The organism is Metabacillus sp. GQ13 (assembly GCF_059758525.1).
In genome coordinates this window covers 1-57,671 of record NZ_JCAXET010000022.1, presented here as the reverse complement: position 1 = coordinate 57,671, position 57,671 = coordinate 1, and the positions used below count along the sequence as shown (strand labels likewise).

At 34.5% G+C, this 57,671-nt stretch carries 53 protein-coding genes, 1 pseudogene and 3 riboswitches (1 of these 57 running past the window's edge); of the genes and pseudogenes, 23 read left to right on the top strand and 31 right to left on the bottom strand.

Annotation, left to right across the window (positions count from 1 at the left end; genetic code table 11):
* Positions 1-199 carry the 5' end (the start) of a protease HtpX gene (gene htpX, locus AC6CHR_RS22080; RefSeq protein WP_498251214.1) on the bottom strand. It extends 680 nt beyond the left edge of the window, so the window shows 199 of its 879 coding nt (coding positions 1-199); it begins with the start codon at positions 197-199; its stop codon lies off the left edge, out of view.
* Positions 200-402: 203 nt separating this feature from the next.
* Between htpX and AC6CHR_RS22075 the strand changes: the two genes are divergently transcribed.
* Together AC6CHR_RS22075 and AC6CHR_RS22070 are read left to right on the top strand one after the other, a co-directional pair.
* Positions 403-1,101, top strand: coding sequence for a DUF1836 domain-containing protein (locus AC6CHR_RS22075; RefSeq protein WP_498251213.1), 699 nt, complete (start codon positions 403-405; stop codon positions 1,099-1,101).
* A gap of 106 nt (positions 1,102-1,207) precedes the next feature.
* Positions 1,208-1,408, top strand: coding sequence for an alpha/beta-type small acid-soluble spore protein (locus tag AC6CHR_RS22070; protein WP_498251212.1), 201 nt, complete (start codon positions 1,208-1,210; stop codon positions 1,406-1,408).
* Positions 1,409-1,469: 61 nt separating this feature from the next.
* Here the strand turns inward: AC6CHR_RS22070 and AC6CHR_RS22065 are convergent, their stop codons facing one another.
* The 4 genes from AC6CHR_RS22065 to AC6CHR_RS22050 form a co-directional block, all read right to left on the bottom strand.
* The gene (locus tag AC6CHR_RS22065; RefSeq protein ID WP_498251211.1) at positions 1,470-2,552 is read right to left on the bottom strand and encodes an anti-sigma factor domain-containing protein; all 1,083 of its coding nucleotides are present in this window, start codon (positions 2,550-2,552) and stop codon (positions 1,470-1,472) included.
* Positions 2,549-3,295, bottom strand: coding sequence for an RNA polymerase sigma factor SigI (sigI, locus tag AC6CHR_RS22060; RefSeq protein ID WP_498251210.1), 747 nt, complete (start codon positions 3,293-3,295; stop codon positions 2,549-2,551). Before sigI ends, AC6CHR_RS22065 begins: the two co-directional genes overlap by 4 nt.
* A gap of 749 nt (positions 3,296-4,044) precedes the next feature.
* Complete coding sequence (locus AC6CHR_RS22055; RefSeq protein ID WP_498251209.1) at positions 4,045-4,839, bottom strand: TerC family protein; 795 nt, start codon at positions 4,837-4,839, stop codon at positions 4,045-4,047.
* Between the two features lie 90 nt (positions 4,840-4,929).
* A riboswitch (yybP-ykoY riboswitch) is annotated at positions 4,930-5,034 on the bottom strand.
* 109 nt (positions 5,035-5,143) lie between these two features.
* Complete coding sequence (locus AC6CHR_RS22050) at positions 5,144-5,743, bottom strand: DedA family protein (RefSeq protein ID WP_498251208.1); 600 nt, start codon at positions 5,741-5,743, stop codon at positions 5,144-5,146.
* Positions 5,744-5,928: 185 nt separating this feature from the next.
* Between AC6CHR_RS22050 and AC6CHR_RS22045 the strand changes: the two genes are divergently transcribed.
* The 3 genes from AC6CHR_RS22045 to AC6CHR_RS22035 all read left to right on the top strand — a co-directional run bounded on the left by AC6CHR_RS22045 (position 5,929) and on the right by AC6CHR_RS22035 (position 8,680).
* Positions 5,929-6,708 carry an undecaprenyl-diphosphate phosphatase gene (locus AC6CHR_RS22045; protein ID WP_498251207.1) on the top strand — a complete coding sequence of 260 codons (780 nt, stop codon included), beginning with the start codon at positions 5,929-5,931 and terminating at the stop codon, positions 6,706-6,708.
* A gap of 112 nt (positions 6,709-6,820) precedes the next feature.
* Entirely contained in the window at positions 6,821-7,726 is a 906-nt protein-coding gene (gene ku, locus AC6CHR_RS22040; protein ID WP_498251206.1) for a non-homologous end joining protein Ku, read from the top strand.
* A 222-nt stretch (positions 7,727-7,948) separates the two neighbouring features.
* Positions 7,949-8,680: a DsbA family oxidoreductase gene (locus AC6CHR_RS22035; protein ID WP_498251205.1), complete on the top strand. Its 732-nt coding sequence runs from the start codon at positions 7,949-7,951 to the stop codon at positions 8,678-8,680.
* Between the two features lie 121 nt (positions 8,681-8,801).
* On the opposite strand, the gene pulA is transcribed toward AC6CHR_RS22035, so the two are convergent.
* A complete protein-coding gene (gene pulA, locus AC6CHR_RS22030) occupies positions 8,802-15,242 on the bottom strand; it encodes a type I pullulanase (RefSeq protein ID WP_498251204.1) in 6,441 nt (2,146 codons plus the stop codon).
* A gap of 187 nt (positions 15,243-15,429) precedes the next feature.
* Positions 15,430-15,966 (bottom strand): D-glycero-alpha-D-manno-heptose-1,7-bisphosphate 7-phosphatase, encoded by a 537-nt coding sequence (locus tag AC6CHR_RS22025; protein WP_498251203.1) that lies wholly within the window; start codon positions 15,964-15,966, stop codon positions 15,430-15,432.
* Positions 15,967-16,142: 176 nt separating this feature from the next.
* Here AC6CHR_RS22025 and AC6CHR_RS22020 point away from each other — a divergent pair, with 176 nt between their 5' ends.
* On the top strand, positions 16,143-17,966 hold the full coding sequence (locus AC6CHR_RS22020) for a DNA ligase D (protein ID WP_498251227.1): 1,824 nt from the start codon (positions 16,143-16,145) through the stop codon (positions 17,964-17,966).
* Positions 17,967-18,251: 285 nt separating this feature from the next.
* Here the strand turns inward: AC6CHR_RS22020 and AC6CHR_RS22015 are convergent, their stop codons facing one another.
* Positions 18,252-18,710: a MarR family winged helix-turn-helix transcriptional regulator gene (locus AC6CHR_RS22015; RefSeq protein WP_498251202.1), complete on the bottom strand. Its 459-nt coding sequence runs from the start codon at positions 18,708-18,710 to the stop codon at positions 18,252-18,254.
* A gap of 161 nt (positions 18,711-18,871) precedes the next feature.
* On the opposite strand from AC6CHR_RS22015, the gene AC6CHR_RS22010 reads away from it, so the two are divergent.
* Complete coding sequence (locus AC6CHR_RS22010; RefSeq protein ID WP_498251201.1) at positions 18,872-19,630, top strand: nucleotidyltransferase domain-containing protein; 759 nt, start codon at positions 18,872-18,874, stop codon at positions 19,628-19,630.
* Positions 19,631-19,762: 132 nt separating this feature from the next.
* Here AC6CHR_RS22010 and AC6CHR_RS22005 read toward each other — a convergent pair whose 3' ends face one another.
* Positions 19,763-19,933, bottom strand: coding sequence for a stress protein (locus AC6CHR_RS22005; RefSeq protein WP_498251200.1), 171 nt, complete (start codon positions 19,931-19,933; stop codon positions 19,763-19,765).
* 222 nt (positions 19,934-20,155) lie between these two features.
* Between AC6CHR_RS22005 and AC6CHR_RS22000 the strand changes: the two genes are divergently transcribed.
* From AC6CHR_RS22000 to thiC, 5 genes are all read left to right on the top strand, one after another.
* The gene (locus tag AC6CHR_RS22000; RefSeq protein ID WP_498251199.1) at positions 20,156-20,455 is read left to right on the top strand and encodes a hypothetical protein; all 300 of its coding nucleotides are present in this window, start codon (positions 20,156-20,158) and stop codon (positions 20,453-20,455) included.
* 355 nt (positions 20,456-20,810) lie between these two features.
* Positions 20,811-21,149: a MerR family transcriptional regulator gene (locus tag AC6CHR_RS21995; RefSeq protein ID WP_498251197.1), complete on the top strand. Its 339-nt coding sequence runs from the start codon at positions 20,811-20,813 to the stop codon at positions 21,147-21,149.
* Between the two features lie 282 nt (positions 21,150-21,431).
* The gene (locus AC6CHR_RS21990; RefSeq protein WP_498251196.1) at positions 21,432-21,602 is read left to right on the top strand and encodes an aspartyl-phosphate phosphatase Spo0E family protein; all 171 of its coding nucleotides are present in this window, start codon (positions 21,432-21,434) and stop codon (positions 21,600-21,602) included.
* Between the two features lie 192 nt (positions 21,603-21,794).
* Positions 21,795-22,463 (top strand): MOSC domain-containing protein, encoded by a 669-nt coding sequence (locus AC6CHR_RS21985; RefSeq protein WP_498251195.1) that lies wholly within the window; start codon positions 21,795-21,797, stop codon positions 22,461-22,463.
* A gap of 93 nt (positions 22,464-22,556) precedes the next feature.
* Positions 22,557-22,672, top strand: a riboswitch (TPP riboswitch).
* A 131-nt stretch (positions 22,673-22,803) separates the two neighbouring features.
* On the top strand, positions 22,804-24,546 hold the full coding sequence (gene thiC / locus AC6CHR_RS21980; RefSeq protein ID WP_498251226.1) for a phosphomethylpyrimidine synthase ThiC: 1,743 nt from the start codon (positions 22,804-22,806) through the stop codon (positions 24,544-24,546).
* Positions 24,547-24,675: 129 nt separating this feature from the next.
* Here the strand turns inward: thiC and AC6CHR_RS21975 are convergent, their stop codons facing one another.
* The 7 genes from AC6CHR_RS21975 to AC6CHR_RS21945 form a co-directional block, all read right to left on the bottom strand.
* The gene (locus AC6CHR_RS21975) at positions 24,676-25,065 is read right to left on the bottom strand and encodes a YmaF family protein (RefSeq protein WP_498251194.1); all 390 of its coding nucleotides are present in this window, start codon (positions 25,063-25,065) and stop codon (positions 24,676-24,678) included.
* 122 nt (positions 25,066-25,187) lie between these two features.
* Positions 25,188-25,358 carry a hypothetical protein gene (locus AC6CHR_RS21970; RefSeq protein WP_498251193.1) on the bottom strand — a complete coding sequence of 57 codons (171 nt, stop codon included), beginning with the start codon at positions 25,356-25,358 and terminating at the stop codon, positions 25,188-25,190.
* Positions 25,359-25,692: 334 nt separating this feature from the next.
* A complete protein-coding gene (locus tag AC6CHR_RS21965; RefSeq protein ID WP_498251192.1) occupies positions 25,693-27,327 on the bottom strand; it encodes a thiamine pyrophosphate-binding protein in 1,635 nt (544 codons plus the stop codon).
* 135 nt (positions 27,328-27,462) lie between these two features.
* Positions 27,463-30,261, bottom strand: coding sequence for a sensor domain-containing phosphodiesterase (locus tag AC6CHR_RS21960; RefSeq protein WP_498251191.1), 2,799 nt, complete (start codon positions 30,259-30,261; stop codon positions 27,463-27,465).
* Between the two features lie 502 nt (positions 30,262-30,763).
* Positions 30,764-32,200 (bottom strand): phospholipase D family protein, encoded by a 1,437-nt coding sequence (locus AC6CHR_RS21955; protein WP_498251189.1) that lies wholly within the window; start codon positions 32,198-32,200, stop codon positions 30,764-30,766.
* Positions 32,201-32,357: 157 nt separating this feature from the next.
* A complete protein-coding gene (locus AC6CHR_RS21950; protein ID WP_498251188.1) occupies positions 32,358-32,687 on the bottom strand; it encodes a DUF3243 domain-containing protein in 330 nt (109 codons plus the stop codon).
* 12 nt (positions 32,688-32,699) lie between these two features.
* Entirely contained in the window at positions 32,700-33,152 is a 453-nt protein-coding gene (locus tag AC6CHR_RS21945; protein ID WP_498251187.1) for a hypothetical protein, read from the bottom strand.
* Positions 33,153-33,501: 349 nt separating this feature from the next.
* Here AC6CHR_RS21945 and AC6CHR_RS21940 point away from each other — a divergent pair, with 349 nt between their 5' ends.
* The 4 genes from AC6CHR_RS21940 to AC6CHR_RS21925 all read left to right on the top strand — a co-directional run bounded on the left by AC6CHR_RS21940 (position 33,502) and on the right by AC6CHR_RS21925 (position 35,240).
* Positions 33,502-33,945, top strand: coding sequence for a hypothetical protein (locus AC6CHR_RS21940; RefSeq protein WP_498251186.1), 444 nt, complete (start codon positions 33,502-33,504; stop codon positions 33,943-33,945).
* Positions 33,933-34,223: a YxcD family protein gene (locus tag AC6CHR_RS21935; protein ID WP_498251185.1), complete on the top strand. Its 291-nt coding sequence runs from the start codon at positions 33,933-33,935 to the stop codon at positions 34,221-34,223. The genes AC6CHR_RS21940 and AC6CHR_RS21935 overlap by 13 nt, the downstream gene beginning before the upstream one ends.
* Before the next feature lie 30 nt (positions 34,224-34,253).
* Positions 34,254-34,421 carry a hypothetical protein gene (locus AC6CHR_RS21930; protein ID WP_498251184.1) on the top strand — a complete coding sequence of 56 codons (168 nt, stop codon included), beginning with the start codon at positions 34,254-34,256 and terminating at the stop codon, positions 34,419-34,421.
* 192 nt (positions 34,422-34,613) lie between these two features.
* Positions 34,614-35,240, top strand: a complete 627-nt coding sequence (locus tag AC6CHR_RS21925; RefSeq protein WP_498251183.1) for a TraR/DksA C4-type zinc finger protein — start codon at positions 34,614-34,616, stop codon at positions 35,238-35,240.
* Positions 35,241-35,446: 206 nt separating this feature from the next.
* On the opposite strand, the gene AC6CHR_RS21920 is transcribed toward AC6CHR_RS21925, so the two are convergent.
* On the bottom strand, positions 35,447-36,490 hold the full coding sequence (locus tag AC6CHR_RS21920) for a M42 family metallopeptidase (RefSeq protein ID WP_498251182.1): 1,044 nt from the start codon (positions 36,488-36,490) through the stop codon (positions 35,447-35,449).
* Positions 36,491-36,862: 372 nt separating this feature from the next.
* On the opposite strand from AC6CHR_RS21920, the gene AC6CHR_RS21915 reads away from it, so the two are divergent.
* Complete coding sequence (locus tag AC6CHR_RS21915; RefSeq protein ID WP_498251181.1) at positions 36,863-37,084, top strand: hypothetical protein; 222 nt, start codon at positions 36,863-36,865, stop codon at positions 37,082-37,084.
* A 197-nt stretch (positions 37,085-37,281) separates the two neighbouring features.
* Here the strand turns inward: AC6CHR_RS21915 and AC6CHR_RS21910 are convergent, their stop codons facing one another.
* Positions 37,282-37,707: a GreA/GreB family elongation factor gene (locus AC6CHR_RS21910; protein ID WP_498251180.1), complete on the bottom strand. Its 426-nt coding sequence runs from the start codon at positions 37,705-37,707 to the stop codon at positions 37,282-37,284.
* Positions 37,708-38,124: 417 nt separating this feature from the next.
* Here AC6CHR_RS21910 and AC6CHR_RS21905 point away from each other — a divergent pair, with 417 nt between their 5' ends.
* Positions 38,125-38,346: a hypothetical protein gene (locus tag AC6CHR_RS21905; RefSeq protein ID WP_498251179.1), complete on the top strand. Its 222-nt coding sequence runs from the start codon at positions 38,125-38,127 to the stop codon at positions 38,344-38,346.
* A gap of 261 nt (positions 38,347-38,607) precedes the next feature.
* Here AC6CHR_RS21905 and AC6CHR_RS21900 read toward each other — a convergent pair.
* Together AC6CHR_RS21900 and AC6CHR_RS21895 are read right to left on the bottom strand one after the other, a co-directional pair.
* Positions 38,608-38,691, bottom strand: a pseudogene (locus AC6CHR_RS21900) (YjcZ family sporulation protein); the annotation flags it as partial.
* A 118-nt stretch (positions 38,692-38,809) separates the two neighbouring features.
* Positions 38,810-38,908 (bottom strand): YjcZ family sporulation protein, encoded by a 99-nt coding sequence (locus AC6CHR_RS21895; protein ID WP_498251178.1) that lies wholly within the window; start codon positions 38,906-38,908, stop codon positions 38,810-38,812.
* Between the two features lie 200 nt (positions 38,909-39,108).
* Between AC6CHR_RS21895 and AC6CHR_RS21890 the strand changes: the two genes are divergently transcribed.
* Together AC6CHR_RS21890 and AC6CHR_RS21885 are read left to right on the top strand one after the other, a co-directional pair.
* On the top strand, positions 39,109-39,666 hold the full coding sequence (locus tag AC6CHR_RS21890) for a copper resistance CopC family protein (RefSeq protein ID WP_498251177.1): 558 nt from the start codon (positions 39,109-39,111) through the stop codon (positions 39,664-39,666).
* Positions 39,667-39,669: 3 nt separating this feature from the next.
* The gene (locus AC6CHR_RS21885) at positions 39,670-40,752 is read left to right on the top strand and encodes a CopD family protein (protein WP_498251176.1); all 1,083 of its coding nucleotides are present in this window, start codon (positions 39,670-39,672) and stop codon (positions 40,750-40,752) included.
* 257 nt (positions 40,753-41,009) lie between these two features.
* On the opposite strand, the gene AC6CHR_RS21880 is transcribed toward AC6CHR_RS21885, so the two are convergent.
* From AC6CHR_RS21880 to proC, 3 genes are all read right to left on the bottom strand, one after another.
* A complete protein-coding gene (locus AC6CHR_RS21880; RefSeq protein WP_498251175.1) occupies positions 41,010-42,275 on the bottom strand; it encodes a glutamate-5-semialdehyde dehydrogenase in 1,266 nt (421 codons plus the stop codon).
* A gap of 14 nt (positions 42,276-42,289) precedes the next feature.
* Positions 42,290-43,420, bottom strand: coding sequence for a glutamate 5-kinase (gene proB, locus AC6CHR_RS21875; RefSeq protein WP_498251174.1), 1,131 nt, complete (start codon positions 43,418-43,420; stop codon positions 42,290-42,292).
* Between the two features lie 179 nt (positions 43,421-43,599).
* On the bottom strand, positions 43,600-44,451 hold the full coding sequence (gene proC, locus AC6CHR_RS21870) for a pyrroline-5-carboxylate reductase (protein WP_498251225.1): 852 nt from the start codon (positions 44,449-44,451) through the stop codon (positions 43,600-43,602).
* A gap of 763 nt (positions 44,452-45,214) precedes the next feature.
* Between proC and AC6CHR_RS21865 the strand changes: the two genes are divergently transcribed.
* The gene (locus AC6CHR_RS21865) at positions 45,215-45,997 is read left to right on the top strand and encodes a SurA N-terminal domain-containing protein (protein WP_498251173.1); all 783 of its coding nucleotides are present in this window, start codon (positions 45,215-45,217) and stop codon (positions 45,995-45,997) included.
* A gap of 236 nt (positions 45,998-46,233) precedes the next feature.
* On the opposite strand, the gene AC6CHR_RS21860 is transcribed toward AC6CHR_RS21865, so the two are convergent.
* From AC6CHR_RS21860 to AC6CHR_RS21835, 6 genes are all read right to left on the bottom strand, one after another.
* Positions 46,234-47,250 (bottom strand): ABC transporter substrate-binding protein, encoded by a 1,017-nt coding sequence (locus AC6CHR_RS21860; RefSeq protein ID WP_498251224.1) that lies wholly within the window; start codon positions 47,248-47,250, stop codon positions 46,234-46,236.
* The gene (locus tag AC6CHR_RS21855; RefSeq protein ID WP_498251172.1) at positions 47,250-47,993 is read right to left on the bottom strand and encodes an ABC transporter permease; all 744 of its coding nucleotides are present in this window, start codon (positions 47,991-47,993) and stop codon (positions 47,250-47,252) included. Before AC6CHR_RS21855 ends, AC6CHR_RS21860 begins: the two co-directional genes overlap by 1 nt.
* The gene (locus tag AC6CHR_RS21850; RefSeq protein WP_498251171.1) at positions 47,990-48,766 is read right to left on the bottom strand and encodes an ABC transporter ATP-binding protein; all 777 of its coding nucleotides are present in this window, start codon (positions 48,764-48,766) and stop codon (positions 47,990-47,992) included. The genes AC6CHR_RS21855 and AC6CHR_RS21850 overlap by 4 nt, the downstream gene beginning before the upstream one ends.
* Positions 48,759-49,433: a thiaminase II gene (gene tenA / locus AC6CHR_RS21845; RefSeq protein ID WP_498251170.1), complete on the bottom strand. Its 675-nt coding sequence runs from the start codon at positions 49,431-49,433 to the stop codon at positions 48,759-48,761. Before tenA ends, AC6CHR_RS21850 begins: the two co-directional genes overlap by 8 nt.
* Positions 49,434-49,467: 34 nt before the next feature.
* Complete coding sequence (locus AC6CHR_RS21840; protein WP_498251169.1) at positions 49,468-50,748, bottom strand: acetylornithine deacetylase; 1,281 nt, start codon at positions 50,746-50,748, stop codon at positions 49,468-49,470.
* 124 nt (positions 50,749-50,872) lie between these two features.
* Positions 50,873-50,975: riboswitch (TPP riboswitch) on the bottom strand.
* Positions 50,976-51,155: 180 nt separating this feature from the next.
* Positions 51,156-52,124, bottom strand: a complete 969-nt coding sequence (locus tag AC6CHR_RS21835) for a bile acid:sodium symporter family protein (protein ID WP_498251167.1) — start codon at positions 52,122-52,124, stop codon at positions 51,156-51,158.
* 395 nt (positions 52,125-52,519) lie between these two features.
* Here AC6CHR_RS21835 and AC6CHR_RS21830 point away from each other — a divergent pair, with 395 nt between their 5' ends.
* Complete coding sequence (locus AC6CHR_RS21830; RefSeq protein WP_498251166.1) at positions 52,520-53,410, top strand: VanW family protein; 891 nt, start codon at positions 52,520-52,522, stop codon at positions 53,408-53,410.
* Between the two features lie 32 nt (positions 53,411-53,442).
* Here the strand turns inward: AC6CHR_RS21830 and AC6CHR_RS21825 are convergent, their stop codons facing one another.
* Together AC6CHR_RS21825 and xylB are read right to left on the bottom strand one after the other, a co-directional pair.
* Positions 53,443-54,435 carry a Gfo/Idh/MocA family protein gene (locus AC6CHR_RS21825; RefSeq protein ID WP_498251164.1) on the bottom strand — a complete coding sequence of 331 codons (993 nt, stop codon included), beginning with the start codon at positions 54,433-54,435 and terminating at the stop codon, positions 53,443-53,445.
* Between the two features lie 24 nt (positions 54,436-54,459).
* On the bottom strand, positions 54,460-55,959 hold the full coding sequence (xylB, locus tag AC6CHR_RS21820) for a xylulokinase (protein WP_498251162.1): 1,500 nt from the start codon (positions 55,957-55,959) through the stop codon (positions 54,460-54,462).
* Between the two features lie 549 nt (positions 55,960-56,508).
* On the opposite strand from xylB, the gene AC6CHR_RS21815 reads away from it, so the two are divergent.
* Positions 56,509-57,671: ROK family protein (locus AC6CHR_RS21815; RefSeq protein ID WP_498251161.1), on the top strand; the 1,163-nt coding region annotated here is incomplete at its 3' end.

The following is a 57,671-nucleotide window of genomic DNA, read 5'->3' as shown; positions in this document are numbered from 1 at the left end:
TTGCCATCCAACGAGACATTGCTAATGACATAAATGAACCCGTAAAGCCAATTACCGCACTAAATATTAGCAGGTTAACCAAGTTAAGGTCACCATTAGCTGTCTGATACGGCGAGATATTAAATATTGAAAGAACAATCCCAATTGTCGTGATAACGAGTATATTTGATAATAAAAACAGAAAAATTCGTCTAGCCATCTTAACCTCCAGATTTCAAGTTCATACGAACTTGTATTATAATAAAATTATAGAAACTTTCTTGTGAAATTGCAAGGATGAACTCTCGCTTATAGAAATATTTCTTAAACAACTTAATCAGATTACTCAAATTTTTAAACAAACAATAAATAATAGTAACATTAAACATTAAAAATCTAAGATTTAAAATCAGAGGTGCCTTTATGACAATTCAATTAACACGTAAACAAATGACAAGTTTATTATATTCATTAAAAGGTCAATTAAACCAACCCCCTTCATCCATTTTAGAAAATGCATTTGGTGAATCAAATTTAGTTAAGAATATTCATGATCAAAAAATCCCTAGATTTCTGTTGAAAAATAAAAGGCTGATAAATAGAGAAATTGGATTATCAACAAATGAAATTGTTTCACTAGCAAATTTATGTGAATTAACTTCTCTTAAGTCAACATCGATTCAAAACTGGATTAAACGTGATATCAAAGAATTAATTGGTGCACCTGAATTAGGGAAAAAATATTCAATTGAACAAACTGCTATGTTATTAATAGTAAAAGATTTAAAAACTACTTTTGAGTTTGAAAAAATTAGAAATATCCTAACAATTGTTTTTAACACGTTATCAGATCGAAGTGATGACCTAATTAACCCAATCACATTTTATGAAATTTATGCTTTAGTGCTCGATTCTTTAGATACTTTACCTTCATTAAGTGATCGTGCTTTAGAAGATTTTATAATCTCTCAAATAGAATCTTTACCGAAGTTCAAATCCCTATCTATAGATCAATGGGAGCCCATAAAAAATGTCCTTGTTATGACTGTCCTAGCAGTTCTAGCCTCCCATATGCAAGCTAGATCACATACTTATTTGGACAAACATTTTGAGATCAGCTAATATATATCTAATCATTACCAGAATAAATAATTCCTTTTTAAGAAAACTTACTAGTAAGGTTGACCTTTAGTAACCTTTATTAATTCAATTAGAAAGGGTGGTTCTTATGTCGAGAAGTAGTAATAAGTTACTTGTACCAGGGATCGAACAAGCCTTGGATCAAATTAAATATGAAATTGCTCAAGAATTTGGTGTACAACTTGGATCTGATACAGTATCGCGTTCAAATGGATCTGTTGGTGGAGAAATCACTAAGCGCTTAGTGGCACAGGCACAATCACAATTAAATGGACAAAAAACTAAATAATGATATGGCAAAAAGGCTGAAACATTTCAGCCTTTTTTTCTTAATTATTATAAAACATCTATTATTTATCTTTTTTTCCATCTTGGTTTTTATGTTTTAAATGGGCCTTACCTTGAGTTTCGTTGTTGCTTTTTTTATTATGAGTGCGTTTTTCATTATGGTTGTTATTCTTCGTAGTCTTACTAGTAGTATTATCTATTGGACTCTTTTTTTTTGATTGTTCTTTAACTTCTTTTTTCATTTCTCTTGCTTTGTTTTTTGCTTCATTTAGTTTTATTTTTGTATCTGAGGTAAGTTTATTCTTTGCTGATTGGTTATTTTTAATTACAGCATCTGGTGTTTCTTGTTGATTACTGTTTTCGGATTTCTTTTCAGTTTGTGGTTTTGGAGTTTCATCTTTAATAGGCTCATCATTTTTATCATCAACCATTTTTTCTTGAAGCTTTTCTTTCTCTTTTAACTTTACATACTTGCCCATTGAAATACCCTGTTTGTTAGCCATTTCTCTTGTTTCACGATCCGTCTTAATTGTTTGCACAATCATTTGTTCGCTTTCATACGAAGTTTGAATATTATTAATATTTTCTTCAAGCTCTGGTTGAATTTTATGATCCTTATCATTAATAACTGTAGTGATGACTATTTCTTTTCCAGGATATACGTAGCCATTGGCTTTGGACTGGACAACAATTGCATCAATGATCTCGTCAAATGGTTTATTTCTCCAATCAAGAAGATTAACTCTTAGTTTTTCGGCCTCCTCATTCAAAGGTTCTAGGGAAATGACGTTTAAATGGTCATCAATTCCCACTTCAAAACTAGGGTTAATATCAATAGACATATAAGCATACACTTTATCATTATTAAAAAAGGGCAGAAAACTAATCATAAAAAACATAATTGCTATTAAAGATAAAGCCCCTACTCTAGTCTTTTTGGAATTTAAAGACGTAATTTTCCTCAATTTTGTTAACTGAGGCAATCTAGTTGCTGCCTCTTCACGCTCATCCGCTAAAGGGAAAAATGAAATTTCATTCCCGATAACATAGTCCCCTTGACCGCTATTTGTTTTGATAAATTGCCCATCTGGGGTAAGCACTGTTACAAAGTCATCATTATAATTTACGACGACCCCTTTTTTCATGAATGTAACACCCCTTTAATATAATCTTTTAAATAGACGAAATCCCCTGATATGATGATGGCCATTGCTATGATGTATTTTCTATTTCTCTCAATAGTTTTTCGGCTTACAGCTACTTGTTTTTCAAGCTGTTTTACAGGAAGCTGCTTTTTAGTAAATAGATACTCTCTCAATTCATTATCCTCAACCAATTTAGCAGCTACTTCGACAGCATTTTTTCTAGCGTCAAAGTGTTTTGGTGATTGTTCCACTATTTCTTCAAATGTTAATTTAAAATCCAATAAACAATGTTGAAAATAAATGATTTCTTCTTTTCTATGCTCTTGTTCAATCAGTTTTGTATGTTCATTAATTGATAAATCAGCTTCAATTTTGCTTTGAGAGAACTCACTCTCATCCTGCTCTTGTAGTTCTATATTTATCGTATACGGAGTACGAGCTTCTTTACGGATGTAATCAATAACCTTACGTTTTATTACTAATTCAGCAAAAGCAAATAATGAGCTGCCCTTTTCTGGAGAATATTTTTCAATGGCATCATTAAAAGCTATTAACCCAATACTAAATTCATCGTCTATTTCACTTATATATCTCTTGCAAACAGATGCAACAGCTTTAGCTATAAATGGTTTATATTGTTCAATTAACTGGTTTTGTAATTCTTTATCACCTTGTTGAATTAAGAGAACTGTATCTTCAAGTGTGCTTTTTTTCTTAGCTTGTCTCAACAAAAGGCTAAGCATTTCTTGTTCACCTCTGTTTCCCCTATATTACTTTGTCTATAATAGCTAAATTGTATAGGGTACGCAAAGGAAGAAATATGCAAATATCTTGCTTGTTTTCAACAAAAGAAAGACAATTATTACAAAAGGTCAGACCTTATACCTATTTAACAAAAGAATTAATCAAGTTTATTTTAGGGCTAAAACAGGGTACTATACTAATTGACCCTCCATCATCTTTTCCTAGCAAACATGTTAGCATGACCTACTTAACCACAGTTTTCATAACTCTGTAACAAAAGCCACCTCCCTTTTCTTCTCCATCTTTTTCACTTTCACTACATTGATTCGTATAACAAATAGATATTAAGGGTGTTGGAATTAATTTAAATAAAAATAAAGCCAATAAGGAGATATACCTACTTTTTTGTTACACATTTGACATAAAAATCAATAAATAAATTTCTTCCATTAAGAAAAGAATATACATGTGAATAATTATCAACGCTCGAGGACCAAGTTAAAATAAGTCTTTTCATTATATAATTTTAGAAGAAATGCCTAAGTCCCTTGAACGGTCCCGACAAGGATAAGACATTAATGAGATGAAAGTACCGTGGATAAAGTGGTTTAATTATCCCTTTCGAAAAAATGATTTCTTTTAGAAAGGTGCGCAATTGGAGCTAGACAACTACACGTAGTACAAAAATGAAATTCGAATAATAGAAAAAGGCGCCGAACAATGTCAGACGCCTTAAAGTATTCAACACTTATTTGTTTACGATCCGTTTAACTTGTTCTTGCTCAGTACCTTCGTCAAGATTAACAGCCTTCGAAAAGAACCAGCCACAAATTGCGATTGCTACAAGAACAATCCAAAATATTAACTTCCACGCAAATGATTCGATAAAATGTTTTGAGACAATATCTATATCAGGATGTGCTAAAGTGTATAAGGCTAGTTTTACACCAACCCAGCCTACAATAATAAATGCTGCTGTTTCAAGATTCGGCTTTTTCTGTAGTAGCTTTACAAAGTATGTTGCAGCAAACCTCATAATAACAATTCCTATAAGTCCGCCAGCAAGAATAACTAAAAATTGTCCACCATCTAAACCACCTATTAAAGGAAGGTTTGTAGCAGGTAGTGTTACCGCTAAAGCAACAGCTGCTAATATTGAATCTACTGCAAATGCTATGTCTGCAAGTTCTACTTTCAATACGGTACCCCAAAAGCCAGATTCCTTTTTCACCTTTTTATTATGCTCTCTATTTTTAAACACAAACTTTTTAACAAGATGATTTATTGAGATATAGAGAAGATAAAGAGCACCAATTGCCTGTACCTGCCATACATTTACTAAAAATGAAATTAAAAATAAAGCACCAAATCGTAAGACAAAGGCACCTGCTAATCCATAAAATAATGCCTTTTTTCTTTGTTCATCAGGTAAATGTTTGACCATTACTGCCATAACCAATGCATTGTCTGCTGCTAAAATCCCTTCAAGTGCGACGAGCACTAGTAATACCCACCCATATTCTACCAATAACGTTACATCCATTTTTTCTCCTCCTATGCTAATTTTTCTCTTTTTCTTGTTAGCAAAGGAAATCAAAAAAAGACCTTTGCCAACGAAGGCAAAGGTCTTGCTGAGCATGATATAAACCGTACATGCCAACAAAGCCGATGGAATTTTCCATGTAATGACGACTTTGTTTTCAGGTTTTCCTGAACGCTACTCCCCTTTGAGAGAATAATATTAAGTTATTTTCATCATATAATTTTCTCAGGTCATTTGTCAATAAATTATTTCTAAAATCAAATTTTAGCATCTATTCCCATTCCAGACAAGAAGTATAGCTAGACTAACTTATAATTGATTTATTCTTTTTTCGTTTGATTAATTTATAAGCTAGTAAGATAACCAAAACAGCAATTCCAATTGGAAGTATATATTTACCTGCTAATTCCCCGACATCTTTCCATCTTTCACCAAGCTTAAAACCTAAATAAACATAGATAAATGTAATTGGAAGCATAGCTAAAAACGTATAGATTGAAAATACCCATACATTCATTTTTGCCATACCACAGGGAATTGAGATTAACGTCCGTACCCCTGGAAGAAATCTAGCCGTAAAAGCCACCATAGCTCCGTTTCTCTCAAAAAACTCATCTGCTCTTGTCAATTTCTCCTCATTGATAAAAACGAACTTACCAAATTTCAACAACAAGGGTCTACCCCCATATCTACCAAGGGCATATAACGTTAAAGGTCCAAATGTACCTCCGACTGTACCAGCTAAAACAACACCCCATAACGTCATGTCACCTTCATAAACCCAGTAACCGGCAAGCGGCAATACGAGCTCTGCAGGGATGAATTCAAAGGTTAATGCCAAAGTAATCCCAAAATATGATAGCTGTTTGAAATTTTCAATTATCGATAATAGTAACTCTTCCATAATTCATCACCTATTTTCATTCAATAAGTTCTACCGACATATATATTACACATAATCATGAGTACAGACAACCATTGTTTTTAGAAACATTAAAGTGAGCAATCCGCTTAAGATTCAAACGTTTCAATTTTTCAAACATAAGAACAGGATTGCTTTCATTACATTTATTTAGGAGGGTTCAATGCATGGATTGGATTGAAGCAATTATACTAGGTGTCATTCAAGGAATAACCGAATTTATCCCGATTAGTAGTACTGGACACCTTTATCTCGGGAGAAAGCTCTTTGGCTTAGAAGAGGCTGGCTTATATTTAGATACCATGCTTCATTTTGGTACACTTATTGCCTTACTTGTTTTTTATAAAGACATTTTATTAAATCTAATAAAAAGACCATTTAGTCGTATAACAGCTTTACTTGTTGTAGGAACAATACCTGCTGTCATCGCAGGCTTGTTATTTAGTGATTTCTTCGATAGCCTTTCTAAAACAGGTACCACCATCGGCTGGGAATTCCTTGTAACTGGATTATTTCTATGGTTTGCAGACTCAATTAAAAATGGTGCTAAGAAAATAAATGACCTTTCTATGTATGATTCACTCTTTATCGGTAGTTTTCAAGCATTCGCTATATTCCCAGCTATTTCAAGATCAGGTATGACAATTGTTGGTGCACTTATCCGAAAAATGGACAAAGAGGCTGCCGCTTATTTTTCATTCCTACTATCAATACCCGCTATTTGTGGTGCTGTCATCTTTCAATTTAAGGAAGTTATGACAGGAGCTGTTCCTCAAATTAGCCTTTCATCCATGCTTGTGGCCACTTTAGCATCTGCTTTTTTTGGCTATCTAGCTGTGAAGTTTATGATCTCTTTTGTAAAAAAACAATCGTTAAGGATTTTCGCTATTTATGTATGGGTCTTAGGAGGTTTGATTATTGCTCTTCAACAGTTAACAATCATTTAACGAATCCAAAAGAGAAATTTAAATTTCTCTTTTGGAAGCTATTACTATACATGTAAGACTATAAACAACTGTACACTAACCCTAAAACAACTTGATGAAAGTAGGGTATATCATGCATACAATGTGGAAAGGATCGATCAGTTTTGGCCTCGTTAATATTCCAATTAAACTATATGCAGCAACAGAAGATAAAGATATTAAACTCCGTACACTCCATAAGAAATGTCATACTCCAATCCAATATGAAAAAAAGTGCCCCAATTGTGACCTAGAAATAAACAACGATGAAATTGTAAAGGGCTACGAGTATGTCAAAGGTAAGTATGTTGTCCTGACAGATGAAGAGTTGAAAGAACTAAAGGACGAACATGAAGATAAAACAGTAGAAATCATTGATTTTGTAAAAATGGAAGATATTGATCCGATATACTTTAGTCGTTCCTATTTTATTGGACCTGGTGAAAATGGCGGAAAAGCCTACGGGTTACTGCGTGAAGCATTAAACGAATCCGGTAAAATTGGTATTGCTCAAATTACAATACGCTCGAAACAGCAATTAGCTATGGTCAGGGTTTATCAAAATTGCATTGTTATGGAAACCGTGCACTATCCAGATGAGGTCAGGAATGTAAAAGAGGTACCAAGTGTACCGGAGCAGACGGAAGTTGGAACAAAGGAGCTCGAAACAGCAATTATGTTGATTGATCAGCTTACCACAACCTTTGATCCAGAGAAGTATAAAGATGATTATCGCTTAGCACTTCAAGAGTTAATTGAACGAAAAGTAAATCACGACGAAGGAAAGACACCAACAGAAGCAGCGCCAAGACAGAATGTTGTAGATTTAATGAGTGCATTACAAGCAAGTATCGAAAAAACAAAAAAGCCAAAAGGAACAGGAAAAGCAAAACCAAAATCTCAACCAACTAAAGTTGCAGTTAATGGCGATCCGCAGAAGTCAGTTGATCCTATTACATCAACAGCTAAAAAGACAAAAACTGTTAGGAAAAAAGCATAAAGTATTTTTGTCTACTCTCCACTTCCATCGTATCATTCATTTGGCAAAATCAAAGAAGTTGACAACACTAACTTACGAATAGTAAGTTAGTGTTAAGTTAAATAAAGGCTGTTGGTTTTCATCATAAAGCTAGTTATGCGTATTTAGCAGCGTATCATTAGCTTTATGAACTTCCTTAGGTCCTTTAAACATATTTTCCAAATGAAAAATCGAGGTGCTAAAATGAAAATTGAAGTATGGTCAGACTTTGTATGTCCTTTTTGTTATATCGGGAAACGCCGTTTAGAACAGGCACTTAATCAGTTTCCACATAAAGAGCAGGTCCATGTAGAATTTAAAAGTTTTGAATTAGATCCAAATTCCAAAAGTTACAATGGAAAATCTATTCACGAGGCCATTGCAGAAAAATACGGGATAAGCAATGAAGAGGCAAAGAAGGCGAATTCAGGTATCGGTCAACAAGCAGCAAGTATAGGCCTGAACTTTAACTTTGATGAGATGAAGCCAACAAATACATTTGATGCCCACCGTTTGGCTAAGTTTGCAAAAAGTAAAGGAGTTGAAGCCACGATAACAGAAAACCTCCTTTATGCATACTTTACTGAATCCAAAAACGTTAGTGATATTGATACATTAGCTGATATCGCAAAAATTTCAGGGTTAAACCGTACTGAAGCATTAAATGTCCTTCAAGATAAACAAGCATATGCCAATGATGTTCGTATTGACGAATCGGTCGCACAGCAATACGGTATAAGTGGTGTTCCATACTTTATTATTAATCAAAAGTATGCCATATCTGGTGCACAACCTCTTGACGCTTTTGTTAACGCTTTGCAGAAGGTTTGGGATGAAGAAAATTCTACTCCTATTTTACAGGACTTTTCTAATGAAGATTCAACTGATTCAAGTTGTCTAGATGGAAATTGTGCTATTCCAGATCCAAAACAGTAATAACTCTTTGGTGGGGCTTGTTAATGATTAGGATTATTTCCATTCATTTTAACAGGGAACATCTCATAATTTAGAAAAAGGCGGTAAATCTGCAATTGATTTACCACCTTTTTTAGTTCTTTTATTTTTTATAACGAAGTTTTCTTTTCTGTCTAAGTTCAAACGCCCCACAAATGACAAGCATTAAGCCAATCAATAATATGTTGTAACTTATTGTTGCAGTTGAGGGTAGCTTAGCACCTGATAATTCTTCTGATGAATCATTTCCAGAATTGATTACGGAGTCTGTAACCTTATCGACTTGGTCTTGATTTGTCCCTGGTTCTGGTCCTGGATCTGGTCCTGGTTCTGGTCCTGGTTCTGGTCCTGGTTCTGGTCCTGGATCTGGTCCTGGTTCTTCATTCGTTTTCATGGCAAGTATAATAGTCCCACCTTGATCTTTCGATGGTATGTTTATCGATACTTCTTGGTCAGTGTTTACAACATATTCCTTGTTGTTATATAAGTCAGTTATTGTGGTGTTAGCTGGGAAATCCACTGTAAAGGTTGCTTGTTTTGCATCCTCTGTCGTATTTAATCCAACAAGAACCTGCTCACCTTCGTATTCCCTTTCAAATACTAGATAGTCTTCAGCATCCCCTCCTATTACCTTTTCACGAGAACCTTTTGAGAATACGTTTGAGTAATCGGCACGGATGTTTAATAACCTTGAATAATGATCATGTAATGCCATTGCTTCAGGAACTTGATTCTCGTAAAGCTCCCATGGCATATCATCACGATTTTGACCAAATTGTAGGACAGTTTCACCGTCTTTTTCCCAATCAGACTTACCAGAGTTCCCTAATTCCTCTCCATAGTAAATGACTGGTTGCCCTTTTGACGTAATTTGTAGCGCTGACGCGACTTTTAATTTTCCTAGATCACCATCTACGTACTCTGTTAAGAAACCATTTTGGTCATGACTGCTTAAGAATTGACCAAATGTAGCAGTGTTGTTAATTTGATTGTTTCGTTCTTGTAAATATGTTTCTACACTATCTATATTACCTTCAACAAACGATTTTGCCTTTTCCTTGAAATCGAAGTCTAATAGAGAATCCATTTGTCCAGTTCCTAAATAACCACCATCATTTGTTACACTTGCTCCCCAATGTTCACCGATCATTTTGAAATCAGGATCAATCGCTGTTAATTCATTTTTCAAAGCCTGCCATGTTGCGTCTTCAACATGTTTTACCGTATCTATACGGAAGAAGTCAATTGTATCTCCGCGATCTGTTCTTGCTTTTTCAAGCCAAGCTGTTTGCCAATTAATAAGTTGTTGTCGAACTGCAGGGTCCTCTGTTTTAAAATCTGGTAGATTATCTAGTTCCCCTTTGACAGTTGGATCTTCATCAACGGTTCTGAACAACCCATCTAGCTTATCAATTTCCTCTTCAGTTGGAAGATTGTCTGCGTCAACTTTCCATGCTTCGTTAAATTCTCCGTTCATACCATAACCAGCATGATTTACAACCACATCTAGCATAATTTTTATTCCGCGGTCATGTGCTTTTTCAATCAACTCCTGGATTGTTTCAATATCTCCTAAATGCTCATCTAACTTTGTAAAGTCTTTAGCCCAATAGCCGTGATAGCCATATTGTTTAGCTTCTAAGCCATCAGCAGTTGTAAAGTCTAGACCCTTGTTAAAATCAATATTATCGACAATTGGTGAAATCCAAATCGTGTTGATTCCGAGGTTATCGATGTAATCTAACTCATCAATAATACCCTGAAGATCTCCACCATGATAGGCTTCATCATGGTCTGAATCATATTCTCCTCGTCCATTATTTGATGGATCTCCATCTTTAAAGCGGTCAGTAAGCAGAAAGTAAATTCGTGCTTCATCCCAATCAAAGTCCAAGTCATCACCAACTACTTGTTCTGGTTTAACCGTAATCTTCACCTTTTTTGTATGAGTATTTCCAAACTCATCAACAATGGTAATAACGATTTCCTTTTCACCAGCTGTAACTGAGTCGTTTACAGAAACAGAAATGGCACCTACTGTTTGGTCAATTTCAACTTTATTCTTACCACCAAGTGGCGTCAAATTTACAAACATTTCTCTAATTTTTACGTCCTCTTTTGATGTAGCTTTTACTGAAAGAACAGCATTTTCATCGTAAGAGATTTCATTTGGAGATATGTTTGCATCAATCGTTACATTAGGAAGATTATATGTTATGGCTGATTTACCGTCTTTTGTATTTTTTGGATCTGTTACTTCTGTTGTTTCACCTTCCTTTGTTACTATGAAACTGTATTCATGTGTTCCTTCCTCTAGGTCGTCTAGGTTATATGAGAAGTATTCATTTTGTTCACTATATTCCATTGGATACTCTTTACCACTGATTTTCACTTTCACTTCATCAATTGTATGCATAGTATCCTTTTGGAACAACTCCTCGTCTCTGTAGAAGAATGTTACGTCACCATCTTGTAAAACAGGACCCTTTACAGTTGGTACAACAGTTTGTCCAGCTACTCCTGTAACAACAGTAACTTTCGTGATAATATCATCACGATTAATTTGTACGTTATGATCATCACTATCTGGTGGAACCTTGGCAGTATTCCAATCAGTACCTTTTCGAACTAAAAATCCAATCGATTCGGTTTCAGGTGCAATTTCAACATTTGCAATTGCGGTATCACCTTCAATTGATTCAAATTCAATTTGATCGTTTTTCACACCTGTATTCCATACCCAAAGATTCCATGAACCGAAATCACCGGTAAAATCTCCATCAGGTCTAACATATTTAACACGTACATAACGTTTTACATTTTTCTTTATGGTCATCTCAAATATAGCAATCGCGTCGCTAGATTGAGCCGTAATTGTTACCTTTCCAGGTTTAATCCCTGTAACTTTACCTGAGTTATCAACCGTAGCGACCATTTTGTCAGAAGATGACCAAATAACTTTGGCGCCTAACATGGCCTGAGCATATTGATCTGTCACAAGTGATGTTAGCTTTGTTGAATATGTTTCAAAAACAGAGTCATTTCCTGAAATCTGAATTTTATCAGGTGTTAATTCATCAACTACTACTTTTATTTCAGTTGATACGTTCCCAATCATTGCGATAATGGTTGCTTCACCGTTCGAAACTCCAACTACATTGCCTTTACTGACAGTTGCGATTTCCTCATTTGATGAAGACCAAGTAATTTCTTCTCCGAGCATGACCCGTCCTTTTTGATCCTTCACATATGCAGTAAGACGCTTAGAATCCTTTGGGTTAATTGCAATTGAATGAGGACTTATCTCAATGTCGGTTGCCTCAGGCGTATATGCTGCTTCAGCTTGATCATAGAGCACCATCATTGATAACCCTTCAACAGTTACTTTGTTCGAACTAACTGTTCGAATTGTGTCGTTTCCAGCAGCAGTGTGATCAACCACTACATTCCATTCACTATTCGCTGGAAGTGTTACTTCTTTTTTTGTATTGTTTGCATTGTAGATAACAACAATGTTTTTCCAAGTGTCATTGTTCGCATGATCTTTTAACTGATATGCAACAACATTATCATCCTGCTTAAATACTTCTAGGTTTTTATCGATTGATGTTTTTCCATCCATTTTAAATGCAGTGTGAGATTTTCTTAACTTGATTAAACCTTGATAATAATTGAAAACGGATTGATAGTTATTTTTCAATTCCCAACGAATTTGGTTGATGCTATCTGGACTCTTATAGCTATTATGAACACCATACTTACTTCTCAACATTTCTTCCCCCGCATGAAGGAAAGGTATACCTTGAGAAGTTAGGACAATGCCATTTGCTAAAAGACTACGCTTTACCCATTCATTCTTTAATACATTTTCTTCTGTAATCACAGCATGTGGATCATAATTAGAATCTTCATGATTTCCATCAGTACCTGCGACTCTCATCAGCTTGTCCCACAGATTTAAGTTATCATGTGCAGTAATATAGTTGATACTTTCAGAGGAACGATTAGTAAAATCATGAATTGATCCTTGTACACCCTTTACAATATCGGCTTCTTTACCAGCTGCACCTGTTGCAAATCCTGTTCCTGCTCCATCGCTATCACCCTTTATCGCTCCACGGATGTTATCATTAAATACAGCATAGCCCTGATCCTTCTGAGAACCTTTCACATTTTGCAACGCTGCAGGTAAACTTGTCGAACCACCAGTCCACGGCTCTCCATAAACCAAAACGTTTGGATCAATGTGATTCTTCAACTCTTTTGTTATCTCCTGCATAGTTTGCTTGTCAATTAAGCCCATTAAGTCAAAACGGAAGCCATCTATTCCATATTCAGAAGCCCAATAATGAACAGAGTCCTTAATATATTTACGGATCATTGGTCTTTCAGATGCAACCTCATTTCCAGTTCCTGAACCATTTGTAATTTCCCCAGTATCATCTGTACGATAATAGTAACCAGGTATGATAAGATCAAATGGTGATCCACCTTCAAGCTGTGAAGATTCATTCATGTATGTATGGTTATATACAACATCCATCACAACACGAATTCCATTATCATGTAATGATTGCACCATTTCCTTGTATTCTTTGATTCTACTAGTTGGATCTTGTGGATCAGTAGAATACGACCCTTCTGGTACATTGAAATGAATTGGGTCATAGCCCCAGTTGAATTTAGCATCTGTTGAATCAGGATCATCAACGGTTAGCTCATTAACTGAACCAAAATCATAAGTTGGAAGTAAATGGACATAGTTAACACCTAATTCTTTCAAGGAATCTACACCTGTTTTGACACCATTTGGTCCAGTTGTAGCCTTTTCAGTAAACGCTAAATACTTACCCTTATTCTCCATTCCAGATTGTTCATTAATGGAAAAATCTCTTACATGTAGTTCATAAATAATCGCATCATTTGGTATAACAGCAGCTGGCTTATCTTGTGGATCAAAGCCCACAGGATCTGTGCTATCTAAATCAACAATTGCTGATCTTTGTCCATTTGCAGAAGTTGAACGTGCATATGGATCAACTGCATAGTGTACCGTTCCATCCGCAAATTCAATTTTATACATATAGTATTTGTTTTTTAGAGTTTCATTTACTACTAATGACCATACACCATTACTAGCTCTTGTCATTACCGTTTCATTGCCGTCAGTATGATCTTTTACAAACGCATCTTCATAAGTACCTTCATTATCATAGATTGCTAGACTAACCTTTGTTGCTGTTGGTGCCCAAAGTTTAAAAGTCGTTTTGTTTGTTGAATACGTATAACCTAAATCATCACCTTCATAAAAAAAGCTGGCATCATTAAGGATATTACGCATGGTAATCTTTGTAGCTTCTGAGTCACCTACTACTACTTCATAAATTTTTCTAACATCTACTTTTTCATCATCTGATAAGGTTAGTTTAACTTTTTTATCACTGATTTTTGTCGTAGTTGTCTTTATTTCTTTTTTTGTTTCTTTTTCAATAACTTTAAATAGTTGATCTGCCACTGGTTCATTCGTAGTAACTAAAATATCATGTAAAGAGTCCATTAATGCAGATTGAATTTTAATGGATTCAGACGATTCAATTGTAAAAACTGAGTTACCATCTGCTATGTTTTTGTTAAGTGGATCTGTTGTTGCCTCATCCCATGTATTGTTATTAAGCATAAACTTATATTGGTAATCACCTTGTGCTAGTCCAGAAACTGTTGTAGAAAATATATCATCTTTTAACGTCATTTCTACTGCTTTGCTAGGATCCCAATCATTAAAGTTTCCAATTATAAATGCAGCAGTTTCATCTATTTTCTTATAATTAAAAGTTACACTGCCATCTTGGTTGATAACAGGACTCTTAAGCTTGACCATTTCAAAAACAGAATTACCATCACTTGAGTTCGGATTGGCAGGATCTATTGTTGATTCATCCCAAGTGCGATTATTTTGGAGAAACTTATATTGATATTCTCCCACTTCTAAATTAGGAATTGTAACAGTATATATTCCATTTGTTTCAATCATCTCAACCGCTTTAGAAAGGTCCCAATTAACAAAATCACCGATAATATATAATGCTTGTTCTCCTTTGCTTGCATAGTTAAATGTCACACTACCATCATTATTAATGATAGGACTAGCAAGTTCAGGAGAATTTCCCTCTAACGGTTGCTCTTCAATCGTAAAAACAGAGTTTCCGTCTTTTTCATTAGGATTAAAAGGATCCATTATCCAAGTTCCATCAACAATAAATTTATATTGATGTGTACCAGATGAAAGGTCATTTTTCAGTTCCCATTTCCCAACTGATTTTTCAGTCATGTCAAGAGCACTTGATTCCCATTCTGTAAAACTACCTGCTACTTTAACAGTCGTAGCCTCACCTTCATAACTAAATATAACGCTGCCATCATCATTGATAACGGGACTCACCACCACTGCGCTAACGGTTGCATTTGGATACAAGCCAGAAAAAAGCTGTAACATCAACGTAAAGGTGACAAAAATCGACAACGTTTTCATTTTTAATCTCCTCAAAAAAAGACCTCCCTTTTTTGCATATTCATTCCATGCAATCGTTTGCACTAAAATGAAATAAACAAGATTTCTAAATAAGAAATCTTTTCATCGTTATGCAATCGCTTTCATGAAATCTTCTCTATCAGAATATCATTTCCAGAAATTTTAGGCAATATTTAAAATAGTCTTTTTTATTTTTATTTTTCTATTTCACTTTTCTATCTTTTTTAGTAGCCAGCCATTCTGCAGCATCATACAGCGAAGGAAATCGATAATCAGCTAGTTCATCTTCCATTCCAATTAAAATAGTGTATGTACCTGCTTGTTTCCCAGCCATAATATCTACATCACGATCGCCAACCATAAAACTATCCTTTAAGCTAACTTCATGTTTTATGGCAAGTCTATGAATCATTTCAGGTTCTGGCTTTCGGCATACACAGCCTGCATGTGGTTTGTGTGGACAATAAATAATATCGTGGATTTCCCCTCCAAACTCGCGAATATCTTTTATCATTTTTTCATGTACTTTCGTAAGCATTTCCTCCTTCATATACCCCAACCCTATACCACCCTGATTCGTAACAACGAATACTAAAAAACCACAGTCATTTAGTAACTTGATCCCCTCTCCAACACCTTCAAGCAAATGCATTTGTTCAGGTTTATTGACAAATTTCACTCGCTTACTCAATACCTCATTAATCACACCATCTCGATCAAGAAATACAGCTCTCTTCAAATTTATCACTTTCTTTCATGATTTTTGTTGTTCTGTCCATATTAGTAATAAGGTAATGAGAGATCGTTAAGAAAAATTCCTCTTCATGGTTGTCTCTACTTGATAAACAACGTACAAAAAAACAGTTATTGATGAATACTACATAAATTAAAAAGGATGATCGAATATTGAAACCAATGCTCCCAACATTGCATCATGAAATTCCTAATGGATCTGATTGGGTTTACGAAACAAAATATGATGGTTTCCGTGCCCTTCTTATCATTTCAGAAACGACAATCAATTTAATTAGCCGAAATGAAAAACCATTAAATCATTCTTTTCCAGAAATCATCGAAGAGGTTAAATTGCTCAAGAAAAAACTATCCCCTTATTTACCGATTATCTTAGATGGTGAACTCGTCCAACTTACCTCAAAGCATTTTTCTGACTTTGAAAAGTTACAAGTTAGAGGTAGGTTGAAAAATATTCATAAAATTGAAGAAGCGGCCTTACGTTTCCCTTGCAGATTTTTAGCGTTTGACCTACTCGAATTAAATGGTCGTTCTGTACAAGATGATTCATTAAAAACGCGAAAGGAACAGCTTCAAAAACTTTTCAAGGCTTTACATTATCAACCTATAATTGATCCCAAGTCCCCTAATCTTTTACAGTATGTTCCTTATACCGTTCATTATACAACTCTATGGAGTGAAATACTGCTTGAGGATGGAGAAGGGATCATAGCAAAACAACTAACTAGCAACTGGGAAACTGGAGTACGTACAAAACAATGGCTGAAAGTGAAAAATTATAAACAAGCCATTTTCATTATTACTGGTCTTGATAAGACTAATGGTTATTTTCACGTTGGCGTATTAAAAGGGAGTGAAATTATTCATGCTGGGGTGTTCTCACATGGGATTTCTAGTGAGGAACGAGAAGCTTTAGTTAAGATTATAAAAGAAAATAAACGTGAGGAAACATCAAACTTGGTCATTATGGAGCCAGCAATTGTTGTTGAATTACAATTTTTATCTCTTTACAAGGGACAGCTTCGTGAACCCTCCTTTACTTCTTTCTGCTTAGATAAACAAACGGATGAATGCACATGGGATCAGCTCATTCTATCAACAGCACCCATTCATAAGGATGTTGGTATTACTAACCCTACTAAACCTTTGTGGGAAACAATTGATTTGAAAAAGGAACGTTTCATCAGTTATCTCTATCAAATTTCACCGTATATGCTTCCATTTTTAAAAAACCGTCTATTAACAGTTATTCGATTTCCGCATGGAATGTTAGGGGAAGCTTTCTACCAAAAAAACCGTCCAGATTATATACCAGGCTTCATCCATACTAAAAAACATGAGGATATTGACTATATACTCTGTAATGACTTATCTACATTACTGTGGTTAGGAAACCAATTAGCTTTTGAATACCATATTCCATTTCAGTCAGTAGACACAACAGATCCTATTGAAATTGTCTTTGATCTTGATCCACCATCTAAGAATCATTTTCCATTAGCTATCAAAGCAGCTACCGAATTGAAAAAAATCTTTGATCAATTCGGGTTGAAGAGCTTTCCAAAACTATCAGGTAATAAAGGTTTGCAAATTCATATTCCTCTTTCAAAGGATTCATTAAGCTATGACGATACACGGATTTTCACAGCATTTATTGCAGATTTTCTAGTCACTAGCTTTCCAGAACATTTTACAGTCGAAAGAATGAAAAAAAATCGCGGTAATCGTTTGTATGTTGATTATATTCAGCACGCTGAAGGTAAAACAATTATAGCCCCTTATTCACTTAGAGGAAACAAAGAAGGTGCATACATTGCAGCTCCATTATTTTGGGCGGAGGTTACTGAAACACTAGCTGTAAATCAATTTACAATAGAATATGTCCTTGAACGGGTAAGAATACATGGCTGTCCATTTAAAGATTATTTTAATTCACCTCAAGATGAAACGTTACGTACTTTGATTACAAAGCTTACTAAAAAATAGAAAATCACAAGAGTCCGTTCAGCTCCTTATGAATTGAATACTCTCCAAGAGAGAAATTCTTAAAACATAAAAAAACACGTACAATATAAAAGTCCGTATTTTTTATGTTTTTCATTTGGCTTTTCTTAAAAGGTTTTGCTAATAAGTGCAATTAAATTAAAGTGAGTACAAGTAACAAACAATCATAAAATCCTAACAAAATTCCTTCTTCCTTCAATGATTCATTTAACATTTATTTTTAAAATGTAGTAAATACTTGCAGTAAACGTTTACATTTTGAACATACTATCTAAATAACAGGTGCTGGCTATGCACTCCCGCCTTTTTTAACAGCGCTTTCAATTCTTTTTGCTCATCTGAAGAAAGACCAGAAAATGCACGCGCCATCCTGATTGCATGGATAGGATAAATTTCATCTAAATACTCTTGGCCTTTATCTGTTAATTTTGCAAAAACAGACCGTTTATCCTTTGGATCTTGCTCTCTAGTAATATATTCATTCTTTTCTAGCTTATCAATGACATATGTTACATTACCACTTACTAATAACAACCTTGATCCAATTTGCTGTAATTTTTGTGGACCCCTTGTAAAAAGTAATTCTAAAACGGCAAACTCAGTTGGATTAAACCCATGTTCTTTACTATCTCGGATTGAATGCTCTGAAACGCTTTTGAAAGCCCTTGCAAAAACACGAAACAAATCTAAAGCGTCTTGTAATTCTTCTTCTGTATATGATCTCATCTCATCGCCCTCTTGTATTCAAAATTAATCATAAATAAATATGGATAAATATACTGCAAATTTAATTCTACTATGATTTTCAAACTATTTGAAGGTTTTTCACGATAATAACATGAAATTAACTAATATCAGCGTGGAATTACCAGAAAATGAGGTGTTTTATGGAATCTGTGATACGAAGCTCATTAATAAAGGTCGAAGAAGAAGAGAGGGTAAAAGTTCTTTATGCTTGCGAAACAGGTAGTCGCGCTTGGGGAACAAACTCTGAAAACAGTGATTACGATATTCGGTTTATCTATATTCGAAATTCACATTGGTATTTACATATTTACGAGGGTCGTGATGTGATTGAAGTTGATCAGTGTGGTTCACTTGAATTGGTTGGTTGGGATTTAAAAAAGACGCTTCGTCTTCTTCATAAATCAAATCCAACTTTACTCGAGTGGCTTAATTCTCCAATCATTTATCGAAGTGATCCTTTATTCACATCACAGTTAAAGACTCTCTCTAATTTAGCCTTTTCTTTAATCACAACCGTTTATCATTATCTGAATATGGCCAAAAGGAATTATCAATTCGTAAAAAGGCAACAACGATTTACACCAAAAAGTTATCTAACTGTCTTAAGACCATTAGTAACTTGTCTATGGTTATTGGAAAAAAAGAAAATGCCGGAAAATGATGTACGTTTATTATTTCGTTCTTACACTAATAATGATGATCTTTTAGAACAACTAGATATATTGTTACTGAAAAAACAAAGAAATCACCAATTCTTTTATTCACAATTCTTAAATGATTATATCGATGAAACCCTTCTATTGATAGAAGAAAAGCTAAAAGTATTACCTAGTAAAAAGAATAATAAACTACCAATAAATACAATAAATAAGTTTTTCATTGATACGCTATTAAATTGATAAAGAAGTTGACACAGATAAGACTCTGACTTACGTGTCAACAATCCTACAAAAAAAAATCTGTTTCTCAGTTCTGACTTTACACATGTATAATCAGTGTTTTCTTTCATTTTATATGGTCGTTCTTAATCTCTATATTCTCTTAGCCTGAGGAACATGATGATAAAAGTAATTGTATTCTTTCTTGAGTTCAGTAAGAGTCATGTTTGTCATTACTTTTTCATTGTAGACACCAATTGCTACTAATTTTTGAGAGTAATAATTTCTTTGTTCTTCAATAGCACTTCTAAGCATTTTACTCATCACGCTCATCTCCATTTCTTTTATTTGTTATTTTAAACTTACCCCAAAATTGTTATAAAACGATTAATCTAATGTAAAGATTTCGTGCTTAGTTATTAATATTATCTTTTTATTCTCATTTATAGCTAAACAGCTACCAGTAAAAAATGTTTTTGCTAGTTTTGTATATTATGGAAGATTATTGTCAACAATAGTTTCAACATTAGAAAGGCGTTGAATCCAATGACATTGAAAGTAGTAGCCAAAGAGGAATTAAATGGGCAAACAAAAGTATTTTTTCTGAATTTATCTGAACCAAAACCATTTCAGTTATTCATGATGGTTATATGCAATAACTCCATTGACCTTCTAACTATTTACAATCCAAATTCAGATACCTACGAAGATGTGACAGCACTTTTTCATCCTTCTTTTTTACATGATCTTTCCCTACAATTTGATGATCAATCACCTCCTTATATGCCTTTAGTAAGCAATCGATTTTTCTCACAACCTCGAAAAACATTTCCTCATTCTTCTTAAAATACCCCTATTTCTTTTACAATAAAACTTAAACATTCCTGCTTTAGTTATGTTTTTTTCAACTCCTATTCCCTTTAGCTTGAGATGTAAAATCTAATTGTCAATGATATAACTCAGGGTCTCATATAAACCTGATTTAATGTATAAGTCTTATTTTATTAACAATTTGATACAATATGATTAACTTATCACCATTGTAATTTATCTTACTATTTGGTACCTTTTAACTGTTAAGAAACCTCACACTGCATTTGAATAGTTATATTTCTTTGTTAGGTTTTCTAACAAAGTTCGAGCGGTAACTTATTAAAACAGCTATAATGATAAAAGAAAGTTTCTTTTAAGGGGTGGAGATATGAATCAGCAGGACCGCTCTTATAAGGATAAGAAGGTGATCTCGATCGGGACTGTAAGTGAGTTGACTGGACTAACCTTAAGACAAATACGTTATTATGAAGAGAGAAAGTTAATTGCGCCATATAGAAATGACAGAGGAACTAGGAAATACTCATTTAATGATATTGAAACATTAATGGACATCGCAGATAAACGTGAGGATGGTGTCCAAACAACTGAGATTTTAAAAGAAATGAGATTAAAAGAAAAACAACGTCAGAGTGATGCAGATGTAAAGAAAAAGATGTTACAAGGTCAATTGAATGCACAATTTAAATATGGGCAACGCAAATATTAGCTTTATATTATGCGCTTCAGCCAATTCACTTAACATGCTGTAGCGCCCAGTTTTCCTCACTTAAAAATACCTCCCTACGACAAAAAATAGTGGTAAGAACCCATAAACAACACAAAATATAGGTAATTCCCTGCCACCTCCCCCTAAATGTAGTGTTTTCCAACATGAATTTTATATTTTTTTAAAAAACCCCTCTCAAACTCTTTACAATAGGAAAAAATATCCGATAATAGGATTACTAGGACTTTTTTATCTAGTAAGCCTATTTGCGAGGTGGTATTTGTGAAAACAATTGATGTAGTTATTGAAGAATACCGAAAAAAAATGTTAACAATCTCAAAGGAGAACGGTATCAATTCACATCAAACACTAATTGCAAGTCAAAACCTTGATCAACTATTAAATATAAAGATGAATGAAAAACAATCAAATTTCCCAGAAAAAAATTATTAAATAGAAATGAATAGTTTACTCTTACATCAATACGAACTTTGTTGGTGTATTTTTTTGTTTTTTACAGGTAGAATAAAATCTACCTTCAAAGAAAATAACATACGAAAAGAACACAAAGGATGCTGCTATCTTCAAAAATAACAATCTATGGGTAATTCTCAATAATAAGAAGAAGAAAGGCTGTGAACAGATATGTCAGCAGAAATCATCTGGTTAAGCAAAGGTAAGCCAAAAACATTATCACATAAAGATACAGAATACCGTTCTGGTATATCTAAAGATCAAGTTGATTTTTTAGAAGTAACTACCAAACAGATAAAAGGTGATGATGTCGAAAATCACGAGTATCATGGTGGCATTGATAGAGTTATTTGTGTTTATCCCTTCGAACATTATCGTTACTGGGAAAAGATATATGGTACATCCTTACCAAAGGCTGCATTTGGTGAAAATTTAACGGTAACCTGTATGCTGGAGTCTACGATATGTATTGGAGATGTCTATCAGGTTGGAGAAGCTATTTTACAAGTTTCGCAAGGGCGTTTTCCATGCTCCACCATTAATAAATATACCCACCTCAACACATTATTGGCTAAAACAGTTGAGATGGGTTATACTGGATATTTTTTTCGTGTCATTCAAGAAGGTACGATTACATCTCGTTCAGAAATTAAACTTCTAGATAAGCATCCTAAACAACTTTCTATTTCTACAATCCATCATACTTTCTTTCATAACAAACATGATCTCGCCCAAATTGAGAAAATACTTAGTCTATCGGAATTATCTCAGGAATGGAAAGATCGAATGAACAAACTTCATCTAAAAGGTAAGGAGAACAATCATCCTTTTATTTCCTAATAGTTCTAAATAACCAATTATTACTTTTTTTAAAAGAGTCGTTGACTGAATATTTTATTATGTTATAGTTAAGTTGATTTTAAGAGAATTACCATTTTCTACTAGGGGAGTCCATTAGCTTGGACTGAGAGAAGAACGTGCCTGAAGTTCTTTGACCCTTTGAACCTGATCTGGATGATACCAGCGTAGGGAAGTAGTAACAGTTGCTAAGAGGATATTTACGCACTTATCTCTTTACAATTTTTACCTTCCAAAACAGGTTCTGACTTTCAGAAGCTGTTTTTTATTTTGCCTTCGTTTCTTTCAGATCATCATTGTTTTCAATCATAAGGAGGAGAAAATTTTGAAGATTACCATTAAAAAACCATTCCCAGGAAGTAAAAAGATTTATGTAAAAGGAAATACCTATGATATTCAAGTCCCGGTACGGCAGATATCTCAGGGCCCTACTAAAGATTCACATTCTGAAGAGTTTAATCACCCTGTTCACGTGTATGATACAAGCGGCCCCTATACAGATATAACCGCTGAAATTGATATTCGTAAAGGTCTTCCTAGAGTTAGGGAAAAGTGGATTCTCGATCGTAATGATGTGAGCCAATATGATGGGCGTACTGTTAAACCTGAAGATGATGGCTATAAATCTAGTAACCAATCAAAATTAGAAGTTTTCCCTAGCAAGGATATTCATCCACTAGTCGCGATAAAAGGCAAAAGAGTTACTCAACTCCACTATGCCCGCACTGGGATCATTACACCTGAGATGGAGTTTATTGCGATAAGAGAACAAATGGAACCAGAATTTGTTCGTCAAGAAGTGGCTGCTGGCCGTGCGATTATTCCCGCAAATATCAACCATCCTGAAAGTGAACCAATGATTATCGGCAAGAAGTTTCATGTGAAAATCAATGCAAATATCGGCAATTCCGCAGTTTCATCATCAATTGAAGAAGAAGTAGAAAAAATGACATGGGCAACCCGCTGGGGAGCGGATAATATCATGGACTTATCCACTGGAAAAGACATTCACACAACGAGAGAATGGATCATTCGCAATTCACCAGTCCCAGTTGGAACTGTTCCAATCTATCAAGCTTTAGAAAAGGTAAATGGTGTCGCTGAGGATTTAACATGGGAAGTCTACCGTGATACATTAATTGAACAAGCAGAACAAGGTGTTGACTATTTTACGATCCATGCCGGTGTATTACTTCGATATATTCCTTTAACAGCTAAACGCACTACAGGAATTGTCTCTAGAGGTGGTTCCATATTGGCTCAGTGGTGCCTCGCCCATCACCGAGAAAATTTTCTGTACTCTCACTTCCATGAAATTTGTGAGATATTAACACAATACGATATCACCATCTCCCTTGGAGACGGTCTTAGACCTGGTTCAATCGCAGACGCTAACGATGAGGCGCAATTTGCGGAACTTGAAACATTAGGTGAATTAACTGAAATTGCTTGGAATTACGATGTCCAAGTGATGGTTGAAGGACCAGGTCACGTACCCATGCATTTAATTAAGGAAAACGTAGATAAACAACAAGCTATATGTAAAGAGGCTCCCTTTTATACATTAGGTCCACTTACAACCGATATAGCGCCTGGATACGATCATATTACATCAGCGATAGGTGCAGCGATGATCGGTTGGTTTGGTACAGCCATGCTTTGCTACGTTACCCCTAAAGAGCACCTAGGTTTACCAAATAAAGAAGATGTCCGAGAGGGCGTCATTGCTTATAAAATTGCTGCACATGCTGCAGATTTAGCGAAAGGGCATCCAGGTGCACAAAATCGTGATAATGCACTCTCAAAGGCTAGATTTGAGTTTAGATGGCAGGATCAATTTAACTTGTCGCTTGATCCGGAAAGGGCAAGAGAATACCATGATGAAACCTTACCAGCAGAGGGGGCAAAAACAGCCCATTTCTGTTCGATGTGTGGACCTAAATTTTGTTCGATGAGGATATCACATGATATTAGACAGATGGCAAATGAAAAAAAGCTTGTTGATAAAGGGTTTAAAGAAAAGTCGAAGGAATTTATTGAAGGTGGATCTGCTATCTACCGTTAATATCCGTTTATTTATCAACCATTTCACTTTATCTTTGTCTATGACCAGATTTTCATCGTTCATGCACGGATTATAAGACTTTATGTAAAAAGAGGGTGCATTTTGTTACCCTCTTTAGTTTTGAAATCATTAAAAGAATTCATCGCCAACACTGCCACTCGTTGTCCTTCCTTTAAACAAATGATCGTGTTTTGGACGTTTTGAATCTCCATAAATAACACCTCCATATTTGCATACCAGTGGACGGTCATAGTTATAATAAGTTCTCAACTCTAATTCATGATAATGACCCCCATCAGATAAAGGTATTGCAGGCCCTGTTTTTCCGTAGAACCTATGATAATGACCATTTTCATTTGAGGTAATCCCGCGATACGAATGATCGTGCCGATCAAAAGTATTTCCATTTACCATTCGTGTAAATCCATCAATTATATGAAAATGACCTTTGTTTGTTGTCGTTTTCGCAAAAAAATGATGAGAATGATGAGGTTTTACACTACCAATTAACACATCCATTCTCCCTTCAATTCCCTTTTACCATTACCTATGTAAGGTAAGTGAAAAGTGAAAGTTGTCTAACCTATAATACACCTACAACATTAAAGTACCTTCTAAATTTAATCTTACTTCGGGTAATCCTACCCATACTCATCATGAATAATACCCCAAAACAATTGCCTTACTATCTCGTCTTCTAAAAAACCAATAAAAAATATTCGACATATCCTCCTTACAAGCTTTTCTCCAAACAAAATCTTTTTTTCTTTTTCATGACTAAAATCCAATACCTTATCTACTTTTGACTTCATTACACGCACAGCCTATAGAAAAATTTTTTTATTAGAGTTACTCTAAATTTAAGTTACACTCACTATATAAAAATAAGGATAAAAAACAAGCTGACATAAATGAAGGGCATCCACACCTATGACAGCTTGTTTTATCAAATAGGCTCTTTTCTAAAAGTTTATTGCTCTAGTACCTATAAAAATCAACTTTTGAATTTTTATAATGGAAATTGATTCTAGCTCCCGAGGAATAACAGAATAATTTAACGAAAAGAGCACGAAGATACACTTAAACGTGTACATAAGTCCTTTGTATGGAAAACAACAATCATTGTTAAATCTTTCTTCTAGTACGTTATTTACTAAATGAAGAAAGAAACTTCACACGATCTCCCATTGGAGGTATATTTTGATCAACTAATTCTATCTCCAAAATAGCTGGTCCATTCTTAGAACGTAATTCTTCAATCAATTGATGAGAAATATCTTCTATTTTCTTTACACAAGCACTACGAATCCCTAATGCGTCCGCCATAGCAGCAATGCTAACAGGCTCCTGTTCAAAGCAAGAGTGTGAGCGGTGATATTGTAAATTGTGTCCATGATAGACCATTCCCAAGCGAGCGTTATTCATAACAACAAACAAGATTGGCAACTGGTACTCCTTAGCAGTCAAAATCTCCATTCCATGCATGAAAAAGCAGCCATCCCCTGTAATACAAACTACCTCCCTCTCTGGATCTGCTAGTTTGCTTCCTATCGCTGTTCCTATCCCTGTCCCCATTGCACCAAAGTGAACATTGATATCGAATGTATCTGGTGATTTTACTTTCATATAATTTATTACATAGGACATAAATTCTCCAATATCTATCGTGTATCTTGTTGTATCCGGTAATTGCTTTTGAATAGCTAATAACGCATTTTGACTATTAAATTCTTCAAAATCCTCTTCAAACGGTTCTTCTCTTAAAGAATAAATATGTTGATCGTTAACATACCTTTTTGCATCTTTAATGATTGCTTCCAAAGTTAATTTTGCATCACCCATAATAGGTATATCAACATTGTATTTTCTGTTAAATACAGACTCATCTATATCAAGTTGAATCAACTGACGATTTTTTGTTAAATGACTATTCCAATTGTTAGTAGCTGTTTCCCCTAGGCTCGAACCAATGACAAAGAGAGTATCTCCAATCTCTTCATTAACTATTCTAGATGCTTCTTCATGTCCTGCAAAACCAAATACCCCTTTAAATAAGGGGTGACGATCATTCATTAGACCCTTCGCTTGTGGAGAAGTTATGATTGACATATTCAATAGCTCGGCCAATTCAATTACTTCGCTTACCGCTCCTCTAGCTCCTTGTCCAACAAAAATAATGCCTTCTTTATGTTGTAAGAGTTGAGTCACTACTTCTTGGATGGTTCTCACCTCTGGGACTTTTTTTTCAATTACTGGAAACGCTGGAGATTCAACCGCATCAATTCTATCCAATTGGATATCGATGGGGATCGCTACGTGTACAGGACCTGGTACTCCCGATAATGCGATCTCCACTGCCTTCACAATAGTAGGTAATAGATCCTCTGATTTTGATATTATTGTACTGAATTTGGTGACCGATTGATATATTGGCTGAGCATTTAGTTCTTGAGAAGCGTTCAAACCAGTTGTATTAGTTGGTACAGCACCTGTCAAAAATAATACAGGTAAATGTTCACGCATCGCATTTGCAGCACCAGTAACTAAATTTGTTCCTCCAGGACCACTACAACCAATACACACACTAAGTGAATTTGAGTATTTTGCATAAGATGCTGCCATGTATGATGCAGCTCCCTCATGTTTAGTAACAATTGGTGTTATATCTGGGATGTCATATAATTCATCAAAAAAAGCATTTACAGAACCGGCTGGTATTCCAAAAACATACTTTACCCCACCATTACGTAAATAATTAAGAACCGAACGAATTGCTTTCATTTTCTACGCCTCCTGTTTACTTTTTTTTTGGCTTCATTATGACTGTTTTTTGTTTATAATCCTGAATAAGACTTTAACTGAGACAAAATTGAACCATAAAAGAACATTCCATTTTAGGTTTTTTAAGTTTTTGTCCTAGTTCCTTGGCACATCAAAATAATTTGCAACCAAATCCCCAGCCTCAATAGGTCCTGAATAAAAGTAACCTTGAATGAGGTAACAATCCTTTGATATAAGGAAGTCAATTTGCTCGATTGTTTCTACGCCTTCTGCAATAACATTAAGGTTTAAATTATGAGCTAACGTAATAATCGTATTAGTAATCGCAGCATTCTTTTGATCATGACATATATCTTTAATAAATGAACGATCAATTTTCAGTGTGTTTATCGGGAAATCCTTCAGATAACCTAATGATGAATAACCTGTCCCAAAATCATCAATTGAAATTTTCACCCCAAATTCTTTTAAAAGTGACATCTTTCGTAATGTTTCGTCTGTCTTCTGTATGATTAAGTTTTCAGTTAGTTCTAATTCTAAATATTGCGGTGATAGCTTTGTTTCATTGATTATTTCTTTTACCATGTTAACAAAGTTTGTTTTTATGAATTGTTGCGCAGAAATATTTACAGACATTGTAATATCTGGATAACCTTTCATTTGCCACTCTTTTAATTGGTTACACGCCTTACGTAGTACCCATTCACCAATCGGAATTATTAAGCCTGTTTCCTCAGCCAGAGGAATGAATTCTCCAGGTGAAACCATTCCTCTTTCTTGGTGATTCCAACGGAGGAGGGCCTCAACTCCAAAGATCTTCTTGTTTCTATAATCAAATTGTGGTTGATAATAGACGCTTAATTCATCCGAATCCAATGCTTTATTCAAAGAATACTCTAACTTTACATTCTCAATTGTTCGATGATCCATTGTTGGTGTATAAAATCGATACTCGTTTCCTGCCATCTCTTTTGACTTATACATTGCAGTATCGGCCTTCTTAATTAAATCCTCAGGTTCTTCACCATCATATGGATACAAGCTTATCCCAATACTTGTTTTGACAAAGGTAGCAATCCCTTGTAAGTCAAACGGCTTTTCAAAAGCTTTGATCAATTTCTCAGAAAATGCTTTAACTTCTTTTTCACAATGTACGATAGGTAATATAATCGTATATTCATCACCACCTTGTCGAGAAACTGTGCAGCCTTTGTAAACACATTGATTTAATCTATTTGCGACTGCTTGGAGCAACAAATCCCCATAACTATGACCCAAAGTATCATTAATTGTCTTAAAACGATCCAAATCAAGGAATAAAACAGCCAACATTTCTTTATGAAGATGCGCATAAGCTAATCCTTGTTTTAGACGATCCTGAAATAATAGTCGATTCGGTAAATTAGTCAAGCTATCATAGTAAGCGTGGTAGTTTATTTTTTCCTCCATTTGTTTGCGGTAGGTTATATCTTTAAAAGTTATCACGTATCCAATCACTGTTTTTTCCTTCATTGTTGTAATCGCATACTCTACAGGAAAGAAAGTACTGTCTTTACGAATAAAAATTTCTTCGGTATTGATCATCATATGATTTTTGTTTTTCAAATAAGTCGCTTGTTCAAGCACAATACTAGTATTTTCTTTAGAAAAAAATAACTTATATGATTTGCCAATCAACTCTTTTTCCCTATAACCCAAAGTTGTTTCAGCTGCTTGATTACAAAAGGTAATTCTCCCAGTTATCCCAAGTCCTACTATGCCATCACCTGCTGAATTTAGAATTAATTCCTTCTCTCGACTTAGTTGTTGTAATCTTCCAATAACCCGTTCAAGCTCGTTATTCTTCTTTGTCAGTTCCAATGTCCGTTCTCTAATGATTTGCTCTTGTTTCTCCATAAAAATCATATGTGACAATACCGATGCAGCCACTTCTATGATTGATTGAGTAAGCTGAATCTCTGCATTAGGGTATATTTTTCCTTTATCATGCAACGATACAATCGCTATTACTCCTAAAATCTCCCCCATTGTTACAATAGGTAGCATTAACAATCCCTTTATACCAAATCTCCTGCAAGCGTGATGATTTGGTCTGGGATCAGATTCCACGTCCGGTACCAACACCGCTTTCTTCGTTTCCACAACCTCTCTAAAAAGATCGTCTGTTGTTTGATCAACTTTTAGAATGCTATGGGTTGCCTTCCAATCCTCTTCAGACCATTCACTTTCTTTACTTAGACTTGCTGGTTTTAATCCGCTTTTTTCTACCGGATCTAAAAGATGGGCACCAATGTTTTTGTTTTTCAATACTTTTCCGACGTAATAAAAGCACAAATCAAGAACTTCATTCATTGATGAACAAAGTGATAGCTCTCGCGTAACATCTAATAATAATTGTTTTTCAGAAATGAGATTTTCTTTTCTCGATAGATTATTGGCATTTCGAATCGCCACCGCAGCCATATTAACATATGCTTCGACCGATTGTATCTCAGTCTTTGTTAAATTCATATGAACCCCATGATTAAACAAAAAGACAAGCCCATAAACGTCTTCTTCATAATGAATAGGTAATGCTAATAACGAATTAATTTTGAAAGCCTGGATAGGGCCTTGATCTGGTCTAGAATCCATAGACGTATCTGGTATATAAATCGTTACTTTTTTCTCGAGAACTTCTTTAACTAATAAATCTTTTTCTGGATTAATGACAAGCATGTCGAGAGTCTTCCCATTAAAATTTTCTGGCTTCCCTACGTAACCATGATATGTACCATCACCTTCAGGTAAATAAATTCCTACTGAATCGCACCTAAATATTTCTACTGATATTGCTGTCACAACATGTTCTAAAACTTCACTTAACTCTAAATTGGTATTGATTAGTTTTGTTGTTTCTGCAAGACGTGAGTACCTAGTTTGTTCTTCAATCATTCTGTACCCTCCAAATAAACGTTAGCTTTCTTTTAATATATGTTTTTATTAGGCTCTTTTCTAAAAGTTTGTCGCTTTCAATCCTAAAAAAGTCAGTCATTGGATTTTTTGTATAAATTGAAATTATTACAAAGAAAATGTCTGGGTAATTATACTAAAAGAGCACGAAGATAGGCTAAATTCATAATGATGTACCCATTACGAAAAACAACATTCTGTGCGAAAACAGCCTTTTATTAATAGAGTAGAAATTTCAAAAGTAACAATAGGTAACACATAATCATTCTCTTAAAACATTTGCAAATTGAAAAATTAAAGTCAATGAATCTTTAAACCCTCTACGGTATTACCTTATTTTTACATTTTATTCATCTGACAAAATAATACAAATTCTTCTTAATTAAAGCATATTATATTCATCTCAATAAAAAAAGGTCCTAAGGACCAAGTTTTATTTTAATACTAGTCATAACGTCGTGTATCTAAAGGGATATTTTTCCTGTTAATAGGTTGTAAACTTAAAAAGCTTCTGAATTAGATAAAGAATGTACTTGAAAATTGGTAAGTCATCCTTATATTCTTTATAGTCAACCGTGTATTCTCCACCATTATTTGTCCACAAACGCTCAAAATAGCCTTGAACTTCAGTTACAATTTCTGAATCATTTGGTGCGATAATTTTTAGATTTGTTTCAAGATTATAGTCAGCTAAATTCCTTTCAGTATAGTTAGCAGAACCACCGATAATGATCGATTTTTCTTCTTTCTGAACATAAAGGAGTTTAGAATGAAACTGTTCTTTTCCTGTGTTGTACCATCTTATCTTTAGATTATCTTGAGTTAATTTAGTTAACTCTGCTGCAACTGGTAAATTTGGTAACCCTATTTTTTCCGAGCCAAATGCGTTTTGGTTTGGGTCTAGAATTAAATGAATTCTAACATCTTCTTTCGCTGCTCCTTTTAACGTTTCAAGAATATCTGTATCAGCTAAATAAAACATAGCAATCCAAATCGTCTCGCCTTCTTCAGCTGATTGAATTGCTTCTATCGCGTTTTTCTTTATTTTCCCTTCAGTTACAAGTTGTATAGCAACCTCACCATTCTCCGGTTGCTGCTTCTTCCATTTAGGGAGAGTATCATACCCGGAAAAACCAGCAACAGCTTGCTCTGATTCAAGTACATCACCTATAATATTCCCGGTTACCTTAAAGGCAATATTAGAATGATAACCACTCGCATTATGAGCATTTGCTGAAGAAATAATCGCCGCATCCTCCGTCACTATGACCTTTCGATGATTAGCCTTTAAGTTTAATAATTTATAATAAGATCTTGCAGTCACTTCCGGAGCGGAATCTGCTAGCGGATTAGCTAACCAACCATTACCTTCTTGTCCAAACCATTGTAAGCCGACTCTCCATAGCCCAGAATATATAGGATTTGGATCTCTTAATTTTTCTAAGTTTGTTAGTGTCACATGAACTCCATGTCTTTTTAACGTTTCAAACAAACCCACCTGATGTGAATTGTAGGATGTATTAATTTCATCTGTAAGTAAATGTACGCTTAAATTTGGTTTCTTCTCAATTTGTTTAACAATCGCTTTTGTTAATTCTCCACTGATCTGCGGATAAAATTCTCCTTTATCTATATATTCATTAAATAGAAACATATCTATCACAATATAATCCTCAGCTTGTCTAATCAATTCATGAATTCCTTCAAATATATGTTGATCATACATTATTCCATGAGGACCTTTATAGCTAAGGTCATATAAAAACTGAACATCTTCTACCATATACATCTGACTTTCAATTGAAATCCCTTCTGGAAGATCTTTGTAGCTATGATAAACACTTGTACATACGATAGTTGTGACAATTACTATAAACAACCAAATTTGCTTTTTTTTGAATATTGCTTTCAATTTTTTCATGTTTCCCCCAAGGTTTTTTCAAAAAAGAGGTTTACTCACGTGCTGTGAGTAAACCTCTTTTTGAAGTCTTATAACTATTTTTTTGTTAGATTACTAGCACATAAATTAGTTGAAATCGACATACTGTCGTTCGTATATAAGTAAGGTCTACCAATTTTTAGTAGCGCACTAGCTTGATTAGCATGTGGGACAACATATGTCGTTCATCTTCAGAACCTGCTCTCCATAGCTCTTGAAGAAGCTTTTCTTCTTGGTTGCGTGGATGCTCATATTTCGCTAAAAAATCTGCAACCTTTTTGGTTGCAAGTGCTAACTGCTCTTCAGTTAGCCCCATTTTCTTTCCCATTGCTACTTTATTACCTAAGAATTCTCTAAATGTTTCAAAGTTTGATAGGATTTCATCTTTTTTATCTTGTCCCAGTCCATTTACGGCCCGTTCCACTCGATCTAACTGTTCAGAATTTGTATTTTCATATTGGTGTTCCATTGAATCTCTCCTTTATCTTAAATTCAACGCCTCTTCATGAGTAGACATGTTTGTTTCAGTTAACTTAGAGGTCGTATCCAATACATTCGTTTGTATATCTTTGAAGTCTTCTTTTGCATCATCTGCTAATGATGCTGCCTCACTCGTGATATCTCTTGCCTCTTGAACAACATCACTATTAATTCGTTCTACTAAATACTTAGCTTCCTCCATCGTGTTTTTTAATGTATCTGTAGCATGTTTTACTTGATCAAGTATTTGTTCCTTAACTTCACCAGGATCATCTTTAACATTTTGTAACACATTCTTGGAAGTATCCTTCATATCAACAGCCTTCTCAGAAATGAGCCTTCTCGTATCTTTATTTAGTAGAGCCAGACCTCCACCAACTATTCCACCTATAATAATGCCTTTAAGTAATATGCTATTTTGTTCATTATCATTCACTACAGTAGGTTGTCCCATAATTAATTCCTCCTCTTATGTGATTAATCTTGCTATTCCCGCGAGAGGTAAAAGATAAACCTTGATAATCAGGGATGCTTAGCAAACGTAAACGATTTAAATTTCAATTAATAGATTAGAAACATAGATTAATCACTTAACTTCTATATTTATATCGTCCTCTCAATCTACTCATTTATTGTTTTAATTCACTAAACATATTAAAATATAAAAATGTGGTTTTAAAAATACAAAAATACTAGTTTACTTATTTGAAACCTTTCTACTTTTTAAACGTAATACTAATTGTCATATTAGAGAATACATCAATTCTTAGCTATGACTCATATCTTGAGGAGGAAATGTCATCATGATTAAAAAATTTTTTTCAGCAATACTTGTTCTTACTTTACTTTTCACACCTGTAGGTGGCTTTCTACTTGGTGATCAGTTAACAACAGCTAGTGCAAAAGGCTATAAATCTGGTAAAAAATCGTTTAATTCAAACACTACGAATAACAACAATCCATCTTTATTTAAAAAAGACGAGACGAATCAAAAATCATCTACAACTACAAAGAGTAATACAACAGCTAAATCGAAAACTGGTGGCTTAATGAAGGGATTACTTTTAGGTGGGGTAGCCGGATTCCTCTTAGGTGGAATGCTTAGTAACCTTGGGATCTTAGGATCGGTTATTGGTCTTTTCATCAATGTTCTTGCTATTTTTGCAGTAATTTTTATTATTCGTAAAATCTTTTCGATGATTAAGAACAAACGGAAAACAGAGGAAAACTCCATATGGGGAAAATAAAAATACCAGAACAAGACATTGTGAATGCTCTTTGTCTTCACATAGCACATAAACGACAAATCACACCCCAGGAAGTTGAGATTCAACTCCTGTATGATGATGACTATGGTTTTTCGGCCGAGTCATATATCAATGATCGAAAGCAAATTCTAATTACATCAAATATTATTGAAGCAATACGCTTTTGGCTTGAAACAGTCATGAAAATTGATCCTTTCACGGCCACAATAGAAATCATCCTTAACGATGAAGAAGGTATTATCGCATATGTAGAATGAGATTAAAATAATTTAAAGTAGGTGAAAAATATGCGCTCACCTAAAGTACTTCTTATTGGCTCTATTATTACTGACATTGTCCTTATTATTTACCTCATGACATTAGCTGATGATATTGGGCTCGGAATTGTACTTTTATTATCTGGACTTCTTCTAGGAGGTACCTTTATTACGTACAAGTTAATGAATCGTTATTGAGATTCATTAACTTTTTTTTTCATTATCAACTAAACAGGTATTTTACCTACTAACTCCAAAATCATTCAATCTAAAGCCACCTAAACTATCGTAGTTGTCTACCTTCATTTATTATTGTTGTTTTTCAATAGTGAAATAAGGGAAAGGAAGGATATCAAAGTAATCTATCTATTTCCCTAAGGAGTGTAATTCATGCTTACTGACAAACAACTATCAACTCTAAAAGAAGTGTTAACATCAAGCAAAGAAAAACTAGAAAAACGAAACAGTCGTAAAGACGAGTCTTTTCTAAGGAGAAGTCAGACTGAATCAATTGGCGAGCTTTCTTCCTATGATAACCATCCAGCAGAATTAGGTACCGAATTATTTGAGAGAGAAAGAGATATGGCAATAGATAGACATACAGATCAAGAAATCGAAAGTATAGATAACGCACTACATGCTATTTCGGAAAAATCCTATGGTAAATGTAAAAGTTGTGGAGAGCCGATACCCTTTGAGCGGTTGGAAGTAGTTCCTTCTACTTTATACTGTGTTGAACATTTTCCAGAACAAGCTAAAGAGAATTCTCACCCTATCAAGGAAGATGGCATAGACCCTGTCTTTGACAATCATTATCAGAATAGAAATGATGATCAAGATAGCTTTAAAGAAGTAGCAAGCTATGGTACTTCTGAGACAGCGTCAGACTTTACCGATGATCGTGATGTTTACCATACAGATGAAGATGATAATGGGTATACCGAAAAATATGAACGTTTTATAGGTACCGATATAAAAGGCAAAAATACGAAGGTTTATGGAAATAAAAAAAGATGAGTACACTGAGGTATTAGATTCCGAAAAAATTGAATCCAGCTTAGGGATCTTCCCTATACTAGAAGATGATTGTGTTGAAGATAAAAATAACAAATAACCAGAAGATTTTTTATTTAATTTCATACTAAAAAGCTTGAGAAATCTCAAGCTTTTTATAAACTATACAATTGTTGTAGGTGAAACACACTTACAAATAGTATAAGTTCTTAATAAGTCATCTCCGACTGCACATAGTAATATAAAAGGCTAGCTGTGTGCTGTAATGAAGAGAGATGTGTTCGTTCAAATGCATGTGAAGCATCAATCCCTGGTCCAATTAGTCCGTGAACGATATCATGACCTGCGCGTATCGCTGCTGATGCATCAGAGCCATAGTGCGGATAGATATCTATTTTATATTGAATTCCTTGCTGTTGTGCTATTTCTACTAATTTTTTCCTTAGTCCATAATGGTATGGACCACTAGAATCTTTAGCACAAATTGAAACAGTAAATTCATCTGTTGCTTGACCATCGCCAATTGCTCCCATATCAACAGCCAAATACTCAACAGTTTCTACTGGAATGTTAGAATTACCACCATAACCAATTTCTTCATTATTTGATAGTAGAAAATGCGTTGTATAAGGTATATTTAGTTTCTCTTCTGATATTTGTTTAATAAGTTGCAGTAGTAAACCAACACTAGCCTTATCATCTAAATGACGTGATTTTATAAATCCACTAGGAGTAATTTCCACCCTTGGATTAAAAGAAATAAAGTCGCCAACCTCAATACCAAGTTGATGAACATCCTCTTTACTATGTACTTGCTCATCTAATCTTACCTCAATATTTTTTTGGTTCCGTTCTAATTTTCCAGCTTCCTTATATACGTGTACTGATGTTTGATGCATAAGGATCGTACCTGTATAAATTTCCCCATTTATTGTTTCTATCTTGCAATATTCTCCTTCAATCGAGTTGTAATTAAAACCACCAATTAAGTCAATTTTTAATCGACCTGAGGATTTTATTTCTTTTACAATCGCACCTAAAGTATCTACATGCGCAGTTAACATTCTATGTCGCTCGTTATCAGCACCAGGAATTGTAATTACCAAGCCACCCTTATGGTTTCGTTTCATCTCTAATTTAAGGTCCTCCAAATATCGTTCAACAAAAGTAATTACTTGTTCAGTATTCCCAGATGGGCTTGGTATTTCTACGAGTTCTTTAATCAGAGAGACTGTTTCATTAATCTTTGTCATCACTTTGCCCCTTTCAAATAAAATAAATATTTCTCTAATCATACCAAATATAAATCACTGCTACGAATGTAACGGACATTTTACGATCCAATCATCAATTTTTTAAGGTTATCAAAGTTATGTTCATCAACCTAACAACCATCAATGAAATAAGATTCATTAATTTGTATTCCGAAAAATTTCTGCAATGCTGTTTCTAAAATAGGTCCTATTAACGTTTAGTAAGGGGTTAAGTTTATACGACTAACTTCTGGTAAACAAGGCAGAAATGAAAGTTTCGGAAGTGTAACCAAAATTATAACAAGGAATTTTTGGATAAGGAATAAAATAAAGGGAAATATAACATAAAGAAAATGAAGGAGGAATTCAATTATGCTTCTAACCAATGACATGGAATTTAAATTAAAAGGTACCTTTATTCCTAACATCAGTAATTCTGACAAATTAAAAATCTTAGAAGTAACAGAAGGCAGTGTCGTTATTCAAATGAATAAATCAAAGCGTAGAGGTGTGTTTCCATTAGATAGTTTTCAATATTGGATTAAACGAAATTCATTAATACATATTGATGAGTTAGAAAAAAAAACCTCGTGACGGGGAGAAATTTAATAGAGCTAATCTCAAAACTGCCATTCGAAATAGGGACTCTTAGTATCGATAAACCAGACTTTCAACTTATAAATTGATAATGTAATGAACAAAACTCCCTAAAAATCTAATACGATAACCCAGTAGATTTTAGGGAAGCTTTATTTAGTAGTAATCCTTTTGAATATGTTTGTATGAGGTGATTAAAAAGTTATTTCTTTAATAATAACCTCCAACTCCCCTCCAGGTGTTGATAATAACATTTTTTCTTTAGCTGAACGTAATAACAATTGGCTCCCCACAGGAGAAAGAAATGAAATAAATCCGTTATCTGGATCAGAAAACTCTGGAAAACAAATTGTATATTCTTCCACTTCATTGTCATCAATATAATTTAATAGCACCTTGCATCCAATAAATACCTTAGGGATATATTGTTGATCCTCTACTCCATTATTTAAGCTTGTAAGGAATATTTCTACTTCATAAGAATATGTAGTGTGAAATTCCTTGAACCTAGAACGATCAGATAAAAAATAAGTATCCAAAATTTCTGTGCCATTCTCATCAAAAAACACCAATTGATCGACAATTGTTTCTCTAAATGATAGACCTAACTTATGGTTCATAGTAGATTTCCCCCTGAGCGTGCTGATGACCCTTACATAATTTCATTTTAAATTCCATACATAACCCTCCAATATACATTTTTGAGATTATTACCCAATCTCAAAAACATCATAACATAGCCCTTATTAAGTTTCTATTTAAATGGTTATCGGTTATTTTTGCCTCTTATTACTCTATAATTAAGTTTTATCATTTTGCGATAAATCTAATAAATTTGTAGCATTAGTTGATTATTTATATTCTGGGCTATTTTTCTTTCTTTCATTACTTTATTGTTTATTCTTTCAGACTACGTTTTTAATTGTTATTATCTCTACTAGTTTAGCAACTTATGTATTTTGTACATTTATTGGATTTTTCTACCCTTTTGTATAAGATTTGGAGCAACACGAAATTCCTTTCACATATCAGTAAGTTTGTTTCTTGTCCTACTGTCAATTGGTTTACCTATAATAAATCAAATCGTTACAACGATGATACTAACAATAAAAAAGCTATTTACAATAGAAGGAATCATGATTTATGAGCCCACCAAACTTCTTATGGATTCACCAAGTTGGGGAATTTCAACTTTAATCGATGGCATTATCATCTTTTTTGTATTATCAATTGGTTATTTGCTTGGATCTATTGTTTAACGCTTTGGTCAACTAGGAGGTATCATTACTTTAGCCTCTATTCTTTTAATTATTTTTATACCTGTTGTTCAGTATGGGCTAAAGAATTTTATTAAAGGATTTGCTACTGGAGAAATGGCAATTAATTTTCTGTTATTATTAATTTTCAGTATAATTTTTCTGTTTATTAATTCGTTTATTATTAAGAAAGCAACCCCTACCCCTGCATTAGGTAGATGAAAAGAAGGTCTGACAATTGTCAGACCTTCTTTTCATGCTTTATTAGAACCAAGCTGCTCCAACAATAATTAAAAGAATAAACAATACAACGATTAGCGCGAATCCTCTACCTGCACCGTAACCGCCACCGCCATAGCCATATCCGCCACCACAGCCACCGCCATAACCACCGTATCCACCGTATCCAGTACCGAAACTCATTTGAACTCCTCCTTTAAGTGATATATTTAAAATTGCTCATTATTTAGTAACCAACGAAAGCTGCACCTACAATAATTAATAGGATGAATAAAACGACGATCAAAGCAAAACCAGAACCATAACCCGGAGTTGCACCACTCATAACAACACCTCCCTTTCGTTGTACTATTACAATATGAAACTTTGTACTTGTACGTAAGGGCATTCGCACAGTTCCTAAGTTTTTTTTTCATTATTAAACGGATGTTTGCCAAATTGTAAGAAATCTATTTAAACTGGAGTATGAGATTAATGTTAGAATGAGACAGTATCAAGAAAAATTGAAGATAGAAGGTGGAGAACTTGAAAAAAATTATCTTTATTATAAGTTTGCTTATTACATTTCCTGTTATAACATCAGCACATACCACTGTTTCCCAATCAACTCCTGGAAAGGATGAAGTAGTCACCGAACAATTGAATGAGATAATCGTGGATTTTGCTGGAGAAATCGAAAACAAAGGAACACTATCATTGGTGAGAGGAAACGAAAAATATAAAATTGAATCCTTAACATTTGCACCAAAACAAATGAAAGGCTCATTAACTACACCACTTGAAAATGGAAGCTATCAAATAGTTTGGAATACAGCTTCTAAAGACGGACATATTCTTGATGGTGAAATTCCTTTTACTGTTAACATTCCTGAAACAAAAGAAAATCAACTAGAAGATCCTCCACAATCAGAGGCTGAAAATAATATAGAAAAACAGAAATTGCAGGTTGAAGATAATACAGACGTAAAATCGAAAAAAGAGACTGTTAAAACCAGCAATTCGACTATTTCAACTGTTTCAGTATTCGTATTAGTCATCCTATTAGCATTTGGAATATGGATACTTTTGCGTAAAAAGAGGTAAGGAATGAATCAACTCATCCCAATTACAGAATATGTGTCCTACATGCTTTTTTCATATATAGTAGGTCATGTTGTCCTCCAATTTATACCAGAATCAAAAAAACCAGCTATTCAAACATCTAAACAGGGCTTATTATTATCTGTTTTAGGAATAATCATTTTAACCTTTTTACCAGTGCTACAAGTAATTTTATACTTTTCACCTGAAGGGGTATTAAATCTTAACGCTTATTCAATTTTGACTGAGTTTCAAATAGGCATAGCCTGGTTATATGGAAGCTTTTTCGCAGTTTTTTTATGGATGATTTTATATGTAGAAGGATCGAAATATTTTCAAGCACTTTTTGTCGTGTTAATGATTGTTTCCGTGGGGTATGCTAGCCATTCTTCCACTCTCGAACTGTGGCCAGGGCTCATTTCCCATTCTATTCATTATTTAACGATCACTATTTGGGTTGGTGTTCTAATCCATATCGGATGGCTTACTCATAAGGTCGAAAATTGGCATGCCTTTTTACGTTGGTTCACCCCCCTATCGATTATTTTATTCCTGATAACGATGGTAAGTGGCCTTTCCCTTATGTTATTTGTAGTAGAGTTAAAAGATTATGCTAATTCCTGGGTTTTACCATACGGTCAAATTCTATTAATAAAACATATTAGTATTGTCCCCGTCTTAACGTTCGCACTAGTTAATGGATTTTTATCTCGAAAGACAAGATTCGATACAAGTTTTGATGCGAAGAAATGGGTACAGGTAGAAACAATAAGTCTTATGATTATTTTTTTTATTACTGGAATATTGGGCACACTGCCTCCACCACATCAGGTAAACGCTACTGTTATTCAAGAAGGTCCTGCATTTTGGATGGATTTTTTACTCGGACAAGAAATTGTTGCACCATTTTCAGTTCATCTTACAACTGGGATTCAAAGTACACTCTTGCTACTCATTGCTTTTATCTTTTTAATCATGATTATTATTAGCTTTCTTAAAAAGCTTTCACCCTGGATTGCTTTGGGATTTGCGATTATCTTTATAATCGCAACATATCTTGGACTGATGATGTCTATTGTCATTAATTAACTAAAATAACAAGAGGAAGACTCCAATGCAACGAATAGAATCTTTGCTTTGGAATCTTCCTCTTGTTTATTAGACTATTTTCGCAAATATTGTTGTTTTTCGTAACAAACATATAGAAAAGAGCTTTATTAGAAGACTTAAAGAGGAATAGTAAATTTTCCCTTTTTACCATCTCTTTTGACGTTGTTTGTTTGTCCTTAACAAGGAAAAAATGATCGACATAAATAAATGTCGATCATTCTAAATTTATTACTATTCTATCGTATCTGTCCGTTGCCAGACATCATAAACTTAATTGTCGTTAATGCAGGGAGTCCCATTGGGCCTCGTGCATGAAGCTTTTGAGTTGAGATTCCAATTTCTGCTCCAAACCCTAATGCGCCACCATCTGTAAAACGGGTGGATGCATTATGATAAAGTGCTGATGCATCTACTAGACTCATAAATGTTTTAGCCGTACTCTGGTTTTCTGTTACGATTGCTTCCGAATGTTTTGTTCCATATGTTTCAATATGATCTATTGCTTCTTCTAGTTTGTTCACTGTTTTTACAGCGATGTCTAGACTTAAATATTCATTAGCCCAATCTTCTTCATCGGCAATTACTGAATCTGGAATGTATTTGCAGGCTTCTTCGTCACCATGTACTGTAATATTATGTTTCTTAAAAGTAGAATTTAGAATATCACTATTTTTATCAAGCCAATCCTTGTGTATAATTACTGTTTCTAATGCATTACACACTGCGGGACGGTCAGTTTTTGCATTAACAAGAATAGTTAATGCTTTTTCAACATCTGCTTCAACATCAATATATAAATGACAGTTACCAACACCGGTTTCAAGAACTGGTACTGTTGCATTATTTACGACTGCGTTAATTAAAGATCCTCCACCCCTTGGAATTAACACATCAATATGTTGTTTCATTGTGAAAAGTTGCTGTGTTGCTGCGCGGTCTGTACTATCAATAAATTGGACAGCTTCCTTAGGGATTTTTGTTTCATTTAGTCCCTTATGCATAACTTCCACAATCGCTTTGTTTGATGATAAAGCAGATGATCCGCCTTTTAACACGATGGCATTCCCTGATTTCAGCGCAAGACCAGTAGCATCTACTGTTACGTTTGGTCGTGCTTCATATATCATTCCAATTACGCCTAAAGGAACAGTTACCTTTTCAACAGCTAAACCATTTTCTAATGTCCAATTGGATAATACTTTACCTGTTGGGTCCTCAAGTTTTGCAACTTGGCGAAGTCCGTCAGCGAAATCTTTGATTCGTTCCTTCGATAATGCAAGTCGATCCATGTAAGCTTCATCGTACCCTTTTTCACTACCTACTAGTAAATCCTGTTCATTAGCATCAAGTATAATTTGATCATTCTTTTCTAACGTATCTGCTATGATGTTTAATGCTTCATTTTTTTCTTCAGTTGATAATAAACTAACTATTTTTGCTGCCTTTTTTGCTGCTATTGCTTGTGCTTCAACGGTTGAAATTTCCTTCGTAATAATTGGCATGCAATTCCTCCTTCTTAAACTCCAACAGGTAGAGATAATTCAAGTTCACAAACTAAATCATCGAAGTGGACAACTTCAATACTCTCAATCTCTTTACCGGTAATTTCACTTAATCTTTCTAAATCTTCATTAGAATAATTAACAACACCTAAACCAATTCTTTCTCCAAAATGATCTATTATTCGTATAACAGCACCTTTTTCAAAATGTCCTCTTACCTCAACGATATCAGATGAAAAGATACTATGTTTATGATCAGCGATGGATGTTCTTACATTTTGATTAATAACAAGTTCACCCTCAGGTCCTGAGTGGAAAGCAATCCATTGTTTTTTCTGGTTTAAATTAAACGTTTCATTTGTTATTTCAAAATACGTCCCTCTAGCAGATCCATATACAGCATCGCCTAATATACCAGGTTGACTTGCCTTCCCCAAGAAGGTTGAAATTCCTGATGCCATTGCAATCTTTACAGCATCTATTTTTGACTTCATTCCACCGGTACCAACATTGCTTCCCGATTCGCCAGCACCTTCTTCAATTTCAGGTGTTATTTCATAAACTTTTTCAAGTAATTTCGCTTCTTCATTTTTACGAGGGTCTGAATCGTATAATCCATCGATGTCAGATAAAATTATCAATTGATCTGCTTCAATTAGGCCGGCAACCTTCGCTGACAATGTATCATTATCGCCAAACTTTAAACGATCGACTGTGACCGTATCATTTTCATTTACGATAGGAATAATACCTCGTTCTAATAATACATTTAATGTATTTCGAACATTGTTATAACGATATTCATCAGAAAAATCACTTCGTGTAATTAATATTTGTGATGCTACATAACCATGTGATAAAAAAATTTCAGAATATGCTTCGATTAATAGCCCTTGACCAATTGATGCTGCTGCTTGTTTTTCAGGTAAAGATGTTGGTCGATCTATACAACCTAACTTACGATAACCTGCAGCAACTGCTCCAGAAGAAACAAATACGATTTCATGGCCTTCATCTTTTAATATAGCAATTTCATCAGCTAATTTTTCTAGTTTTCTACGACTAATTTCTCCATGACGGCTTGTTAATGAACTACTACCTACTTTTATTACAACCCGTTTGTTTTCGTTTTCTAGGGTCGACATTCAATCACTCCTGAATCATTATTAGTACATCTTGCACAAATCACCGACTAACCTCTGGTAAACAAAATACTTAGCACATTATACTAAAAGGTGTACTTTGCCTTCGTTGCTTTTAACATATGCTTATTACCAGGCTAGTCGGTTAAACGATCACAATAATTATTTATCGTTCATATCATTTATTTACTTGAACCAACTAATAGGCTTTCTTTGATTTGTTCACTTATTTCTTTAGAACGCTTTGCAGCATGTTCAACTGCTTTTGAAATAGCAATACCCCCACCATTCTCGTCGAGCGCTTGTAGCCCTGCAGCTGTTGTACCATTTGGAGAAGTAACATTTTCTCTTAAAGTGGAAGGTGACTTTTCCTGTGACTGTATCATTTTTGCTGCCCCTACAATTGTCTGAGCAATGATTTGTCTTGTTGTTACCTCATTAAGTCCTGCTTCAACACCTTGCTGTTCCATGTGCTCCATTAAATAGTAGAAATACGCTGGTCCACTACCTGCAAGACCAGTAAAAATATCCATGTCTTTCTCATGAATTGTGTAAACTTCTCCAATGCATTCCAGTAATTCTTGCACTAACTTTACATTTTCATCGGCTGTATTATGACCTGGGGATATAGCTGTAGCAGATTCACCTATCATACTAGACGTATTCGGCATCACTCGCACTACTTGCTGGCCTAAATGGAGATTTTCTTCAAGGTATGTTGTTGTTATTCCTGCCAAAACAGACAATAAGAGTTGATTCGGTTTTATAAGATCTTTAATATCGTTAAGCGCCTTATCAATATCTTTCGGTTTCATAGCTAAAATAAAGATATCTATTTTATCAAACTGTAGATTTTCACGTTTTATTCCTTTAATTCCATAGTTGTATTCTAAGACAGATAATCGTTCTTCATTTGAACGATTCGTTGCAATGATTTGTTTAGGAGGTATATTACCCGATTTAACTAAACCTGAAATCATCGCTTCCGCCATTGACCCTGCACCTAAAAATGCAACTGTTTTATTGTGTAGCATCTCATCTCTCCAATATCGTTCGTATTTTGTTCGTATCCGACGATTTAATACTAACATGATGAGATCCATAATCAAGGTCTTAAGGAAAGGTTGTAAGCATTTCTTCCAATTAGTGAGTGTAAGCGTTAACATTAGGAGTTATATCTTCATAAGAACGTCTCAGACTAATTAATCGCGTCTCAACCCTTATTTTCAAGAAATTATTTCACCAATAATTCTAAATTTTTATAAAATTAGTGAGTGTTAGATCCTTCATTACCTGAGTTATTATGATTGTGGATTTTATGAATAGATAATTCCTTAAGGGGAATGAATCATTTCATGAGGATATATGAGTTTAGCTATTTTTAACGTTGAACATATCTAAATATTTTAAATAGATGGATTGATCTTTTCTGGTTATCTAAAAGCATCTTACAATAACGATGTATTGATCATAGTACTGAGATGGTTGTTCAGTTGTTTGTATATACCCTTTTCCCTTAAATTTACTTCATGAACCCTCTTATTAAAAATGTATCCAAAATCACGAAACAATGTGGTGTTTGTTGGACTCATTGTGTATGTTCCTAATAAGTTTTTTTATTTTTTACTATTTCTGTATCTTATCTATTACTGTAATAGATAAGATAGGTGACAAATTATGATTTATTTCTTATTTTCCTACTTATAACCTTTCATTTTTCTTTTAATTGTTATACAATTCCATTTATGCACGTCTAGTTAGGAGATTTTCTTCCTAATAGCGAAAGGAGAACAATCAATGAAAAAATTACTACTCACATTATTAATGGGGCTTTTAGCATTTTCACTAGCTGCATGTAATGATGACAAAGAAAAGGACGCTAAGAAAGACGCTACCACATCTGACGAAGAAAAAGAGGATACAAAAGAAGAAGCAAAAACGGAAGAAGAGATTGCAGCAGAAGCAGAAGAAATGCAAAAGAAGCTTGATGCTCAAAAGGTAGAAGAAGGTAGTGTAGTTGCTATTATTAATGGCGACGAAGTAAAAGGTGATGAATACAATCAATTGTTGAGCAGTTCTCAATCTTCCTATGTAACAGCTGGACAAGATCCAACTACTGATGAATTAGCTAAACAATTGAAGGATAATACACTTGAAAGTCTTGTTGGACAAAAACTACTCATGCAAGAAATTGATAAAAAAGGATATGAAGCAACAGACGATGAAATTAACAAAGAACTCGAGACAGTAAAAAGCAAATACGAAGATGAAAAGGCATTTGACGAAGCACTAAAAAACACAGGACTTTCACTTGATCAATTAAAAGCACAAATGGCTGATAATGTTAAATATAATAAGTATGTAAAGAAAGATCTCAAAGTTGAATCAGTGAAAGATGAAGAAGTAAAAGAGTATTTTGATTCTGTTGTTAGCAAAATGGAAGAATCTGCAGAAAAACCTAAGTATGCTGATGTGAAAGATGCTATCAAGCTTCAGCTAGAGCAACAGAAAATCCAAGAAAAACTTGGAAGTAAAGTAGAAGAACTTCGTAAAGATGCTAAAGTTGAACTCAAAATTTAATATAAAGAAAATGACCACCCTAGGTAAAACCTTAAGAGGATGACTCAAATTTGAGTCATCCTCTTTTTTACATTAAGTCAGAATATTTTCAGTTTCCAGCTTTATATCCATATAAATCCAAAAGGGTTCTAGACATGCACATTAATTGGTAATGGTAGATTTATAAAACTCGCTGATTCATATTGCCTAGGAAATTTTTAATATTCTAGTTTCTTTGAATAGGCTAAATAGACCTCCTATCCCTCAGTAATGTCCACAAAAATATCTTCAATAGCTGGCTCTTTTTCTATTAATCCAGCCTCTTTCATCCATTTGATCGTTTCTTGCCATTGTTCCTTATCTTGACTTCCAAAACTCGTTTTTGATTCCATAAGTGGTAATAATATTTCTAGACTTTGTTTTTCAACCTCTTCTACCAATGGGAAATTTGTTTCGTCCTGTTGTTTTAACAGAATGGATAGTGCATCTTCTGGATGTTCTTTAGAAAATTCATAGCCTTTTGTTGCACCACGCCAAAATGCTTTAATACTCTCTTGTTCATTTTCCCATGTTTTGTCACTTGTTACAGCAACTAACTCATAGTAGTTTGGAATTCCATGTTCAGTTGGATTAAGATTACGAGTTTCATAACCTTCATGTTTTAGAACTGGTACCTCATGATTAATATAGGCTCCGATAACTGCATCAACTGAACCGTTAACAATAGAGGATCCTAGTTCAAAGCCAACATCAACCATTTCAATAATGTCTGGATCCCCTCCATCAGCTTTTACCATTGATTTTATCAATGATTCGTTTAGTGGAATCCCAGGATAACCAACTGTTTTCCCTTCTAAATCCTTTGGTGTATAAATCTCATTATCCTCCATAAAAATAACTCGATTCAGTGGTGACCGGACAATAGCCCCGACAGATTTAATGTTTATATTTTGATTTGCTCGAGCAATAATCACATCTGGTTGATAAGAGATTCCAAGGGTAATCTTTCCCGCAGCTGCTAAATTAATCGGGTCTGTCGGATTTGCAGGAAATTGAATATCAACATTTAGACCTTCATCCTCAAAATAGCCTTTTTCCTTAGCAATATATAAAAAGCTATGTACCGCATTAGGATACCAATCTAGCATAATTGTTATATCCTTTAATTCTTTTTCCTGTTCATTTTCAGCAGAAGTGCTTTTATTATTTGAACAAGCCGAAAGTACCCCCATCAAAATAATAAACATAACAAACAGATACTTCTTCATTCTAATTACCTCCATTTTAAGATTCTTCTCTCTAACCAAACAACAAGTAGAAAGAATAATATTCCTATTGCTGATAACATAACGATCGGAGCAAAAATTCCAGCACCATCAAACTGTGTCATCATCCGACGACTAAAATAACCTAAACCCGCTTGTGCTCCGATCCATTCACCAATTGCTGCTCCTATTACACTAAGTGTAACGGCAATTTTTAACCCGGAAAAAAAGTGAGGTGTACAAGCTGGTACTTGCAATTTAAAGAAGATCTCTTTCTTCTTGGCCCCCATGGTTAACAACAGATCTCTATACTCCTTACTTGTAGATTTTAATCCATCATACGTATTTACCGTTATCGGAAAGAACGTTATAAGAACGGTAACAACTACCTTGCTCCAAATCGAATAACCGAACCACAAAACAAAAATCGGCGCCAACGCAATAACAGGGATCGTTTGGGACGATATAAGAATCGGATAAAAGGTCCTTTCAATTGTCTCACTTACACTCATCCACACAGCTATTCCAACACCTAGGAAAATAGAAATAAAAAGTCCTATTATAATAATACTAAGAGTAGCAGGGAGATGCTCAAGTACTAACACAACTTTCAATTCCCATAGCTTTCTAGCAATGTCTGTTGGAGTAGGTAATATAAACCCCTTATTTATTATCCTGGCTCCAACCTCCCAAATAACAAGGAAACTTAAAATTAACAGAAAAGCAGCTGCATATTTTTTAAAATATTTCATAGCATACTCCTTGTCCTTAAAAGATCAAATAAATAATCCTTAAGTTCCAATAATAAAGGTTTATTTAAATCTTTTAGCGATCGCGGACGATCAAGAGGTACGTTAACTTCATCTAATTGCCTTGTTGGTGTTTCTGTAAAAATAAAGATTCTGTCAGATAGAAACAAAGCTTCATTTACATCATGCGTTATGAAAAGAATCGTTTCGTTACGCTTTTGCCATTGAGTTAACAACCATTCCTGTAAATTGATTTTTGTAATAGCATCAAGGGCACTAAATGGTTCATCTAATAGCAAAATTTTTGATCCACTTAAAATTGTCCGTAAAAATGAAACCCTTTGTTTCATCCCTCCTGATAATTCACTTGGAAAACAATATTCCACCCCTTTCAAACCAAATTCCTCAAGTAATGGAAGAACCTGTTTTTGCGCTTCACGCTTTGAAATTCCTTTTATCTCCAAAGGTAACGTAGCATTTTCGATAATCGTTCTCCAAGGCAACAATAAATCCTGCTGTGGCATATATCCTACTTGGCCAAGGCGATTAGTTGCCAAGTGATTTCGAAGGAAAATTTCACCTTCATCAGGCTGTTCAAGTCCTGTGATAAGCTTAAATAATGTACTTTTACCTGACCCACTAGTCCCAATAATCGATACAAATTCTCCTTCATTAACGTGCATATCAAAATCTTTTAATATATCATTCGTTCCTTTTTCATTGTGATAATAAAAATTCACTTTTTTAAATTGTAATGCTGTCTTTTTCTTACTCATCAGTTGGCCACATCATTTCGTTGTATGCCATATCCCAAAACATATATTCAAAACGAGTGGTATTTAAAAAGATATCTTCCAAGCCTTTTAATTCTGATTCGTTTTTACCTTCAGCTAATTGATCAATTAAGTTGATACACCATTTAGCAAGTTCACCAAACTCATCTGAAGCATACATACTAATCCACTCACCGTAAAACTCATGCTGATTGGCATCATCAAGTTCATTTAATGCCTTACCAATTTCCCAATAGCTCCACATACAGGGTAATAAAGAGGAAACAAGCTCAGCAAGCGTACCATTCTGACTAATATGTAACATATAATGAGTATAGGCTAATGTGGTTGAAGCTGGCTTTGCTTTTTCTAATTCTTCGACTGATATACCCAATCTTTTTGCGTATTGACGATGAAGCTCCATCTCCTCATTTAATGTTGAATGAAGTAGCATAGCAAATTTCCCCATCGTCTCTAAATCCGTTGATTTTACCGCTCCAAGTGCAAAAACCTTAGCATAATCTATCAAATATATGTAATCCTGAATCAAATAAAATCGAAATTTTTCTACTGCTAATGTCCCATCACCGATACCTTGAACAAACGGGTGAGTATGATTTTTGTTCCAAATAGGGAACACCTTTGCTAATAGTCTTTCACTGAACTTCATAATAAGCTCCCCTCTTTCCATCATTAATCTCGTTTCAATTTTCACTTCTTGTATTGCACCAATTTGAAATAAACACTACTATCACTTTTGTATATTCAATTAACTGATCAATTGAAACCTGTTCATTTACTCGATGTGCATTCTGTAGATTACCTGGTCCATAAATTACAGTAGGAATGTTCGCTTGACCAAGCCACCCACCATCTGTTACGGATGGTGATACGTCAACAATTGCCGTTTCTTGAGTAATCGTTTGATGAGCAGCCGATAATTGTTTTACACCAAAATGATCTGGATCAATCTCTAATGAAGGGAAAATTTCACCACGATCCACGATCATTGATTTACCGCCCCAAACAAATGTAGGCGGATTTTCTCTTAGCCAAGGATCTGAATTGGCCACATTATTGATATGCTCTTCGATTTCTTTAATGATCTGCTCATGAGATTCATTTGGATAGTAATGGACTGTGATCCAAAGTTTACATTCATCAGCAATAAATGCCGCGTGCCGCCCACCTTCTATTACCGCAGGATTGATTGTATTTGTTCCCGGTATAAAGCCTGGATAATCTTTAGTAACCGCCCAGTGACGTTCAAGCTCCTGTAAGCCATTGATAACTTTCGTCATTTTTTCAATTGCACTTGCCGCAAATAGTTTCCCACCAGCATGGATCATTTGTCTCCTTGTTGCATCATGATAGGTTTGGGCGCTTTTTATCGTTATCCAACCTGTTATCACACCCCCTTGTCCTTGGATATGTAAATCGCTTGTATCTACAACAACAGCAAAATCTGCTGTATAGCCTCTTTTACAGCATTCGAGAGTTCCGGCCTCACCAACTTCCTCCCCGATAACAGACTGGAAAATTAAACTACCCGGTAACTCAATATTTGCTTCATGTAAGAGCTGGATTGCAAACATTGCACCAGCTAAGCCACCTTTCATATCAGCTGCCCCACGACCAACGACAGCACCATTCTTAACAAATGGCGTAAAAGGATCGATTCCCCATTCTTCTTCTTCATTTACCTCTGCTACATCAATATGTCCGTTAATAATTAAACTATTGTAGCCCTCAGGCTCAACACCCTTCAAAACCCCTACAACATTGGGATCATTTGGATAAACATCCCACATATCAATTACAAATCCTCTTTCTTTCAAAAAGTCAGCAATAAATGATTGAGCTTCCTTGGTGTTTCTAGCAGGTGGTGCTGGTGTTTTAAATTCTATAAGTGTTTTTAGTAATACAATTAATTCTTCTTTTCTTGAATCAATTTGATCTACCAAGTTCTGTATTTGAATAGTCAAGCTGTATCCTCCTTAGTTATTACTTAGAACGCAAAAAAACCACTTCTTTTTAGAAAAGAAGTGGTTTGAACAGACATTTTAATAAAATGATTGAGAAGCATGCTTGAGCGCTAAAGCTTTCAATTGTATTCAAACACCTCTTCCCTACGCTAGTATTATCTAGATCAGGTAATAAGGGTCAAGACATATGGTCTCTCTCAGCTATTAAAGCTCCCCTAGTGGTGAAAATTATTTAATTATGATTCATATAAAAATAATATTGATTCTTGTCAATTAATCTACTAATTTAATAATCTGATTGATTACACTATTTTTAACACAATATGTCATTCTTAGCAACAAAAGAATTAAAAATAATCTGTACATTTACTCATTTTTGGCTTTTGTGATAGAAAACACCATCTTTATTATGAAGCCGAGACTTGTTTCTTATATTCAACAGTTTGATTTTCAAAACGTTTAAACAAAAAACCGAATATAGAGGCTAAAATTTGCTGAAATAACATCCCCACAATAACAGGTACGGCAACAGCAGCAGGGAAATACTGGACAGCAATAACAGCACCAGCACTAATATTTCGCATTCCTCCAGTAAAAATCATCACCACAATTGTTTCTCTGTCTTTAGTAAGCCATTTTCCTAGCATCCATGCGATCAGATATCCAATAAAAGCTAGCCCAAAAACAGTAATGGCTATGATAACTAACTTACTATTAACCTCTGTTAGAAAGGGGGCCACCACTGCTCCATTAATCATAACCACTAAAGCTAGACCTAATTTAGAAAAAGGTGCTAGTGTCTTGCTCACATTCACACTTTTTCCTTTCGAAAAATGATTAATGAACATTCCAAGTAATGAGGGCAGTACAACCATAAATACCAACCCATTCATGATCGAAAGTGTATTAATTTCTACTTTCTGACCGACTAGAAAAGAAAGTGTATGTGGAACAAGGAAAGGAGACAAGATTGTATCAAATAAGATGATTGACAGTGCTAAAGCGATATTTCCTTTATAAATAGTCACCCATATAAAACTTGTGATACCAGTCGGAATAACAGCTGCTAATACTAAACCAGTCAATGTCATATTGTCATCTGTAAAAATAAGATGCCCTACGGTCCATGCAATAACTGGCATCAAAATATGCAGTAGGATTAATATGATAATTAATGGTAATGGACTTTTAAATGCACCTTTTAGTGATGAAAAATCGGAACTCAAACTCCCAGAAAATGTAATAAATGCAAAAATCCATGGAATTAGAAACGAGAAAATTAATAAGTGATCAGCAAATAGTACACCTAAAATCACGCTTGTCGGAGTGATAAAAGGCATGAATCTTTCAAGCTGCCGATTCAGTGATTGTAGCATAAAGCATTCTCCTGTCTTTATCTAAGGCTGTTTCGCTAAGGTAACTACTTTTCGTATAAGATCCTCACTCGGGTATTAGTATGTTTTCAGGGACTTTTCGTATGACTATCATTTCATTTTTTTTTTGAAAATAGATTTCATTCTACATGCACATTCACTCTTTCAACAATTGGATTAGAAAGAGTTTTTCTCTGCAATTGTAACAGACTTTATAAGAGATGAGTCAGTATTTGTTTCCTTCATTATTATATATTTCCAATGATAATAGTAGACTTTTTAGTCCCATTATAGAGTTTTTTTAAAAATATAGTACAAACTAGATCTAAGTATAAAGGTATTTTTGATTTATTTTATCATTGTTATTTTATAAAAAATTAAAAGAGGTGGTGATATTAATGTTTACGTTTTTTACTCTCTTATTGTTAACCTTCCATCCAACCAATATCTCAGAAAATAACACGATAAAATTTGAAGGAAATAAGATCGATTCTATTCAACGTTCTGAGTTAGCACTTCCTTCTTTTGATGATTCGATGATTGATTTGGAAAAGTATAACCAATTAGTCGAATCAATCGAACAAAAATTTTATGTAGATCCAATTGATGCAACGCTTGATAAAAACGGGAAGTTAATTAGTGAAAGAAACGGATTAAAACTAAATCGACAAAAATTCAAAGAAATATTATATACATATTTTTATTCAAATGGCTCTGCTACCATCACTATACCTACTCAAACTGTCTATCCAAAGGTCGATAGTGAACTACTGTCTAGCATTAAGTCAAAAAAAGTAAGCCAATATGTCACTTATTTTAATAGTATGAATAAAGAACGAAGTAAAAATATTCATTTGGCTTCTGAGGCAATAAACAACTATGTTCTTTTTCCAAAAGAACGGTTTTCCTTTAATGCAGTCGTAGGTCAGCGAACAAAGGATCGTGGATATTTACCAGCACCGATAATTGTAAGGGGGGAATTGGCAGAAGGAGTTGGAGGTGGGATTTGTCAGGTATCCTCTACACTGTTTAATGCTGTCGATCTCGCTGGGGTAAAAATTACTGAACGCTATTCACATAGCAGAAAGGTTCCCTATGTACCGCCAAAGCGGGACGCAACTGTTAGTTGGTTTGGACCTGATTTTGCTTTTGAAAACGTTCTAAACCAACCTATTCTTATTCGTTCAAAAGTGGTTGGTAGTAGGTTAATTATTGAAATCTATTCCTCAGAAACACTTGAACCTAATGCGGATACCTCAGAATCTTACCGACAAACAAGTGAAAACTAGCTCTAACACTTTTGTGCTAGAGCTGACTAATATTACTTTTTCAGTGAAATTTCCCGACCTGTTTCTATCGACTTCATACAAGCTTCGACAACACGCATATTTTGAATAGCATTATCTACTGTATAGGAAGGTTGTTTGTTATCAAGTATTGCTTGAGAAAAATGTTCAATTTCCAATACATAGATGTCTGCAGGATACTTTTCTATCCTCTCTTCATTCGGTTTTTCAACCTTGACTAATCCATCTCCGTTTTGATCAGGACGAAATGCAAATGGTACGATAATTTTCCCCTTCGTTCCTACTACTTCATAATACTGGCCACCATACATATCAAAACTACAATCAAATGTAGCTTGAACCCCATTTTCTAGTTCCATTTGGACAGTAGTTGTAAGGTCTACTCCTGTTTTGGGATCAATATTGGCTGAAGCATTTAAATGAAGTGGTTCAGAACCTGTTATCGTTCGAATCGCATGTATACAATAACAACCAACATCATATAATGCTCCACCACCCATTTCCTTTTTCATGCGAATATTTGTTTCACGATCACTTAGAAAAAAGGAAAAACTTGATCGAACTATTTTCGTATCACCTATTTCACCACTAGCAATAATATCTCTCACACGCTGATTCATGGGATGGAATTGATACATAAATGCTTCCATAAACTTAACATTATACTCATCACATGTTGCTACCATTTCTTCTGCTTCATTTGAAAAAAGGGTTGCTGGTTTCTCACAAAGGACGTGTTTACCATGTTTTGCTGCCTTGATTACCCATTCCTTATGTAAATGATTTGGAAGCGGGATATAAACAGCATCGATAGTGGGATCCTCCAATAGCTCCTCATAACTTGAATAGACCTTTGGAATATTGAGCTGTGAAGCAATTTCACTCCTATTCTCTCTACTGCTCGCTATTGCTACAACTTCTGCATTTTTTGAACGGTGAATGGCAGGAATTACTTGCTCTTGACCTATTTTGGCTGTGCTGAGAACACCCCAACGTATTAACGACATACTATACCTCCTATATAACATTACTTACTTTCTAAATTTAGCTAAACCTTCATTTAGTCCTTTTGTCTGTTGATAAACTCCTTTATATAATGTAAATAATTCTTGATATTGCTCTACATTTTTAGATATTGGTTCGTATATTTTATCCTGCTGAATAAAAAGATCTGCAATTTCTTGTAGTGTAGACGACCAACCAGAACCATATGCAGCAAGGATTGCGGCACCAATACCAGGCCCTTGTTCACTTTTAAGCTTCACTATTTTTGCATTGAAGATATCCGCTTGAATTTGAAGCCAACTATCATTTCTAGCCCCACCACCTATTGACGTAATTCGATCAATTGTTTTACCACTTGCACGGAAAATTTCAATTGATTCATGTAGTGAGAATGTAATTCCTTCTAAAACAGCACGAGCAAAATCCTTCTTCGTATGTGTGCCTTCCATACCAATGAAGCTAGCACGAATAGTTGGGTCAGCATATGGTGTTCTTTCACCTACTAAATAAGGCGTGAACAGTAACCCATTCGAACCAACTGGTACTTGTTCAATACCATCTAATAACACGTCAAATGATTCATTTTCAGAAAAAACATCCTTAAACCAGCTTAGGCTGTAACCAGCAGCTAATGTTACGCCCATTGTATAGAAAGCATTTTCTTTACCATGATTAAAGTAATGAACTTTTCCCGAAAAGTCACGATCATTTCTTTCCTCATATGATAGAACAACACCCGATGTACCAACACTGCATAGCGTATTACCCTCACTGAGAATACCTGAGCCAATTGCACCACATGCGTTATCAGCTCCACCTGCAAATACTTTAGTAATTGGTGAAAGTCCTGTTAAACTAGCAAACTCTTCAGTAATCGTGCCTACACATTCATGTGATTCAACCAGCGGTGGACATAGATCAACATCTAGGTCGAACAGATTGCAAATTTCTGTGCTCCATTGCTTTTGACCAACGTTTAATAACAGTGTTCCTGCTGCATCAGAATATTCACTATGTATTTGCCCAGTCATTCTGAAACGTAAATAATCCTTTGGAAGCATAAACACTGAAGACTTTGCAAATAGTTCAGGCTCATATTCTTTAACCCAGAGAATTTTCGGCAAAGTGAATCCTTCTAATGCAGGATTTTTTGTAATCTCTAATAATTGTTCTTGTCCAACTACATCATAAATCCGCTTACATTGTTCTGTTGTCCTTACATCATTCCATAAAATTGCAGGACGAAGAACTTCATGTCTATCATTTAAAAGAACAAGTCCATGCATCTGACCTGAAAAGCTAATCCCTTCGATCGCTTCAATATCTCCATGGAACTCTTTGACCAATTCTGCAAGGCCATCACGAGTTTGTTCAACCCAATGTTCCGGTTCTTGCTCACTATATCCTGACTTCTCAGAGATTAACGGATAAGATTTTGATATTTCATTCACTACATTTCCCTTTTGATCTATCAATAATATCTTAACAGCACTTGTACCTAAATCTATCCCAATCACATATTTCATCTTAATATCCCCTTTAATTTTAAGTGAAGAATGTACCATTATAATGCACACCCTAAAGTAAACCCTTACAATATATTTAAAAATCAAAACGATACCTCTAGAAGTAAATAGACACTAAATTATACATGTTCTAGTTTATAGGACGATCCTAAATAAAGGTTTCCTTTATAAATAACGCCTTAAATAAACATAGATGAATTATATCATTTGGAAAATAGTTTGTCTATCCAATAAACTAAGTTTATACTATATAATATGGTCTTTTATTAAGGCTCTTTTCTAAAAGTTTGTTGCTTTAGTACTATCTAAATTCAAGAAATCTCTACATGGATATTAGAGTAATTTAGCGATAGGTGCACGAAGTTATACTTGATACGTTTACATAATAGGTACTTTGTACGGAAAACAACAATCATTGTGAAAACAGCCTTTATTGATAGTTATATTCGTTGAATATCTTAGGTTTTTCGATCCTAATGAATAGTTTGATCATTATATGGTTAAACATATTCAATTATACTAGTAGCAAGATGAAAGTAGGTGGGTTATATGAAAGCAATTACTTGGAATCAACAAGTAGTTAAGAAAAACAATACATCATTAGTCTTTAAAACAATCACAAAGGAAGAACCAATTTCAAGAGCGGATATTGCTCAAGCATCCGGTTTAAATAAAGCAACTGTGTCTTCCCTTGTAAGTGAATTATTGGATAAGAATCTTGTCTATGAATCTGGCCCAGGAGAATCAAGTGGAGGCCGCAGACCTGTACTTCTTCACTATAATCGTGTTGCGGGTTACTCAATCGGAATAGATGTAGGCGTCAATTACATTTTAGGCGTTGTTACAGATTTAAAAGGGAAAATTATTATGGAACAAAATTCAAGTATGAAAAGCTCATCTTTTGATGATGTCATTGATCTTGTCAAAACAATTATTTACACATTAAAAAAAGACCTTCCTACTAGCCCATACGGTGTAATTGGAATTGGTATAGGTATTCCAGGTATCGTTGATAAACAAGGGAAAGTATTACTAGCCCCTAATCTAGGTTGGAAAAATTGTGAGATTAAACAATTAATTGAAAATGAATTTAACACGCCAGTCATAATTGAAAATGAAGCAAACGCTGGGGCATATGGAGAAAAGCAATTCGGTGTTGGGAAGAAGTTTAAAAATATTATTTATGTAAGCGCAGGGATCGGAATTGGTGTCGGACTCATTCTAAATAATCGCCTATATCAAGGGTTAAACGGTTTTTCAGGTGAATTGGGTCATATGATAATTCAAATGAATGGTCACCCTTGTAGCTGTGGAAGTAGAGGTTGTTGGGAAGCATACGCATCAGAACATGCCCTTCTAAATAAAGCAGGAAAAGAAAATATCTATTCTCTAGAATCCCTTATCGAACTAGCCCAAAATCATGATGAACAAGCAATCACACTTTTCAAGGAAATTGGTCAATATCTTGGTTTCGGGATTAACAACATCATCAATACCTTTAACCCAGAACAAATTATTATTGGTAATCGCTTAGCTATGGCTAAAGAATGGATTGAACAACCGTTACTCGAAATTGTCTATTCACACGCATTATCCTTTCAACAACAGGAATTAAGAATTAACTTCTCAGAACACTCAACCCATTCAGCAGCACTAGGCGTAGCCGCATTTACAACCGAATACTTCATCAAACGAGAATTAAAAGAAATATA

Coding starts and splice junctions, on each gene's coding strand:
- AC6CHR_RS22075 (WP_498251213.1), top strand. CDS start 403: ATGACAATTCAATTAACACGTAAACAAATGACAAGTTTATTATATTCA.
- AC6CHR_RS22070 (WP_498251212.1), top strand. CDS start 1,208: ATGTCGAGAAGTAGTAATAAGTTACTTGTACCAGGGATCGAACAAGCC.
- AC6CHR_RS22065 (WP_498251211.1), bottom strand. CDS start 2,552: ATGAAAAAAGGGGTCGTCGTAAATTATAATGATGACTTTGTAACAGTG.
- sigI (WP_498251210.1), bottom strand. CDS start 3,295: ATGCTTAGCCTTTTGTTGAGACAAGCTAAGAAAAAAAGCACACTTGAA.
- AC6CHR_RS22055 (WP_498251209.1), bottom strand. CDS start 4,839: ATGGATGTAACGTTATTGGTAGAATATGGGTGGGTATTACTAGTGCTC.
- AC6CHR_RS22050 (WP_498251208.1), bottom strand. CDS start 5,743: ATGGAAGAGTTACTATTATCGATAATTGAAAATTTCAAACAGCTATCA.
- AC6CHR_RS22045 (WP_498251207.1), top strand. CDS start 5,929: ATGGATTGGATTGAAGCAATTATACTAGGTGTCATTCAAGGAATAACC.
- ku (WP_498251206.1), top strand. CDS start 6,821: ATGCATACAATGTGGAAAGGATCGATCAGTTTTGGCCTCGTTAATATT.
- AC6CHR_RS22035 (WP_498251205.1), top strand. CDS start 7,949: ATGAAAATTGAAGTATGGTCAGACTTTGTATGTCCTTTTTGTTATATC.
- AC6CHR_RS22020 (WP_498251227.1), top strand. CDS start 16,143: ATGCTCCCAACATTGCATCATGAAATTCCTAATGGATCTGATTGGGTT.
- AC6CHR_RS22015 (WP_498251202.1), bottom strand. CDS start 18,710: ATGAGATCATATACAGAAGAAGAATTACAAGACGCTTTAGATTTGTTT.
- AC6CHR_RS22010 (WP_498251201.1), top strand. CDS start 18,872: ATGGAATCTGTGATACGAAGCTCATTAATAAAGGTCGAAGAAGAAGAG.
- AC6CHR_RS22005 (WP_498251200.1), bottom strand. CDS start 19,933: ATGAGTAAAATGCTTAGAAGTGCTATTGAAGAACAAAGAAATTATTAC.
- AC6CHR_RS22000 (WP_498251199.1), top strand. CDS start 20,156: ATGACATTGAAAGTAGTAGCCAAAGAGGAATTAAATGGGCAAACAAAA.
- AC6CHR_RS21995 (WP_498251197.1), top strand. CDS start 20,811: ATGAATCAGCAGGACCGCTCTTATAAGGATAAGAAGGTGATCTCGATC.
- AC6CHR_RS21985 (WP_498251195.1), top strand. CDS start 21,795: ATGTCAGCAGAAATCATCTGGTTAAGCAAAGGTAAGCCAAAAACATTA.
- AC6CHR_RS21975 (WP_498251194.1), bottom strand. CDS start 25,065: ATGGATGTGTTAATTGGTAGTGTAAAACCTCATCATTCTCATCATTTT.
- AC6CHR_RS21970 (WP_498251193.1), bottom strand. CDS start 25,358: ATGAAGTCAAAAGTAGATAAGGTATTGGATTTTAGTCATGAAAAAGAA.
- AC6CHR_RS21965 (WP_498251192.1), bottom strand. CDS start 27,327: ATGAAAGCAATTCGTTCGGTTCTTAATTATTTACGTAATGGTGGGGTA.
- AC6CHR_RS21960 (WP_498251191.1), bottom strand. CDS start 30,261: ATGATTGAAGAACAAACTAGGTACTCACGTCTTGCAGAAACAACAAAA.
- AC6CHR_RS21955 (WP_498251189.1), bottom strand. CDS start 32,200: ATGAAAAAATTGAAAGCAATATTCAAAAAAAAGCAAATTTGGTTGTTT.
- AC6CHR_RS21950 (WP_498251188.1), bottom strand. CDS start 32,687: ATGGAACACCAATATGAAAATACAAATTCTGAACAGTTAGATCGAGTG.
- AC6CHR_RS21945 (WP_498251187.1), bottom strand. CDS start 33,152: ATGGGACAACCTACTGTAGTGAATGATAATGAACAAAATAGCATATTA.
- AC6CHR_RS21940 (WP_498251186.1), top strand. CDS start 33,502: ATGATTAAAAAATTTTTTTCAGCAATACTTGTTCTTACTTTACTTTTC.
- AC6CHR_RS21935 (WP_498251185.1), top strand. CDS start 33,933: ATGGGGAAAATAAAAATACCAGAACAAGACATTGTGAATGCTCTTTGT.
- AC6CHR_RS21930 (WP_498251184.1), top strand. CDS start 34,254: ATGCGCTCACCTAAAGTACTTCTTATTGGCTCTATTATTACTGACATT.
- AC6CHR_RS21925 (WP_498251183.1), top strand. CDS start 34,614: ATGCTTACTGACAAACAACTATCAACTCTAAAAGAAGTGTTAACATCA.
- AC6CHR_RS21920 (WP_498251182.1), bottom strand. CDS start 36,490: ATGACAAAGATTAATGAAACAGTCTCTCTGATTAAAGAACTCGTAGAA.
- AC6CHR_RS21915 (WP_498251181.1), top strand. CDS start 36,863: ATGCTTCTAACCAATGACATGGAATTTAAATTAAAAGGTACCTTTATT.
- AC6CHR_RS21910 (WP_498251180.1), bottom strand. CDS start 37,707: ATGAACCATAAGTTAGGTCTATCATTTAGAGAAACAATTGTCGATCAA.
- AC6CHR_RS21895 (WP_498251178.1), bottom strand. CDS start 38,908: ATGAGTGGTGCAACTCCGGGTTATGGTTCTGGTTTTGCTTTGATCGTC.
- AC6CHR_RS21885 (WP_498251176.1), top strand. CDS start 39,670: ATGAATCAACTCATCCCAATTACAGAATATGTGTCCTACATGCTTTTT.
- AC6CHR_RS21880 (WP_498251175.1), bottom strand. CDS start 42,275: ATGCCAATTATTACGAAGGAAATTTCAACCGTTGAAGCACAAGCAATA.
- proB (WP_498251174.1), bottom strand. CDS start 43,420: ATGTCGACCCTAGAAAACGAAAACAAACGGGTTGTAATAAAAGTAGGT.
- proC (WP_498251225.1), bottom strand. CDS start 44,451: ATGCTACACAATAAAACAGTTGCATTTTTAGGTGCAGGGTCAATGGCG.
- AC6CHR_RS21865 (WP_498251173.1), top strand. CDS start 45,215: ATGAAAAAATTACTACTCACATTATTAATGGGGCTTTTAGCATTTTCA.
- AC6CHR_RS21855 (WP_498251172.1), bottom strand. CDS start 47,993: ATGAAATATTTTAAAAAATATGCAGCTGCTTTTCTGTTAATTTTAAGT.
- AC6CHR_RS21850 (WP_498251171.1), bottom strand. CDS start 48,766: ATGAGTAAGAAAAAGACAGCATTACAATTTAAAAAAGTGAATTTTTAT.
- tenA (WP_498251170.1), bottom strand. CDS start 49,433: ATGAAGTTCAGTGAAAGACTATTAGCAAAGGTGTTCCCTATTTGGAAC.
- AC6CHR_RS21835 (WP_498251167.1), bottom strand. CDS start 52,124: ATGCTACAATCACTGAATCGGCAGCTTGAAAGATTCATGCCTTTTATC.
- AC6CHR_RS21830 (WP_498251166.1), top strand. CDS start 52,520: ATGTTTACGTTTTTTACTCTCTTATTGTTAACCTTCCATCCAACCAAT.
- AC6CHR_RS21825 (WP_498251164.1), bottom strand. CDS start 54,435: ATGTCGTTAATACGTTGGGGTGTTCTCAGCACAGCCAAAATAGGTCAA.
- xylB (WP_498251162.1), bottom strand. CDS start 55,959: ATGAAATATGTGATTGGGATAGATTTAGGTACAAGTGCTGTTAAGATA.